This is a genomic window from Comamonas sp. SY3, from assembly GCF_041730275.1.
In the GTDB taxonomy this organism is placed as follows: Bacteria; Pseudomonadota; Gammaproteobacteria; order Burkholderiales; family Burkholderiaceae_C; genus Comamonas; species Comamonas sediminis.
In genome coordinates, this window is the sequence record NZ_JBGTYN010000004.1 from 280,765 (window position 1) to 334,783 (window position 54,019).

Below are 54,019 nucleotides of genomic sequence, written 5' to 3' on the forward strand. Positions count from 1 at the left end.
AAGCGGGGCGGCCCGGGCCAGTCCCGGACCATGCGCCAATATACGCTGATCCGCACGGCCAGGCGGGGCAAGCGGCGCAACAGGGAGCAACCGCCAGCGCCTGGCTACACTGTGCGCTATGCACTGATGCACCGCTGCCATGGCCGACCACTCTCACCACCGCTTGCTGGCTCCTGACTACTCTGTTCGCCATTACGAAGGCGAGCAGCAGGCGCACAGCCATGACCATGTGCAGCTGCTGTACGCACTGGCCGGGCGCATGGAGCTGGAGGTCGATGGCAAGGCGGCCTATGTCGATACCGCCAGCGGCGTGGTGATACCGGCCGGCTCCACCCATGCCTACCTCGCGCAGAAGGGCAGTGCACTGGCCGTGGTGGATGTGCCCGATGGCGCAGACTGGACGCAGATGCGCCGCTTTGCCGCACCACCGCGTGACTGGCTGGCCACCCATGCCTCGGCCTTGACGGTAGCCCAGGCCCATGTGGCCTGGGTGCAGCAATCGCCGCAGCTGCTGCTGCGCCGCGCGCTGGATGTGCAGGCCATCACCGCTGCGGTGCGGGCCGATCTGGCCGGCGACTGGCGCACCCCCCAACTGGCGGCCCTCGCGCACCTGAGCCCGCAGCGCTTCCATGTGCGCTGGCTGGAGCTGACCGGCAGCACCCCCCAGCAGTGGCTGCGCGACCTGCGCCTGACCGAGGCCAGCAAAGCGCTGGCAGCCGGCCAGCCGCTGGAGACCACGGCACTGCGCTGCGGCTACAGCACCGCCAGCGCGCTGGCCTATGCACTGCGGCGCGACCGTGGCGTGGGCAGCCGCAGCCTGCGCAAGAGCGCGGCGCGTTGATGCATGGGGCCTGTGGAGCAGCGCAGGCACAAGCGTTTCTCGACATTTGCCCGGGTCCCGCCGCAGCACCATAGCGGTATGACACAGACATCCAGCGGCATGGTTTCCCCTGCACCTTCTTCTTTCTTCAGCGCCTCCGCCCAGGGCATCGCACTGGTCGCCATTGCCGGCGTGCTCTGGGGCACCAGCGGCACCGCCCAATACTTAGGGGCGGCGGGGCTGTCGCCGTTCTGGGTGGGTGCGGCGCAGCTGGCGGTGGCGGCAGCCTTCCTGGGCCTGAGCCTGCTCTGGGCGCGGCGCGGCAGCACTGGCAGCCTGGTGCTGCGGCCCCGCCAGGCGGGGCTGCGGCTGTCGTCGTTCTTCTGGGCATCGCTGGGCATTGGCGGCTACAGCGTGTTCTTTTATGCCGGCCTGCAGATGGCCGGTGTAGGCGTGGGCACGGCCGTGGCCATTGGCAGCAGCCCCATCTGGGCGGGCCTGCTGCAGGCGCTGGTGCTGCGCGCGCCGCTGTCGCCGCTGTGGTGGCTGGGCACCTTGGTCAGCGTGGCCGGTGGCGTGGCGATGGTGATGGGCGAGGGCGGCAGCAGCCAGGTCTCCTGGCCTGGGCTGGCGCTGTGCCTGCTCGCGGGGCTGTCCTATGCCGGCTATGCGCTGGTCAACAAGCGCCTGGTCAGCCATATGTCGCCCAAGGTGGTGAACTTCTATGTGTTCAGCGGTGCTGCGCTGCTGGCGCTGCCTGTTGCCGCGCTGTATGCGGGCGTGCCGCACTGGAGCCTGTCTGCCGTGCTGGTCGTCGTCTACCTGGGCGCTGTCGTCTCGGGCATTGCGCACTTGCTGTTCTCGATGGGCCTGCGCCATATCTCCGGGCCCACCGGAGTGGCGCTCAGCCTCATCGAGCCAGTGGCGGCCTTTGTGCTGGCGGTGTGGGTTGTCGGCGAGCACCAGCCCTGGGTGGCCTGGGTGGGCTTGGCGGCGGTGCTGCTGGGGCTTTGGGTGGTGGTGAAGGCGGAGATGCGGGGCTGAAATCCAGGTCACGCATTCGCTGGTGCCGCCCGCAGGCCCAGCGATAGAATGGCGCTCTTGCCACCATGGACTGCGTTTGCTGCCCCTGTATGACCTTGCCCGAAGCCACTTACCAACTGGATGATGCCGTATGGTCGCGGGTGCTGACGCAGGAGATGGCCAGCCAGCTCCAGGGCCAGTCGCTGGTGTTCCTGGCGGGGGATACGGCGGGGCATACGCACCAGATTCCGCTGCTGGTGACGGCCTTTGAAACGCAAGGCCGAACGGCCCCAGGCATGGCCGCATTCCGGCTCAATTTTCAGGGCCCGGCCGCCCCGGTGCTGCCCAGCCAGACCTACCGCGCACGCCATGCGGACTGGGGCGACTTTGCGATCATGGTGTCCGCCACCGGGGCCGATGCGCAAGGCGTGTACTACGAGGCCCACTTCAGCCATGCCCTCTGAGCTGCCTGCGGCGCTGCAGCTGGGCCGCTTGCAGCTGCGCCAGTCTTTGGCGTCGGATGCGGATTTTTTGCGTGCCCTATACCGCGATGTGCGCAGCGACGAGCTGGCGGCCACCGGCTGGCCGCCTGAAGCCATCAATGCCTTCTGCCAGTCGCAGTTTGATTTTCAGCGTCAGCACTATGGCAGCTACTACCCCGAAGCGGTGTATTACCTGGTCGAGCGGGATGGCTTGCCGATCGGGCGTTTGATTGTGGAGGACGGGCACGATGAGTTACGGGTCGTCGACATCTCGCTGCTGGCTGCACAGCGTGGCCAAGGCCTGGGCAGCGTGCTGCTGCGGTGGCTGTGCGACTGCGCTGATGCCCAGCGGCAGCCGCTGGCGCTGAGCGTGGAGCCGCAGAACCGCGCGCGCCATTTATACCTGCGGCTGGGCTTTGTGCAACTGCCAGGCGATGGGCTGTACGTGACCATGCGCCGCGCGCCCACCCAGACGGAGCCTGCCGAATGAACGACCATCCAGAACCCGTGGCCGCCATCTTTCCGCCTGGCCAGTCGGTGCAACCGGCGCAACGCGCCGCGCTGATGGGCCATGCGCCCTGCTGCATCTGGCTCACCGGTTTATCCGCCTCAGGCAAGACCAGCCTGGCCCATGCGCTGGAGCGGGCCTTGCACCAGCGCGGCTGCCATACCTATGCGCTCGATGGCGACAACCTGCGCCAGGGGCTCAATGCCGATCTGGGTTTCAGTGCCGAGGCGCGGGCAGAGAATATCCGCCGTATGGCCCATGTGGCGCGGCTGATGGCCGATGCCGGCCTGGTGGTCATTGTGGCTGCCATCTCGCCGTTTGCGGCAGACCGGGCACAGGCGCGGGCCTTGTTTGCGCCCGGCGCCTTTGTCGAGGTGTTTGTCGATACGCCGCTGGCTGTGTGCGAGGCGCGCGATCCCAAGGGCTTGTATGCGCGCGCCCGGCGCGGCGAGCTGCGCGACTTTACCGGTATCGACAGCCCGTATGAGCGGCCGCTGCAGCCGGAGCTGCATTTGCAGGGTGCAAATTTGGCGCCTGAAGCGGCGCTGGGCGCCGTGCTGGCGTATTTGAACGCGTCCGCGCTCAATGCTCAGTTACGCGATGGGAAGATGCCTGAAACCACAATAATGAAGTGAATTCCCTGATAGGGCGACATTGTCGGGACAGACTGGGAACCACCAGCCAATCCCGTGGTTGTAGCACCTGCCAGTGAAACCGGGGTGCCTGCCTCGGCAGCCGGAATGTACTGCGCGTCCCGCTGGTTTGACTGTGCCAGCATCGCGCCGCTAGTCGCTGCTTGCAGTGTGCCTGCCGCGGTGCTTGCCACAGGGGTGGCCAATGTATGGTTATGTATTGGGAGCTGTGAGGAAGTTAAGGTGACATTGGGGCTTCCTCCAACTTGGCCCAGGAGCACATTCTCGGTTCCTGGACTCTGTCCAACACCAATTGGCATCCGGCCACTTAAATTAGGCAGAGCGAAATTGGTTACGCCGTTTCCTCCATAGGTGGTTCCCAGAAGTGAGAACAGGGCGGTATTCTGAGCGATGGAGAGAATCTGTCCATTGCAAAAGGCATAGCCCCTAGGGGCAAAATTTCCCGCAAACATGACTATCTGGCCTAAATACAGTTCCATGGTCGATTCCTTTGACGTTGTTAGGTTTGCAGATAGCCGTTAAGCCATCCGCTGACAAGAGGGGTCATAGGGCGGTTGTGCACGTTGGTGGTCGAGGCGATATCGCGCGAACTGCTTTCGCGTGGACCCTGTCGCACCGCCAATTGCCAACGCTGGCGCAACGCAGCAGCGAAAGGCTGTTGAGCAGGGTTATCAAAGGCAGCCGCAATGCTGTACCCCGCTTCGGCGCCAAGCAAGGCTGCAGCGGTCCAAGGCAATCCAACCCGCTCAAAACGTTGCTTCCAAACCGGCTCCGCCTGAGCGGCGCTGGGCCAGGTGCCAGCAGTGATGGTATTACCGCCGGTATGCACATCCTCCAGCCAAGGCAAGCCAGCCAGTCCCCATGCACCTTGCGACTGGGCATGCGCCTGCCACCAGCGGGCAAAGCGAGCTAACTGCGGGCCGGAATACAAGGCCACAACGGCATCAGGCCGGTGGCTGAAAAGAGCAGTGCGCAAGCCGTCAAATTCCTCGCTCTGTGGCCCTTGGCGGCCGACATGGCGGGCGAGAACCCGTCCACCCCACGCGCGGTAGGCATGCTCGAAGCTATAGACAAAGTCGTAGCCGCTTTCCATCTGCCCAACAGCCAGCACGGCCCGTGGGCCTAGCTGTTGGTAGACGAGCTGCGCCAGCTGCGCGGCGCTGCCGCACAGATCCAGGCTGTGGCGCACGACGGCCTGGGGCTGGCCCGGCTTGGCAACGGCAGGCAGATCGGCACCGGTATCGCTGGCCCACAGCGGCAGCCCCCTGGGTTGCGCATGGGCGGCCACCCTGGCTTCGACGGCGGGCGGCATCCAGCCGACAACACCATGCAGCTGGGGCAGCTGATCCATCGCCGCCGTGATGCTGCGGGCGGCACGGCTGGGGGTGGGTGGGGCTTCCACCCAGTGCAGCTGTACAGCGATCTCCGGCCGCTGGGCCAGGCCCAGCTCCAGGCCTCGGCGGTAGTCCGAGCCCAGAGTGGCCACCTTGTGCGACTGCGGCGCCACGGCCAGCAGCTGCCAGGCCTTGGCCGTTTGCGGGGCCGGGGCGCTGTGGACCAGCGCCTGCGCAGCACTCCAGCCGCCGGTCGTGCTGACGGCCACGCTGGTGGAGGCGAGAAAATGGCGTCTTGGAATCATGGTCATAGAGCGGCCTCGGTGAGAGTCTCTGCGCGGTCGTGGGCGTCGCACCGGGCCCGCAATTGCTGGTAAGGGGGGGCCATCCATTGCGCGGCCAGTGCACGCAGTGCGGCGTCGGCCTTGGCATGTTTGTCCAGGGTGTCCTGGCCAAAGGGCTCATGCGGCCGCTTGCCGTGGCGCGACAGGCGCTCGCGCAGCGCCTGCATGGCTTTTGCATCGGGTTGCCAGGACATGCGTGGCAGCACCCACTGCTCGATGGCCTCGGGCAGCTGGGCATGGTCCAGCACCAGCGCTTGCGCCGGATCGGCCACCCGGGCCATGTCCGCATAAATGCGGCCCAGCATGCGTGCGCAGTACTGCGCGGGCGGCATCGTGGCCTGCTCCAGCAGGCTCAGGCCCGGCAGGCCGAACGTGGGGCCAAAGGCGCCGGGAACGAGGTAGAAAGCGCGCTCCTGCATCTGCGACACCAGCACCGCCAGCGGCTCGCGGGTCAAAAAGACCGGCAAGGCCTCAGGCCAGGCCTGCATCAACAGCGGTGCCTGGTCGGTGTTCCAGGCGTCGATCTTGAGGCTGGCCGATTGCAGCGCCGGGCTGGCCGCATCGCTGCGCTGGGCCCAGGCGCTCATCCAGGCACGCAGCGCGGCAATGGATTGCGCGGGGCTGAGCCAGCCATTGACCCGTGCCTCGCGCAGCAGGAAATCGACCGGTGGCGGCTCGGACATCGCCAGGTGGTGGGCGCTTTGCGCCAGTGCCTGGGGGAACAAGGTGGAGCCGCAGCGCGAGACATGGAAGACCAGCAGGCAAGGAGTGATACCCGGCGACTGCGCCTGCCAGTCCAGCAGCACTTGCAGCGGGGTCTGCCGGCGGAAGGCCTGGTTGAACGGCAGGTTGAGCAGCGGCTTGAGGCTCTCCTGGTAGAAGGGCGCGCGCAGCGGTGCATCGCCCAGGCGCGCCCAGTCCACCATGGTCTGGTTGCCATCGTGGTACAGCCGAACGGGCCGCCAGCCCTGGAGGGTCAGAGCATCCATTGGGCATTCCAGGCGCGGCGCCCGGCCTTCATCGCCGATTCGACATCGGAGGCATCAAACACCAGGCCCTGGGCCTGGCCCAGCGCAATGCTGCGGGCGCTCAGGCTGGCCAGGTCGGTGCAGCCGGCCAGCGCATCGGCCAGTGCTTCTTGCGCAAACACGCGCTCGCGAAACTGTTCAAAAGCCAACCAGGGATCACCGTCATCAGGCGCTGGCTCGCCCTGGTCACCGGCGGCAAACGCCTGTGCCAGGCGCTCGTCCACCAGCGCATCTGCCACCAGGTGGATGCGTGCCTTGCCGCTGCGGTTGCGCACGCGGTGGGGCAGGGACACATCGGTGTACCAGCATTCACCCACGCGTATCGGCACCCGCTGGCCACCCAAATGGAAAAAAACCCGCTCTTCGTTCTGCAAGGGAATGTGCAGCCGGGCATCGCCCTCGGCCGCGCACAGGCCTGCATCGGTGTGCTCCATGATTTCGCTGTCAGGCTGCAGGCGCATCAGGCGCACCGATTTCCACTGCAGGTCCAGGCTGTGCAGCAGGGCGGCAATGGCGGGGCAGGCCTGCAGCGCCTCGCAGTCGGCATACGCGTCCAAACTGGCATCCATCGGCATGATGTCCGACGGCGCCTGGGCCGATGCCCGCAAGGCCAGCGCCTGCCAGCCACCATCGTGCCGGCCCTGGTTGAAATGCATGCGCCACAGGGATTCGGGCAGTTGCTGGGCTTCTTGCAAGGCAGCCGCTACCTCCAGGCGCCAGGGCAGGCGCATGGTGGTGATGCCCTGCAGGCGAAGACCCTGGCGGGGCTGGGCTTGCAGGTCCGGAGCGGCCGTGTGGGTCATGGCGTGGTGACAGGGGCGCAAAGCGCGTAGGCCTTGCAGGTCAAAGAATTGTCGCCTTTGAACGAGTTCAGGATCTGTACCGACCAACCACGGGTACCGCTGCAGTTGGTCGGCGAGCCGGGTGCACTGACCGATACACGCACATCGAAGACAGGGTTTTGTACGGTCCCGCTAAAAGCCGAATGGCCGCCACCGATCACTTGCTCGCCAACATTGCAGCAGGCGACTGCTTGGCAGAGTTCACCCGTGCCATCGCCTTCGACAGTGCGTACAGCGGCAATCGAGCCGGCGGGTCCTTGAATACCTTGGGCACCAGGCGGGCCTGGCTCGCCCTGAGGTCCTTGCAAACCGGTCGCGCCCGTCAGCCCGGTCGCGCCAGTGGCGCCTGCGGGACCAGCAGGGCCTTGAGCGCCTGTGGCACCTTGGGCGCCGGTAGCACCGATGGGACCGGCAGGCCCGGTCGCACCGGTAGCACCTGTTGGACCTATGGGGCCTGTCTGGCCCGCAGGGCCGGCAGCGCCGGTGGGGCCCGCAGGGCCTGCAGGACCTGCTGGGCCCGTTGTACCCACAGTGCCGCTTGGGCCGGTTTCACCCGTGGGGCCTGCCGGCCCAACCGGGCCAATGGCGCCTGCGGGGCCAACCGGGCCTTGCGGACCGGTGGGACCGGCCGGGCCTGTAGCGCCCGTGCCAATGCCATCCGCACAGCGCAGCAGGCGGCCGGTGGCAGGGTCCATGCACAGCTGCTCGGTGCCGGTCTCGGGCGCGGTACGGACTGGCGGTACATAGGTTTCGCCGGTGCCCTGCACCCGGAACAGATCCTGGTTGGCCTGGTCCTTGATGACAAAGCCGGAGCCTGCCGCCGGCTTGAAGCTGGTATCGGCAGACCATGCGGCGCTCGCAGCCAGGGCCATGATGCCGCCGGCCAGCCAACGGCTGTGGAAGAAGGAGGTGACGAGGTTCATGGCTGGGTTCTCAGAAAAGAGCGGATGCGGGCAGAGCGCAACGCGCCCCAGGACAAAAGCGAAAGCAGCAGTGCGAGGCTGGCCGTCCAGCCCAGGCCGGAAACCGGCACCGCGACCGGCGCCGCGCTAGGCGGTGGGCCGATGTAGACATTGACCAGGTTGACGTTCTGCTGCGTGACTTGTGCGCCCGGGCCCAAGGTGAAGGTCGCTGGCTGGCCGGATGCGGTGGTGATCTGCAGCGGCTGGCCCGGCTGGCCTTGCAGCACCAGGTTGCCCGTAACGACGATATTGGCGCCGTTGGGCAGCACAAAGCTTTGACCGCTGCTGGAGCTGAAGGTGAGATTGGCCACCGTGGTGACGCCGGAGACGGTGAGGCTGGCGCCCGGCGCGGCGCAGGAGCCGTCGAAAACCATGGTGCTGGCCGCTGCGTTCAAGCTGCCCTGGTTGCGAAAATCGGAGCCCAGCTGGATGCTGCCCTGGGCATCGAGCACGCCACCCGTTTCGATCAAAAAGGCCCCAGCGTTTTGCAGCGTGCCACCGTCCAGTGCATAGCTGCCCGCAATGGTGACGGCCTCACAGCCCAGGTCCTGGCTGCCACCGCCGAGGCTCCCTTCAGAGCCAGCAGGAATCTCCATCTGCGCATGCGCAGCAGAGGCAAGGCCAAGCGCGATGCTCGCGGCGGCCAGAAAACGCAGATGAGGCATGGGCGGGCCTGTTTTGCTTTGGAGCAAATGTAATTGGGTGTAGATTTGTACCAGAGCGAAACATAGTTTGCAATTTATTTATTAAATATATTTATTAATGTGCTAAGCGAAATCGTATTTGGGGATACAACCGCTGTGCAATCATCGCGTTTTCATGATTGGAACTGGAATGCCTGACCTGCCTCACCCGACACCGTTGTTCAGCTGTGCCTGCCACGGGCGCCGCGCCTGGTTGCAAACACTGGTGGCGGGTGCCGCCGTGGTGGGGGCGGGCAGCGCCTGGGCGCAGGTCGATGTGGGCAAGTCGTCCGCGCTGCGCAATCTGGTGCCGGCCGAGACGCTGGAGCAGGCGGCGCAGCAGCAGTACGCCGAGCTGCTGGCGCAGGCCAAAGAGCAGGGTGCGTTGGCGGGGCCGGGCAATGCGCAGCTGCAGCGCCTCCAGACGATTGCCCAGCGCCTGATTGCGCAGGCCCTGCCTTGGAACCCGCGCGCCAAGGACTGGCAGTGGCAGGTGAACCTGATCGGCAGCAAGCAGATCAACGCGTTTTGCATGCCCGGCGGCAAGATCGTGTTCTACACCGGGCTGATCGACCAGCTCCAACTCAGCGACGATGAGATTGCGATGGTCATGGGCCACGAGATGGCGCATGCGCTGCGCGAGCACTCCCGCGAGCAACTGGCCAAGACCCAGGCCACCGGGCTGGGCATCCGCCTGGGCGCGGCCATTTTTGGGCTGGGCGATATGGGCACGGCCGCGGCCAACCTGGGCGGCCAGCTGCTGACGCTCAAGTTCAGCCGCTCCGACGAGTCCGATGCCGATCTGGTCGGGCTGGAGATCGCTGCACGTGCCGGCTATGCGCCGCAGGCCGCCGTGACGCTGTGGGAAAAGATGGGTGCTGCCACCGGCAAGGGCGGCATCGGCTTTCTGTCCACCCACCCGACCGGGCCGGACCGCATCGCCAACCTGGAGGCGAATGTGCCCAAGGTGCAAGGTCTTTACGAGCGCGCCAAGCGCTAGAGCCCCGGCCTGAACGCGCTCACACCCATTCCACCTGCATCGGGTTCTTGCGCGAGAACAGCGCCACATGCGCATCGATGGCATGGCGCACCCGTGCCAGCGCCAGGGCATCGTCTGCGCTGCAGACAAAGGAGAGCGTGCGTTCGTCGGCCCGCAAACTGCAGTGGCCCCAGGGGAACTGCGCTTCGCCCTGCAGGCTATCGTACTGCACCTTGATCTTGCGGCTGAAGTGGTAGCACAGCCGCTGCAGGTAGCGGCTGGCCTCTGGCGTCGCTACCTGGCCTTGGGTGCTGAATGGGGTGTCGGTCGATGAAGTCATGGCGTCGGGCGATCAGTCCTGCAGAGCCATTGCCAACGCCTGCTGCGCCGCTGGCAGCATCGCGCCGCCGTGGTCGGCTCCGGGAAAGCTGGCATAGCGCAGCGCCAGGCCGGGCGCGCCGCGCAGGCCTTCCATCAAGGCCGGAATGCCGGGCGCGTTCTGGCGCTGGCGCCGTATCGCATCACGGGCCGGGTCGCTGGCGGATGCCGGCGGCGAAGACTGCGTCGATGGCGCGGCCGGCCGCGCTTCCCGCTCACCCTGCGTCAGCAACAGCTGCAGCGCCGCTGCATCGGCAGGCCGGTTCGCGGCCTGTGCCAAAAAGCCGGGCAAGGCTTGCAGCACCAAGCCATCGCGCCACCAGATCGAGGGGCTGGCGGCGACATAGCGCTGAAAGCTGCCCGGCCGGGTCAGCAGCGCATGCAGCACGCAGAGGCCGCCATACGAGTGGCCAAAAAAGGTCTGGCGCGCCCGGTCGATCGGCCAGCTCGCCTCCACCAGCGGGCGCACCTGCTGGTCGATGAAATCCAGAAAATGGTCGGCGCCGCCTTCGGCACGCCCGCGCGCATCGGTGGCCGGCCCGGGCGCAGGCGGGGTGTAGTCATAGCTGCGGGCGCTCAGGTCCAGCACCGCGCTGTCGGCATAGCCCAGGCCGACGACCACCGCTCCTTGCGTGGGCACCGACGGGCCGCGCGCAAAGCGGTTGCGCATCAGCTGCGCGGTGGGTGTGAACAGCAGGTTGCCATCCAGCAGATAGAGCACCGGGTAGCCTTGGGGCGGCGGCGGGTCGGGCGGCACGGCCACCATGATGCGGTGCACGCGCTCCGGTGCGCCCGGGCCCGGCATGCCGGGGGCGCGCAGGTCCAGCTGCCGCGTGCCGGGCAGGGTCACCGCTGGGGCATTCTTCAGGCTGCTTTGCCAGGCGCAGCCGGGCAGCGTAAGCGCGGCGCCCAGGCCCAGCAAGCGGCGCCGGGTCCCATCGACCAATTGGGCCAAGGGCAGGGTGGGGAAGGGGGATAGGGCAATGTGCATAGGGGCCGGGCTTGCGGCAAATCAACCATGGGCTTGAGAATGATTTGCATTAAGAAATTATCATGGCAAGCATGGCACAAACCCGCTTGGCCCATGTTTGCTGCAGCAAGAAAAATGTTTGCGCATGCCGGGCACCCCTTCCACCCGCTACCGGCCTGCCCCATGCACAGCGCTGATCCTGCATCCAGCCCAGAGGCGGATCAGGCGGACCTGCGCGCGCATGTCTCGCGGCTGCGCGAACTGCGCCCGGGCCTGCACCTGCACAGCGAGGACGGTTGCGACCTGCGCGACCAGACTGCGCAGGCCGAGATCGATGCCGGGCTGCGCCTGGTGGTGCTGCTGGAAGGGCGCATTGATGTCTCCTACGGTTTGACCCGGGTGGCGCTGAGCCATGCAGGCGCGGGCGCCAGCGCGGCGCTGGTGTCGGTGGCCGAGCGCGAACGCTTTGAGCGGCGCGCGCGCTCGGGCGTGTATTCACGCCGGGTCAGCCTGGGGCTCACCCCCGCCTGGCTGGCCCAGGCCGGTGGTGGCGACGGGGCCGCCTGGCCCGATCTGCAGCGCTTCATGCACGAGCACCTGGCCACGCGCCGCTGGCAGCTGTCGCCCCGCGCCGCCGTGATTGCCGAGCAGATCGTGCATCCGCCAGGCTTGGCGCCGCTGCTGCAGCACATGTACCTGGAAAGCCATGCGCTGGAGCTGCTGGGCGAGGCACTGGCCACCGTGGGGGATGGCGAGGCCGCCGCCCCAGGCGCCAGCGCTGCAGGCCTGCTGCCGCGTGAACACCAGCGGCTGCGCGAGCTGCAGGCGTTTCTGGCCTCGGGCCAGGCCGATGCGCTGTCGATGGATGCGATTGCGCGCCAGGCCGGTGTCAATGCCAGCACCTTGCAGCGCCAGTTCCGCAGCGTCTACGGCACCACCGTATTCGAGTTCTTGCGCGAATGCCGGCTGCAGCGCGCCCGCCAGGCGCTGGAGCGCGACGGCATCACCGTGGGCCAGGCGGCGCTGCTGGCCGGCTACACCAGCGCCGCCAACTTTGCCACCGCCTACCGCAGGCGCTTTGGCCTGGCGCCCAAGCTGGCGCGGGCACGGGTCTAAAAGCGCGCGCTCTTCCGTCCGCATCCATTGCCTGGTCTCCGCCGGATGGCACTGCCGCTGGCGCAAACATCTTTGTTGCCCGCGCAAACCACGGAGCGCCCGCGGGATGGAAGAATTCAGTACTTGGTAATGAAAATCATTTGTCTTTCAAAAAAGGGGCGGTATGTCGATCCAGGCAGGGGAACAGGGGTGGCGCTTGCGCGCCGTGGCAGCAGCGGTGCTGGTAGTGGGTGTGCAGGCGGCAGCGCAGGCACAGACCCAGGCAGCGGCAACCACACCGCCGGAGCAGGATCCGACCTTGGAGACGGTGCAGGTGCTGGGCACGGCAGAAAGCGCCTGGAAGCAGGCACCGGGCGTATCGACCGTCACGCGCGAAGACCTGGACAGCCAGCCGAGCAATGACCTGGCCGATGTGCTGCGCCAGCAGCCCGGTGTGAACCTGACCAGCAACTCCAGCAGCGGCCAGCGCGGCAACAACCGCCAGATCGACCTGCGCGGCATGGGCCCGGAAAACACCTTGATCCTCGTCGACGGCAAACCCGTCAACAGCCGGGGATCGGTGCGCTACGGCTGGCGCGGCGAACGCGACACCCGGGGTGACATGAACTGGGTGCCGCAAGAGGCCGTCGAGCAGATCGAGGTGCTGCGCGGCCCCGCCGCGGCCCGCTATGGCAATGGCGCCGCTGGCGGCGTGGTCAACATCATCACCAAGGGCATCCCCGACAAGCTGAGCGGCAGCGCGACGGTCTACTACAACCAGCCCGAAGATTCGCGTGACGGCAGCAGCAGCCGCACCAGCTTCTCGCTGGCCGGGCCCATCTCGGAGCAACTGGGCTTTCGCCTGAGCGGCAATGTGGACAAGACCGATGCGGACGCCTGGGACATCAACCAAGGCCATGCCTCGACCCGCACCGGCATCTATGCCGGCACCTTCCCTGCGGGCCGCGAAGGCGTGCGCGACCGTAATCTGTCGGGGCGGCTGAGCCTCAAGCCCGCAGCGGGGCACCGCATCGACTTCGATGCCAGCTTTGCGCGCCAGGGCAATATCTATGCGGGCGATACGCAAAACACCAACAACTACACGGTCGATGCGAATGGCAACCTGGTCGCCACCTCGCAGCGCGTGCTCGATGCGCTGGGGACCGAGACCAACCGCATGTACCGCTCCACCTATGCTGTCACGCACAAGGGCGAGTATGACTTTGGCAGCTCCACCGCCTACCTGCAGTACGAAACCACGCGCAACACCCGCCTGAACGAGGGCCTGGCCGGCGGCACCGAAGGCCTGTTCTCCAGCGATGCCTATGGCACCTCCAAGCTCGACATCCTGACCGCCCATGGCGAGGTCAGCGCCCGGGGCACATGGGGCAGCCTGCCACATGTGATGACCGTGGGCGCCGAGTGGGTGGAGCAAAAGTTGGAAGACAGCAACTCGGTATCGCAGACCACGACCGAGGCCGGCAGCGTGCCGGGGGTGGGCAACACCGGCCGCAGCGGCAAGATCTCCTCGCGCATTGCCTCGGTCTTTGTCGAAGACAACATCGAACTCAACGCCCGCACCTTGCTGACCCCCGGCCTGCGCCTGGATCAGCACAGCGAGGTGGGCACCAACTGGAGCCCGTCGCTGAACCTGTCGCACTACCTGACGGACAAGGTCACGTTGAAGGCCGGCGTGGCACGGGCCTACAAGGCTCCCAACCTCTACCAGATGAACCCCAACTACCTGCTCTACAGCCGGGGCATTGGCTGCTGGGGCGCGGGCGGTGCCTGCTATTTGATGGGCAATGCCGACCTCAAGCCCGAGACCAGCATCAACAAGGAGCTGGGCATCGAGTATGCCGACGAGGGCCTGCTGGCCGGTGTGACCCTGTTCCACAACGACTACCGCAACAAGATCGATGCGGGCATGACCCCGGTGGGCAGCGCTAGCGGCGGTACGGGCGCCTATGCCAATGCCGATGTGTTCACTTGGACCAACATCCCCAAGGCGGTGGTGTCTGGCCTGGAGGGCACGTTCAACATCAAGCTGGGCCCTGCGGTGCGCCTGAGCAACAACCTCACCTACATGGTGCAGAGCAAGAACAAGACCACCGGCGAGCAGCTGTCCATCATCCCCAAGTACACGCTCAACTCGCGGGTGGAATGGCAGACCACCAACGCCTTGCAACTGCTTGGCTCGGTGACCTGGTATGGCGGCCAAAAGCCCAACAAGCTCGACTACCAGGGCCTGCCGCTGACCGGCGAGGAAACCCGCCGCCTGGCCCCCTATGCGCTGGTCGGCGTGGGCGCGCGCTACAGCTTCAGCAAGGATGTCACCCTGACCGCCGGCATCAAGAACCTGTTTGACAAGCGCCTCTACCGCATGGGCAATGCCGTGGGCGTGAACAACCCGCGCACCATCTATGGTGCCGGTGCCGCGACCTACAACGAGCCGGGCCGCTCGTTCTATGCGTCGCTGACCGCCAGGTTCTGATCGGCATCTACGTAAAAAAGGCCAGCGGCATGCCGCTGGCCAGTGGCGTTAGAACCTTCGCTGGAGATCAGGTCCCACCCACATAGGGGTTGCTCTGGCGTTCGCGGCCAAAGCTGCTCTCGGGACCATGACCGGGGATGAACACCGTCGCATCACCCATGGGCCAGAGCCGCTGGGTGATGGAGTCGATCAGCTGCTGGTGGTTGCCCTGCGGGAAATCAGTGCGGCCAATGCTGCCGGCAAACAGCACATCGCCGACAAAGCAGCGCGCGATTTGCGGCGCATGGAAAACCACATGGCCAGGGGTGTGGCCGGGGCAGTGGCGCACCTGCAAGGTCTCCTGCCCGATGCTGACCGTATCGCCATCCTGCAGCCAGCGCGTGGGCACAAAGCTTTGCGCGGGCGGAAAGCCAAACATCTGGCTTTGCTGGGGCAGGCCATCAATCCAGAACTGGTCGCCCGGGTGCGGGCCAATGATCGGCAGCCCACGCTGCTCGGCCAGCTCACCGGCGCCACCGGCATGGTCGATATGCGCATGGGTCAGCCAGATGGCCTTGAGCTGCAGACCGAGGCGTGCAATCTCCGCCTCGATGCGGTCGAGATCGCCGCCGGGATCGATGACGGCGGCCTCCATCTGCTGGTCGCACCAGACCAGGGAGCAGTTTTGCTGAAACGCGGTGACGGGAATCGTGTGGTAGTGGAGCATGGTTTGTTGGGGCTGGCGGCAGCGCGCAGGCCGGCGGATGCGGGGCGCAATCCGGCTATTGTGCGGCAAGCTGCTATGGACGAGGGGGCTGGGTGGGGTTTGGAGCCGCAGGTGGTGGGGTGCCGCTTGGGGGATGCCCCGTAAAATCAGTGCTTCGCCCATCGGTTCTACGTCTTTTCTGGAGGTTTGATGCCCCGCCCTCCTGCCTTGCCCCGTTCGGATTGGGTGCTGCGCAGCCCGGCCTCCGGCGCCATGGAGCGCATCGAGGCCTGGTTCCAGGGCCCTGCCTACGCGATGCACCGCCACGACACCTACGCGATCGGGCGCACCTTGGCGGGCGTGCAAAGTTTTCACTACCGGCGCGGCCGGCGCGACAGCCTGGCCGGCAGCACCCTGGTGCTGCATCCCGACGAGGCGCATGACGGGCAGGCCGGCACGGACGAGGGCTTTCGCTACCGCATGGTCTATGTGGAGCCCGCGCTGATCCAGGACATTCTGGGCGGCAGCGTGCTGCCTTTTCTGGAAGGCGGCATCACCCACGACCCGGCGATATCGGCCGCTGCCCAGGCCTTGCTGCAAGGTGTGGATGAGGTGGTCGAGCCGCTGGAGCAAAGCGATGCGCTGGCGCAGCTGGCCCATGCGCTGGCCGCTGCCACCGGCGGGCCCGGCACGCGGCGCGCCAAGGCCAAGGGTGACTACCAGGCCGCCCGCCGCGCGCGTGACTACCTGCAGGCCCATGCCACCCGGGTCGTGGCACTGGACGAGCTGGAGGCGGCCACCGGCCGCGACCGCTGGAGCCTGTCGCATGATTTCCGCATGTTCTACGGCACCAGCCCCTACCGCTACCTGACGATGCGCCGGCTCGATGCCGTGCGGCGCCTGCTGCTGGCGGGCCTGTCACTGGCCGACGCCGCCCAGGACGCCGGCTTTGCCGACCAAAGCCATATGACGCGGCATTTTCTGAAGACCTTTGGCATCACGCCAGGGCGCTGGCTGCAGGTGATGCGCCATGCACCACCTCGCTGAACCCGGCACCACAAACGTTCAATACGTCCGGGCTGCGCCTGCTTAAGCTGGCTGCTGTTTTCAACACCTACAGCACCACCATGTCAGCACCTGCCGAAACATCTCCCGCACCCCACCACCGAGGCCAAGGCCAGTCCATCGATCTGCTGGGCAAGATCGCCCAGCTGCAGGGCCATTGGCAGCCGCGCGTGGTTGCAGAGATGAACGACTACCAGTTCAAGGTCGTCAAGATCGCCGGCGAATTTCTGTGGCACCAGCACAGCGACACCGACGAAACCTTTATCGTCCTGGGCGGCGAGTTGCGCATCGACCTGCGCGATGCCAGCGGCAGCATCCGCGCCCTCCACCTGCAGGCCGGCCAGATGGCCGTCATCCCCCAGGGCCTCGAGCACAAGCCCTTTGCGCAGGCCGAGGTCAAGCTGCTGCTGATTGAGCCGCGCGGGGTGGCCAATACGGGGGATGGGGAGGCGGGGGCGCGTACGGTGGCGAATGACCTTTGGGTCTGAGCTCGGCCCCGCCAGGGGCATCGCTTGTAAAGGTTCCTAGGCAAAAATGCGCGTAGCCCAAACCGCTGGCCCGTGATACAAGGGGTTCTGCGCTGCAGGCATGGCCGGGCACACCGGCGCGCTGCAAGCCCATTGATCCCTGAACCAGGAGCGCGCATCCATGTCCAGCACCTCGCCACCGATGTCAGCAGCAGCGGCGCCGCAGCCACCGCCGGCCAACCCGCAATGCATAGGGGTGCCGCGCGAGATATTCGCCGGTGAAAAGCGCGTGGCCACCGTGCCTGCGGTGGTGGAGAAGCTGGTCAAGCTGGGCTTTCGCGTCAGCGTGGCGGCTGGCGCTGGCGAGGCGGCCAGTTTTGGCGACGAGGCCTACCGCGCAGCGGGTGCGCAGGTCATGCCCAGCTCGGCGATCTGGGCGGGGGCCGACATTCTCTTCAAGGTGCGGCCACCTACTGCTGAAGAATGCGAATGGATGCATGCCGGCCAGATGCTGGTCGGTTTTATCTGGCCTGCGCAAAACCCGAAGCTGATGGCGCAGCTGGCGGCCAAGGGGCTGACGGTGCTGGCGATGGATGCGCTGCCGCGCACCTTGAGCCGCGCGCAGAAGATGGATGCGCTGACCTCGATGGCAGGTGTCAGCGGCTACCGGGCAGTGGTCGAGGCGGCCCATGCCTTTGGGCGCTTTTTCAGCGGGCAGATCACCGCGGCCGGCAAGGTGCCGCCTGCACAGGTGTTTATTGCGGGTGCCGGGGTGGCGGGCTTGTCGGCGATTGGCACGGCCGTCAGCCTGGGCGCGGTGGTGCGCGCCAACGATACGCGGGCCGAGGCGGCGGACCAGGTGGTGTCGCTGGGCGGTACCTTTGTACCGGTGGATTACGCCGAAGAGGGCGGTGGTGGTGGTGGCTACGCCAAGGTGATGAGCGAGGGCTTTCAGGCAGCGCAACGCCAGATGTATGCGCAGCAGGCCGCATGGGCCGACATCATCATCACCACGGCCCTGATCCCCGGCAAGCCGGCGCCGCGCTTGATCACTGCCGAGATGGTGCAGGCGATGAAGCCCGGCAGCGTGATTGTGGACATGGCCGCCGAGCAGGGCGGCAACTGTGAGCTGACGGTGCCCGGCGAGGCTGTGGTGCGCCACGGTGTGACGATTGTGGGCTACACCGATCTGGCCTCGCGCCTGGCGGCGCAGTCCTCTACTTTGTATGCCAACAACCTGCTGCGCCTGGCCGAGGAGCTGTGCAAGGCCAAGGATGGGCATGCAGTGGTGAACATGGACGACGAGGCGATCCGGGGCCTGACGGTGGTCTACCAGGGCAGCATCAGCTGGCCCGCGCCTGCGCTGGCGGCGGCGCCCGTGGCCAAGCCGGCTGCGGCTGCTGCCACGGCTGCTGCGGGCACGGCAGCAGCCAGCCCGGCTGCGGCCAAAAAGCGGGGCTATGGCCATGGTGCCGGCAGCCCTTTGCCTGCGCGCACCTTGGCCATCCTCTTTGCGGTGCTGGCGCTGCTCTTCTGGCTCATTGGCGCGCATGCGCCGGCGGCCTTCCTGGGCCATCTCACGGTGTTTGTGCTGGCCTGCTTTATCGGCTACATGGTCGTCTGGAATGTGACGCCCGCCCTGCACACACCGCTGATGAGCGTGACCAATGCGATATCGAGCATCATCGCGATTGGCGCGCTGGTGCAGATAGCGCCGCCCGGCGTGGTGGGCACGGACCGGCCGGGGCTGCTGATTGGCGCACTGGCCTTTGTGGCCCTGGTGCTCACGGCGATCAATATGTTTGGTGGTTTTGCGGTGACGCGCCGCATGCTGGCCATGTTCCGCAAATAGGCCGGGGGGTAGAACCGCATGACCGAAAGCCTTGCAACCGTTGCCTACCTGGGCGCTGCCATTTTGTTCATCCTCAGCCTGGGCGGGCTGTCACACCCCGAGACCGCGCGGCGCGGCAATCTGCTGGGCATGCTGGGCATGGGCCTGGCGGTGCTGGTGACCGTGTTCGGCCCGCGCGTGTCGCAGTCCGGCGTGGTGGCCATTGTCATCGCGCTGGTGCTGGGTGGCGGCATCGGGCTGTATGCCGCCAAGCGGGTCAAGATGACCCAGATGCCCGAGCTTGTGGCGCTGATGCACAGCCTGGTCGGCCTGGCCGCCTGCCTGGTGGGTTTTGCCAGCTATGTCGATACCTCCCATCCGTTGCAGGGCGCCGAAAAGGCCATCCACGCGGCCGAGATCTATATCGGCATTCTCATCGGCGCTGTTACCTTCTCGGGCTCGCTGGTGGCCTTTGGCAAGCTCAATGGCCGCATCGGCGGCAAACCGCTGCTGCTGCCGGGGCGGCATCTGCTCAACCTGCTGGGGCTGGTCGTGGTGGTTGCGCTGGGCTGCTGGTTTGTGCAGACCGCATCGCTGGGCCTGGGCATGCTGGCGCTGCTCGTGATGACGGCCATCGCACTGCTGTTTGGCGTGCACATGGTGATGGCCATTGGCGGCGCCGACATGCCGGTGGTGGTGTCGATGCTCAACAGCTACTCGGGCTGGGCGGCCGCCGCCACCGGCTTCATGCTGGGCAATGACCTGCTGATCGTCACCGGTGCGCTGGTGGGCTCGTCGGGTGCGATCCTGAGCTACATCATGTGCCAGGCGATGAACCGCAGCTTTATCAGTGTGATCGCCGGCGGCTTTGGCAGTGGCGCGCCCGCAGCAGCGGGCCAGGCAGGCGCAGCGCCCCAGGGCGAGGCGGTGGCGGTAACCGCGGCCGAGACCGCCGAGATGCTGCGCGAGGCCAAGCGCGTGGTCATCGTGCCCGGTTACGGCATGGCCGTGGCCCAGGCACAGCACACCGTCAACGAGATCACCCGTAGCCTGCGCGAGCGCGGGGTGGAGGTGCGCTTTGCGATCCACCCGGTGGCGGGCCGCATGCCCGGCCACATGAATGTGCTGCTGGCCGAGGCCAAGCTGCCCTATGACATCGTGCTGGAGATGGACGAGATCAACGACGACTTTCCCGATACCGATGTGGCCATGGTCATCGGCGCCAATGACATCGTGAACCCCGCCGCCCAGGACGACCCTGCGAGCCCCATTGCCGGCATGCCGGTGCTGGAAGTCTGGAAGGCGCGCCAGTCCATCGTGATGAAGCGTTCGATGGCGGCCGGTTATGCCGGCGTGGACAACCCGCTGTTCTACAAGGACAACAACCGCATGCTGTTTGGCGATGCCAAGCAGATGCTCGATGAGGTGCTGGCGAGCCTCAAGGGCAGCGCCTAGGACGGATGCTTACCACTCGAAGGCGGAATCGCTGCTGGGAAAGCGCGCCACCGGGCATTCGCCGCTGCGCGCATAGCGGTCGGCATAGTTGAAGCGGTAGGCCATCTCGCTGCCATTGCGGCAGGGTAGGCCGCGGTACAGGCGTGCGTAGGTGGCCCGCGCGCCACTGCTGCTGCGGTAGGTGTCCTCGGCCTTGAAGACCAGCTTGCCATCCTTGTCCTGGATGCGCAAGGTACCGAACGAGGCATTGTTGGGCGTCTCGTAGTCGACGAGCATGTCCGCGCCCTGCTGGCCCAGCTGCGAGATGATCAGAAAGTTGGCGCGCTGCTCGGCCACCAGTTGCTCCTGGCTCAGCACCCGCATCGTTGGGGTGGATTGCAGCCGTGGTGCCAGGCGCAGGCCCTTGCCCTCCAGCATGACAATGGCGGCGGTGCTGGGCGGCGCATCACGCGTAGGGCCCGCAAGCAGCACCTTGGACAGGCGCTGGGCCAGCGCCTCGACCAGTTCCTGCGTGCTGTAATCCGATGCGTCCCGGGCATTAACGGCGCTGCTGGCCAGCAGGGCAGCCAGAAGAAGGGGTGCTGCAGTGATGCGCATGGAAAGCTTCCGGTGGGTGGTCTGGGCTCCCGGCCGCTGGGACGCGTGGCGGGACGTTGGGATCAGAGCTGGAAATCGTAATCGATCGTGATGGGCGCGTGGTCGGAGAACTTCACATCCTTGTAGATGTGCTCCTTGCGGGCCAGTGCGGCAATCGCTGGCGTGGCCAGGTGGTAGTCCAGGCGCCATCCCACATTGTTGGCATAGGCCTGGCCCCGGTTGCTCCACCAGGTGTAGCAGGCGTCGGTGGTATCGGGCTGCAGCACGCGGTACACGTCGACCAGGCCGCCGGTCTCGGTTTCCTGCTCCAGCAGCTGGGTCATCCAGCTGCGTTCTTCGGGCAGGAAGCCGCTGTTCTTCTGGTTGCTGCGCCAGTTCTTGATGTCGGCGTTGGTGTGGGCAATGTTGATGTCGCCGCAGAGGATGAAGTCGCGCTCGGCCCGCAAGCGCATCAGGTGGGGGTGCAGCTCGGCCAGAAAGCGGTACTTGGCAGCCTGGCGGATGTCCCCCGAGCTGCCGCTGGGAAAGTAGCAGCTGATGATCGACAGCTTGCGCGTGGGCGTGTCAAAGCGCAGCTCCACATAGCGGCCCTCGGCATCGAACTCGTTGGGCGAAAAGCCAACCACCACATCGCTGGGTGCATGGCGGGTGTAGATGCCCACCCCCGAGTAGCCCTTCTTCTCGGCAAACTGGAAATACCCGTTCATCTCGTCGATAACGTCGAACTTGTCCAGCATATCCGCTTGCTGTGCCTTGATTTCCTGCACACAAATACAATCGGGCCGGGTTGTCTCAATCCAGGGGATCACGCCCTTGGTGGCAGCGGAGCGGATGCCGTTGAGGTTGAGGCTGGTTAATTTGAACAAGGATTGGGTCATGGTCGATAGTCTCCCACAGCCAGGCGCAGATGCGCAGTTGGCACAGGATTTTGTAGAGTTTGCCGTCGAAGCCGGCGTGCTGCGCTTTGGGCAGTTCACCACCAAGGCCGGCCGCATCAGCCCGTATTTTTTCAATGCCGGGTTGTTTGATGATGGCGCCAAGATGGCGCGCCTGTCCGAATTCTATGCAAAAGCGATTCTGGCCAGCGGTGTGGCGTTCGACATGGTGTTTGGACCGGCCTACAAGGGCATTCCGCTGGCCGCGACCGTGGCCGTGGAGCTGGCACGCCTGGGCAAGAACGTGCCCTTTGCCTACAACCGCAAGGAAGCCAAGGACCATGGCGAAGGCGGCAGCCTGGTGGGCGCGCCGCTTAAAGGCCGGGTGCTGATCATTGATGATGTGATGTCGGCCGGCACTGCTGCGCGCGAATCGATTGCGCTCATCAAGGGCGCGGGCGCCATTCCCCATGCGATGGCCATTGCATTGGACAGACAGGAGAAAGCCACTGAGAATGGCAAGGACGTTGCCCATAGCGCCGTGCAGTATGTGCGCGACCAGCTGGGAATGCAGGTCTGCACCATTGCCAGGCTGGAGGACCTGCTGGCCTTCCTGGCCCAGGGCCCGGCCGCAGAATCGATGCGTGAACACCACAGTCAGGTGCTGGCTTACCGGGAACGTTATGGCGTTGGCAATTGATTATTAGAATTCGATAGTTTTGAATGATAAGGATCTAGCAATGCGGAAGGACAGGTGTGCAGCTGCTTTGGCCATCGGGATGCTGGCGCTCGCTGGCGCCAGCCATGCCCAGAAGTCCCCGTCGGCCTCCATGGTCTACAGCTGCGTGGATGCGGCTGGCCGCCGCCTGACGGCGGACCGGCCCATTCCTGCCTGTGCGGACCGCGAGCAGCAGGTCACGATGCCCGGCGGTGCGGTGCGCACGGTCGGGCCGGCCTATTCCGAGCGCGAGCGTGCCGAGCAGGCCGCGCAGCAGCGCCGTGAGGCAGAAGAGCGCTACCGCGCCAATGACGGCAAACGGCGCGAGCGCGCGCTGGCCACACGCTTTCCCACCAAGGCCGCCCATGACGCCGAGCGTGCCGAAGCCGTCGATGTGTTGCGTGCGCAGATCCGTATCGTGCAGGAGCGCCGCACTTTCTTGCTCGAAGACCGCAAGAAGATCGACCAGGACATGGAGTTCTACAAAAAGGACCCCAGCAAGGCGCCTGCCCCGCTGCAGGCCCGCCTGGATGGCAACCGCCGTGACTTCAAGGAAGTCGACGAGCAGATCGCCACGATCAACGAAGAAATCAAGGCCACCAACCTGCGCTTTGACGAAGAGGCCCAAAGCCTCAAACCCTACTGGACCCCGGCTGCTTCCAAGTAGCCGCGCGCAACCTCCATGCCTCTCGACTCCCTCGCCCCAGGCCTGGCCCTGGCCGACGACCAGCGCGCGCGTTGCAGCTGGTGCATGGCCTCGCCCCTCTACCAGCACTACCACGACCATGAATGGGGCTTCCCCGTGCATGATGACCGCCGCTTGTTCGAGAAGATCTGCCTGGAAGGCTTTCAGGCCGGCCTGAGCTGGCTGACGATTCTGAACAAGCGCGAGTCCTTCCGCGCAGCCTTTGCGCAGTTCGATGCGCAGCAGGTTGCGCAATTCGGTGCCGAGGATGTGCAGCGCCTGCTGGCCGACGCCGGTATCGTGCGCCACCGGGGCAAGATCGAGGCGGTGATCAACAATGCACAGCGCCTGGCCGAGCTGCAGCGAGAATTTGGCAGTTTTGACGCCTACCTGTGGCGCTTTGCGCCAGCGCCGGCAAGCCGCCCGGAGCGGATCACGTTGGAGGCCGTGCGCCAGATGGGCGTGGCGCCCGAGGCCGTGGCGCTGTCGAAGGATCTGAAAAAGCGCGGCTGGAAGTTTGTCGGCCCCACCACGGTTTACGCCTTCATGCAGGCGATGGGCATGGTCAATGATCACCTCCATGGCTGCCATGTGCGGGATGGCCGGCCGGCCTGAGCCCCTTTACGCTACAAGCCCGGTAGCTCGCTCACCAGCAGCGAATAGCGCTGCAGCGATACGTAGGCGCCATCGCGCTTGCTGCAGTCGCGCAGCAGGCCTTCATGGCAAAAGCCCAGGCGGCCCAGCAAACGGGTCGATGCCGCATTCTCGGGCTCCACATAGGCCACCACGCTGTGCAAGCCCAGCCGCCCAAATGCGCCGGGCAGCCACTGGCGCAGGGCCTGGTCCATCCAACCGTGGCCCCAATGGTCGGGCAGCAACCAGTAGCCCAGATCGGCGCTGTCGGCCTCGTCGTCATGGTCGTAGATGCCGACGGCTGCGATGACGGCCCCGTCCAGCAGCACCGCCTGCCACCAGCCGCTGCCTTCGCTGGCGACGCTGGCATACCAATCGAGCTGTTCCTGCGCAATGACGCGGGCATCGCTGTGCGCCGTTTCCAGTCCGTAGAACGCGGTCAGCCGTGCGTCGCCCATCGCATGGGCGACGACGAACAGGTCGGCGGGAGAGAAATCACGGAAATGGAGACGGGCGGGCTGCAGCATGGTGCAAGCCTAGCACCGCTGGGCGGCGGTGCGGTGTGGCATGGATGAGAGGGGCGGGCGCCTCAGGCTGCTACATGCCAGCGCGCGGGCTGATGGCTGCCCACCGTCTGGATGCCCAGCAGCGCCGCATTGCGCTGCAAAACGGCTTCAAACTGCGCGCCGCTGGCGCCGATCTGTTCGGCCGCGCCATCCCAGTAGTCATCGGCAATCTGGGCGGCGGTAAAGTCGCGGTGCGTGAACTTCTGCACGATATTGCGCAGTTTGTCGAGGTTGATGCTGTCGATATCGGTCATGGCAGGCCTCCAACTCAGGGGTAAGCACCAGTGTCGCGCAAATGGGGCGGCTGTCAATCGGCAATCGCCGCCAACCGGTGGCGCCGCGCTAGCCGTGCATGGCCGCCGTGCTGCGCAGCAGGCGCTGCACCAGCAGCGCGCCCACCCAGGCCACGCCGCCTATCCACAGCGGCACCAGCACATAACTGCTGGCGCGGGCCCATTGGCCCAGTTCATCCAGCTCGGTGAGCGGCCACAGCGCGAACGCAAAGCCAAAGCCCCACCAGACCAGCGCAAACAGTGCAAACGCCCACGGCAGCCAGGCCGGACGGCCTGCGGATGCCTGCTGCCGCGGCGGCCGGTTCTGCAGAAACATCCATAGCACGGCGCTCAGCACCAGCAGCAAGGACAGGCCGGTGGCCACCGGCCACCATAGCGCCAGCGGCAAAAAGGCCAGGGTCAGCGAATCCATGCGAGGCCCGGCCTTATTCCTTGTTGCAGAGCATGGCGTCCGCCAGGCTGCCAACGGTCACGCGCAGGTTCTTGCCCTTGTGCGCCTGCACCGCCCAGGTATCGCTCAAGTCCTCGGGGACCAGGTCCTTGTCGTTCATCAGTTCGGGCTTCTTGTGTTCGGAGCGGTCCTGCTTGACCACCTTGGGCACGATCATCGTGATCATGCTGCCATCAATGCGCCAATGGCCCGTGCCTTGCAGCACAAAGCGGTACTGCTGCTCGGTACTGGGCATGTCATAGGCCAGAAAGGCCTGGGAGCGCAACGTGTGGTCGGGGTTGAACTGGTTGGTGTAGGTGAAGCTGGCACTGTCCTTGCCCATGCTGATCTGGAACTGGCATTCCCAGATGCCGGCCAGGTCGGCCTCGCTGATGCTGGCCGCTGCGGCAGCAGGTGCCTGCGGTGCCGGTTTGTCGCTGGGCGCCTGCTGGGGCGCGCGGGGCGCAGGATCGGCCTCTTTTTTGGAGGGCCAAAGGCTGGAGCAGGCGGCCAGGCCGGGGACCAGCAGCAGGCAGAAGGTGGTGCGGAAGAGAGGAGTCAATGGCATCTGCGCACTCTACCAAAATACTGTGAAGCAGCGGCCCAGGCCTTGGAACAGGTTTTTTGTAGGCCCAGGCCGCTCAAGGCGCTTAGCCGGCAAGAGTGGGGTAGTCGGTATACCCCTTCTCGCCACCGCCATAGTAGGTGCTGCTGTCGCCGGTATTGAGCGCGGCACCGCTGCGCAGGCGCTCGACCAGGTCCGGGTTGGCAATGTAGGGCCGGCCAAAGGCGACGATGTCGGCCAGGCCGCTGGCCACGGCCTGTTCGGCCAGTTCGCGGTCATAGCCGTTGTTCACCACCCAGGCAGCCTTGCCGCCGGCGCGGCGGTATTCCGCCTTGAACGCGTCGTAGTCGAAGGGGCGGCCTTCCACCTCGCGCGGGCCCCCGGTGGCGCCCTCGATCACATGGATATAGGCCAGCCCCAGCGGCGCCAGCTGGTGGGCCAGGTAGGTGAACAGGCTTTGCGGATCCGCGTCATCGATGCCATTGGCCGGGGTGACCGGCGAGAGCCGTATACCCACCCGGCCACGGCCTACCGCATCGATCACCGCGCGGGTGACTTCCAGGGTCAGGCGGGCGCGGTTTTCAATCGAGCCGCCGTAGTCGTCGCGGCGCACATTGGCGCCGGTCTTCAGGAACTGGTCCAGCAGGTAGCCATTGGCGCCGTGGATCTCGACGCCATCAAAGCCGGCCGTCTTGACCGCATTGCGGGCAGCCGCAGCAAAGCTGTGCACGATGCCGGGGATCTCCTCGGCATCCAGTGCGCGCGGCTCGGAGGTCGGCTCGAAGCGGCCTTCTCCCGTGGCGTGGTCAATCAGGTAGGTCTTGGTCTTGGCAGTGATGGCCGAAGGGGCCACCGGGGCCTGCTGGCCCGGCTGCAGCAGGCGGTGGGAGACGCGGCCCACATGCCACAGCTGGCAGACGATCTTGCCGCCCTTGGCATGCACGGCGCTGGTCACCTTGCTCCAGCCGTCAAGCTGGTCCTGCTCGTACAGGCCCGGCACATGGGCATAACCCTGGCCCTGGTGGCTGATGGCGGTGGCCTCGGTGATCAGCAAGCCCGCGCTGGCGCGCTGGGCATAGTAGGTAGCCGTCATCGGTTGGGGCACGGCGTTGGGCGAACGGTTGCGCGTCAGCGGCGCCATCGCGATGCGGTTGGCCAGCGCCAGATCGCCCACTTGTATGGGGTCCAACAGGCTGTGGGTGGGGGCAGTTGTCATGCAAAACTCCTTGCGGTTGTGTCACAGAATCACCTGCTTTTTGTACCACGCAGCGCCACCCTTTGCAGGCCAGGGTTGAAGCCCGGCGCTTGTCGGCGAACCACCCGGGTGCTGAAAAACCAAGCAAATCAATTGCTTCAGCTGTGCAGGGCGGCAGGCCTGGGCAAGCGGCGGGTGGCGCCGGCTGCGCTGCGTAGGACCTAGGGTCAACCCGACAACACGTAATGGCAAAGGTTCTGCGCCATGATCGACCCGGGTCTGCCAGCTGCCGATCGCAGCCGTGGGGGCAGACCGCTGTTGTTTGTGAAAGAGAAAGCGCGCATTCATGACCAAAACATCGCTGGATAAATCGAAGATCAAGTTCTTGCTGCTCGAGGGCATCCACCCTTCCGCGCTCAAGGTGTTGCAGGCGGCGGGCTATACCCAGGTCGAGGCGCTGACCGGCGCCTTGGAGGGCGAGGAGCTCAAGCGCAAGATCGCCGACGTGCACTTTGTCGGCATCCGCTCCCGCACGCAGTTGACAGCCGATGTGTTTGCCGCGGCCAACAAGCTGGTCGCCGTGGGTTGCTTTTGCATTGGCACCAACCAGGTCGATCTGAATGCGGCGCGCGAGCGCGGTATTGCGGTCTTCAACGCGCCTTTCTCCAACACCCGCTCCGTCGCTGAGCTGGTGCTGGCCGAAGCCATCCTGCTGCTGCGTGGCATCCCCGAGAAGAACGCGGTATCGCACCGGGGCGGCTGGAAGAAAAGCGCCGACAACGCCTTCGAGATCCGGGGCAAGACCCTGGGCATCGTCGGCTACGGCTCCATTGGCACGCAGCTGTCGGTGCTGGCCGAAGGCCTGGGCATGAAGGTGGTGTTCCATGATGTGGTCACCAAGCTGCCGCTGGGCAATGCGCACCAGGCCGCCAACCTCCATGCGCTGCTGGAGCAGTCCGATATCGTGACGCTGCACGTGCCCGAGCTGGCCTCCACCTACAACATGATTGGCGCGGCGCAGATCGCCGCGATGAAGCCCGGCAGCATCCTGATCAATGCCTCACGCGGCACCGTGGTGGACCTCGATGCCCTGGCCCAGGCACTGAAGGACAAGAAGCTGCTGGGCGCTGCCATCGACGTGTTCCCGGTCGAGCCCAAGAGCAACAAGGATGAGTTCCAGTCGCCGCTGCGCGGCATGGACAACGTGATCCTGACACCGCACATCGGCGGCTCGACAATGGAAGCCCAGGCCAACATCGGCCTGGAAGTGGCAGAAAAGCTGGTCAAGTACAGCGACAACGGCACCACCACCTCGGCGGTCAACTTCCCCGAAGTGGCACTGCCCGAGCACCCGGGCAAGAACCGCATCCTGCACGTGCATGAGAACCGCCCCGGCATCCTGTCTGCCATCAACCAGGTGCTGGCCGACAACGGCATCAACATCGCCGGCCAGTACCTGCGCACCGACGAGAAGGTGGGCTACGTGGTGATCGATATCGACCAGGAATCGTCAGCGCTGGCGCTGGAGAAGCTGGCCCAGATCGCCGGCACCATCCGCTGCCGCGTGCTGTTCTGATGCGGCATCCACCGCGGCGCGTCCCAGCGGGGCCGTTGCAGTGGATGGCTTTAGACACCCCAGAAAGAGGCTTATGCCTCTTTTTTCTTAGCTGCTGTTGGCATATCGATGCATGAAATGCGTCGTTGTGATGGCACGGGCCCCTGCCTAGCATGAAGGCTTCCACCTGATTGCCAGCCCTTGAGGAGCGCCCATGAATGCCATCACCAATGTTCGCCACCTGAGCCCCGCGGCCGATGCCGCTGCAGGCGCCGCCCTGCACATCGAGCCCCTGGCGGGCCGTATTGGCGCGGTGGTGCATGGCGTGTCGCTGTCGGGCGCGCTGGAGCCAGCGCTGTTTGCCCAGATCAAGGCGGCGCTGCTGCAGCACCGGGTGATTTTCTTCCGGGGCCAGCAGCACCTTGATGACGCCAGCCACCAGGCCTTTGGCCGTCTGTTTGGCGAGATCGAAGCGCATCCCACCGTGCCCGCACCCGATGGCACGGCCTTCCTGGAGCTCAATTCCCAGCACGGTGGCCGGGCCGATTCCTGGCACACCGACGTGACCTTCAAGGCGGTGTTCCCGAAAGTCTGCGTGCTGCGCGCCGTCACCTTGCCCGGCCATGGCGGCGACACCGTCTGGGCCAATACCGTGGCCGCCTACGAGAGCCTGCCCGCCCCGCTGCAGCAGCTGGCCGAGCAGCTCTGGGCCGTGCATGGCAATGACTACGACTATGCGGAGAACTTCCGCCAGAACACCACCGCCAGCCAGAGCGAGACGCAGGGCCGCGCCAGCTACCGCAAGGTGTTCACCAGCAAGACCATCGAGTCCGAGCAACCGCTGGTGCATGTGCATGCCGAGACGGGGGAGAAGGCGCTGCTGCTGGGCCACTTTGCCAAGCGCATCAAGGGCCTGCGCAGCAACGAGTCTGCCGCGTTGCTGCAGCTCTTCCATGAGCGCATTGTGCGTCTGGAAAACACCGTGCGCTGGCACTGGCAGCCGGGCGATGTGGCCATCTGGGACAACCGGGCAACCCAGCACTACGCCATCAATGACTACGCCGACGCCCACCGTGTGATGCGCCGCGTCACGGTCACCGGCGATGTGGCCACTGCAGTCGATGGCCGCACCAGCGTCGACCTGACGGTGCGCGAGCCGGCCGCAGCCTGACCCGCCGCAGACCGGCCGGACCTGGCGGCTGCCTGGACTGGCGCTGCGCCTGCCTCCCTATCCGACAGCAGACGGCCATGAACGCTTGCGCCCGCTGGAGAAGAACTTCGATGACCCGAACCACCTACCACTATGAAGGCGGCCTGCTGGTGCCGCGCCGCAAGCTGCTGGTCTCAGCGCTGGCCGCCGGTGCCGGCAGCGCGCTGGGCTTTCCCGCACTGGCGCTGGACAGCAAGCCGCTCAAGGGCGTGACGCTCAATACCTCGTTGTACAGCTCGCCGTACTCGAAGCTGCTGCGCCCCTGGATTCCCGAATTCGAGGAGGCGACGGGCGCCAAGGTGAACTTCGACACGCCCGGCTTTCCGGTCTACAACCAGCGTGCCGATCTGGAGTTGTCCACCAAGGGCGCGGCCTTTGATGCGGTCAATGTCACCTTCATCTATTCGAGCCGCTGGATCAACTCGGGCTGGCTGACGCCGCTGGACGGCTATATCAACGATCCGAACAAAACGCCGGCGAACTTTGACATCCGCGACTTTCTGGAAGGCGCGCTGGCACCCGAGCGGGGCCGCGACGGGCAGCTCTACGGCATTCCCTGGCAGGCCGAGGTGACGATTGCCGCCGCCTCGCGCTTTGATGTGCTCAAGCAGTCGGGCCTGGCCTTTCCCGATACGACAGACGCCTGGCTGGACGCGGCCAAGCTGCTCAACCGCAAGGAGCGCGCGGCCGGCTTTGTCACCGACAACCACTATGGCTGGACCTTCATCCCCTTCCTGCAGGCCTTTGGCGGCGATGTGTTCCGCAAGGCGCCCGATGACCTGTTCCCGACCCTGGACAGCCCCGAGGCGATCGCGGCGGCCGACTACTTTGCCCGCCTGCTGCGTGAATACGGGCCTGACGGAGTGGTCTCCTACACCTCGGACCAGGCGGTGCAGTCGCTCAAGGCCGGGCGCAGCCATTTGAGCGTGCAAGGCCAGATCAACCTCTCGCAGCTGGCCGACGCATCGAGCAGCAAGGTGGCGGCATCGGCGGCCTGGGGCCAGGTGCCCAAGGGCGTGGCCGGCCGCTTTCCAGGCACCGCCATCCATGGCTGGGGCATTCCGGTGGGCAGCAAGAACAAGGACGCCGCCTGGCAGTTCATCCGCTGGGCGACCTCCAAGGAAACCCTGCAGCGTGCCGTGGCCGCCGGCTATGGCTCGCCGACGCGCCGCTCGGACATCGACTCCCCCATCTACCGCGAGCGCCAACGCGCCAATGGCTATGACATTGCGGCGCTGGTGACCGCATCGGTGGACCTGTCGGCCAAGCAGGGCCATATGAAATACCGCACCGTGGCCGCCTACCCGCAGGTGGACCAGCAGATCAACAAGGCCATCGAGTTGATCGTCACTGGCCAGCGCACGCCCGAGCAGGCCATGAAGCAGGCGCAGACCGCGTCGATTGCCGAGCTGCGCCGCGCTGGTGTCTCGGTCTGACAGGCCAGGAACGCGCCCATGCCGCCCACCGCTTCCATCGCGCCGCAGGCGCTCGACACGGGGCCTGCGCAGCCCTTGCCGCTGCCCGGGCCAACACGCGGCAAGCACGCTGAAACGCCCGCCACACAGCGCTGGCAGCGCGCATCGGCACGGGCCTACGGCCTGGGCCTGGCGCCGGCGCTGGTGGTGCTGGCCGCCATTACCCTGCTGCCGCTGATCACCCTGGTGGTGGTGAGCCTGACGCCGCTGAGCCTGACTGACCCGGCAGCCACCTTCCACTTTGAGCAGCCCGCTGGCAACTATGTGCAGCTGCTGCAGGACCAGCGCTTTCTGGATTCGCTGTGGGTGCAGGCCAAGCTCTCGTCGGTAGGGGTGCTGCTGCAGCTGCTCGTCGGCCTGGGCCTGGCCCTGCTGCTGCACAGCGGCAGCCGGCTGCTGGCGGGCTTGCGCACGTTTTTCCTGATCCCCATGGTGCTGCCACCGATTGTGGTGGCCCTCGTCTGGAAGATTATCTACACGCCCGACATCAGCCCCCTGCATGCGCTGCTCGAGCAGTGGGGCTGGCCGGTGCGCTCGCTGATCGCCAACCCCGATACCGCCCTGTGGGCCATCGTCGTTGCCGATGTCTGGCAGTGGTTCCCGTTCACGATGCTGATGGTGCTGGCGCAGCTGCAGATGGTGCCGCGCGACCCGCTCGATGCCGCCCGCATCGATGGCGCCAACCGCTGGCAGGTGTTTGTCTACATCGTGCTGCCCTATCTGCAGCGCACCCTGGTGGTCTGCGCGCTGTTCCGCTTGATCGACAGCTTCAAGGCCTTTCCGCTGCTGTATGTGCTGACCAATGGCGGGCCGGGCACCGTGACCGAGGTGACCAATTTCTACGGCTTTATCCAGGCCTTCAACTTCTCGTACTGGGGGTATGGCAGCGCCATTGCGGTGGTGATGCTGGCCATCATCTTTGTGCTGAGCGCGCTGATCAGCCGCCTGGGCAAGGCCACCGGAGAGCGCCATGCACGCTGAGACCTGGCACAGCGCAGCACCTTCATTGCCGCTGTGGCAACGCGTAGTGCAGGGCGCACAGCGCCATCTGCGCAGCACCGTGGCTGTGGGGGTGCTGATGCTGGTGCTGCTGCCCTTTTTGTGGATGCTGCAGATGGCCTTTCGCCCGGCGGGCGATGCGCTGTCGCTGGATCTCATCTTCAGCCCCACGTTGGAGGCCTTTGCCGGCCTCTGGCAGGACAACTTTGCGCGCTCCTTTGGCAACAGCCTGCTGGTGAGTGTGCTGTCCACCGGGCTGTCACTGCTGTTGGGGGTGCCTGCGGCCTATGCGCTGTCGCGCTGGCGCTTCAAACAGCGGCGCCAGGTGGCGCTGTGGGTGCTGTGCACGCGCATGGCGCCGCCCATTGCGTTCACGATTCCGTTCTTCCTGGCCTTTCGCTGGCTGGGTCTGCTCGACACGGTCTGGGCGCTGGTGCTGGTCTACCTGACCTTCAACCTGGCGATCGTGATCTGGATGATGCAAGGCTTTTTTGACGCGATTCCCACAGCGCTGGAAGAGGCGGCCTGGATGGACGGCTGCGGCATCTGGTCGGCCTTCTGGCATGTGACCTTGCCGCTGACCCGGCCGGGCCTGGTGGCCACGGCCGTGCTGTGCTTCATCTTCTCGTGGAGCGACTTTTTCTTCGCACTGATTCTGACCCGCACCCAGGCGGTGACGGCGCCGGTCGCCATCGTCAATTTTCTGCAGTACGACGGCTGGGAGTGGACCAAGATTGCCGCAGCCGGCACGATGGTGATGCTGCCGGTGCTGCTCTTCACGGTGCTGGTACGCAAATACCTGGTGCACGGCCTCACCGCCGGTGGCGTAAAGGACTGAGATGGCTTCGATTGCATTGAGACAGCTGCGCAAGCACTTTGAGGGGCACGATGTGCTCAAGGGCATATCGCTTGATATCGCCGAGGGCGAGTTTGTCGCGCTGGTCGGCCCGTCTGGCTGCGGCAAATCCACCTTGCTGCGCATGCTCGCCGGGCTGGAGGAAGTCAGCAGCGGCCAGATCGTGCTGGGCGGACAGGTCATCAACGAGGTGCCGCCGCGCGAGCGCAATATCGCGATGGTGTTCCAGAACTATGCGCTCTACCCGCATATGACGGTGGCCGAGAACCTGGGCTTTGCGCTGAAGCTGCAGCGCCAGGCGCCGGCGGCCATCGCGCAGCGCGTGCAGCAGGTGGCCGAGATTCTGGGCCTGGAGCCGCTGCTGGGCCGCCTGCCTGCCCAGCTCTCGGGCGGCCAGCGCCAGCGTGTGGCGATGGGCCGCGCCATTGTGCGCGAGCCGCTGGCGTTTTTGTTTGACGAGCCGCTGTCCAACCTCGATGTCAAGCTGCGCGTGCAGATGCGCACCGAGATCAAGTCTCTGCACCAGCGCCTGCGCACCACCACGGTCTATGTCACCCACGACCAGATCGAGGCCATGACCATGGCCGACCGCATCGTGGTGATGCGCGACGGCGTGATTGAGCAAGTCGGCACGCCGCTGGAGCTGTATGACCGGCCGCGCAATGCCTTTGTCGCGCAGTTCATCGGTTCACCGGCGATGAACCTGATTGCCGCCCGCAGCCAGCCGGCGCAGGACGGCTGGCAGCTGGTGACCGACGATGGCCAACGCCTGCCGCTGCTGCCTGGCCTGCAGGCCCAGGGCGCGCGTGAACTGTGGCTGGGTGTGCGGCCCGAGCATGTGCAGCTGGAGGTGGCGCCGCTGAGCGGTGTGGCCACCAGCGCTGCGACGGTCGAGGTCGTCGAGCCCACCGGCGCCGAAACCCAGGTGGTCAGCCGCTTTGGCCAGCAGCCACTGATATCGACCGTCAAGGAGCGCCTGGCGCTGGCCCCCGGCCAGGCCCTGCATTGGCACACGGCGCCGCAGCATTGGCATGTGTTTGACCGGCACAGCGGCGAGCGCTTGAACGTCGCATAAAGCCTGATGTCTGAAGCACAAAGGCTCCCGGTTGGGAGCCTTTGCGTTGCTGGAGGCAGCCGTTTAAGCCAGTGGGCCTGCGCTCAGGATTTCCGACAGCGCCTTGCGTGGCGATGGTGTTTCGCGCTCGGCCAGGTCGGCTGGCAGGCTGGACTTGTCGCCGCGCTCGCCGATCGCGACCAGGCATTCGACCTGCCACTGCTCGCCCAGTTGCAGCACCTCGCGTGCGGCAGCCAGCTCGATGCCGGCCATCGCATGCGTGGCCAGGCCCATGGCATGCGCTTGCAGCGCCAGGTAGCCCCAGGCACAGCCGGTGTCAAAGCTGTGCATGGCCGATTCGGCCTTGTTCGACAGCACCACCAGCAACGCGCCGGCGTTCAGGCACCAGCGGCGGTTGAACTCGTTGGGGATGGTGGAGAACGCTTGCCAGTTGGCATCGCCATGGATCGAATACGCAAAGTGCCAGGGCTGCTTGTTGCTGGCCGAAGGGGCCCAGCGTGCGCCTTCAACAATGGTCTCGATGTCCTTGGGCGTCAGCGCCTTGCCGGAGAAGGCGCGGGGCGAGGAACGGTCCAGAAACTGGGGATGGATGGCATGGGTGGATTGGCGCGTCATGGTCAGAAATGGAGCAATAAGACCGCCAGCATGCCATATCTGCCGGTTTTTTGCAGGCTCAGATTTTCTGTTTGTCGACCAGCTTGAAGGTGCCGGTGGCCAGCCCCAAAAGGTTGCCGGCATCGTCATGCAGTTCGCCTCGCACAAACGACAGGCTCCTGCCCCTTTTTTCGCAGATGGCGGTGCAGACCACATCGCCGCTGCCCGGTGCGATGTAGTGGATGGTCAGGTCCACGGTGATGACGCCATAGCGCGACGGGTCATGCGCGCGTGCGGCGCAGGACAGGCCCACGTCGAGCAACGTGGCGATGGCGCCGCCATGCATGTCGCCCCGGCTGTTGGTGTATTGCTTCTGGTAGGGCATGCGCACCCGGGCGCGGTCATTGCCGATCGCCTCGCCCTTGAGCAGAAAGGCCTCGGCCATGGCCATGCTGAGGCCGAAGATCTGGTGGGCCGGCTCATCCACGGTGTAGGCGGGGATGTCGTTGGCAACAGCGGTGGATGGGGCGGTGGTGGTCATGGGGCAGGGCGCAGCAGGTTCAAAAGCCAGCATGTTAGCGGCTGGGGCAGCCGTGCGGGCAAGGCGGCTGACGCCTGGGAGTCGCCCACCTGGCGGCGCCCAGCTTCGTTTGCAAAGCGGGTTCCCGGGCTCCTGGGGTCACGGTTTATCATCGCTGGCTTATGCCTGCCTGGTCCCCCGCATCCTCTCAGTTGTCCCCGTATTGCCCGCGCTGCGGCGCTGCGCACTGCCGCAGTGCAGGCGTGCCCCATGCCTTTGCCTGCCTGCAGTGCGGCGCGCAATTCCGGCTGGAGCAGTTGCAGGGCCAGGCCTACCCCGGCATGCCCGCCTCTGCAGGCGCAGCCAGCGGGGCGCGGCTGCGCCGGCATCTGCCCTGGGTCCTGGTGCTGCTGGCGATGCTGGTGTCCATACCCTGGTGGCTGCCCCGGTTGCAACCCGGGCTCCGACTGAGCCTGCCCGCTGCCTGGCAAGCCAAGGCACCGCCGCTGGCCCTGGGCCGCAGCGAGGCCACCACGCTCATTGAGCGCAACGGCCAGCGCCTGCTGGTGCAGCTGTATGAAAACCGTGAGCACGATGATGTGGTCTACCGCACGGTGGTGCGCGATGCGGCCACCGGCACCAGCCTGGGGGAGCCCCAGCGCATGGCGATGCCCTGGGCCGGCAGCTCGGGCAGCGCAGAGCTGCAGTTCTTCTCCGACGGCCAGCTCTACCTGTTCTTGAAGGAGCGCGGTTTCTGGCGTTTTGACCCCGGCACCTTGCGCTTTGTCGATCTGCAGCCCCAGCTGAGCGCGCGCTTTGCAGTGCAGCTGGGCGAGGGCATCGTCGGCGTGGCGCCCAAGGGCCGTGACCGGCCCGACAGCCTGGAGGTGACCAGCCGCAATGGCAGCAAATACCTGGTGTACTGGCTGCTGGGCCAGATCTGGCCGGCGGCCGACAGCAGCAGCCTGTATGAAAAGGCGCAAGCCGGCTACCGCCAGGAGACCGCCTTCTACCGCTATGAATCGCTGCCCCGCCCGACCGGCGAGGAGAGCCGCGCCGTGCTGGTGCAGTCCTGGTGGCGGCACGAGCCCGGTCAGCCTCTTTACTTTGGCTACTTCGACCTGCAGCCCGGCGACAGCCGCGAGGTGCAGACATCGTTGCGCAGCTATGTGCCGATAGGCGATGGTTACTTCACGCCCCGGTATGCCACCCAGGACCGGGGGCTGCTGCGCATCAAGGTGGTGCAGCCGGCGGTGCCGCGCTTCCATGCCAATGTGATGGCGGAAAACGCGCGCCGCCTGCTGCTGGCCTACAACCCCAGCCCGGTGCGGCAGGAAGGCCGCGTCATCCAGCTGCTGGACAAGGCCAGCCAGCAGGTGGTGTGGAGCCGCACGATCGACCAGCTGCCCCCACTGGGCAAGCGTGAAGGCGGTGCCTATGTCACCGGCCAGGCAGTCAGCGGCGGCTTTTTGCTGCTCAACGACATGCGCCAGCCTGCGCTGCTGATCGGCGAGGACGGTGCAGTGCTGCAGGACTTTAGCGCTGCGGCTGAAGGCGCCGCGCGATGAACATCCCCCGGCGCGCCATCGGGCCCCTGGGCATCGCCTTGGTGGTGTTTTTTGTGCTGCCGCTGCTGGTGCCCGCCACGGTCCGCCTGCTGCGCCCTGCGGACCAGGCCGAGGAGCTGGGCGAGGTCGAGGCATCGGCCATCTACCAGGGCGAGGATGGCAGCCTGCGCATGCTGCGGGTGATGAAGCACAGCACCACGCAGGACGATGTATTTGTGCTGTTGGACAATGACCTGCAGGCCAGGCAGCTGCTGGGCCAGCCCCAGCGCATCGTGCTGCCCCGCGCGCAGCTGCGCCAGCCCGCCCGCCTGCGCAGCGAGGCCAATGGCCAGCTGTCGCTGCTGCTCAATGACCGGCACTGGTGGCTGCGCCAGCCGGCGCAGACCGCGTTTGAACCGATGGATGCAGCGCTGCGCCAGCGCTTTGCGGCAGAGCTGGGCACGGGCGTGTCCAGGTACGCTTTTGGCGAGCAGCGCGAACCGGGTTTGTTGGAGGTGACCAGCAATACCGGCGACCGCTATGCGCTGTACTGGGCCAGCGGCGAGCTGTACCCCTGGGCGGAGCGGCTGCAGCGCTGGCAGCAGCGCCCCTGGGCGCAGTACCCGCAGACGGTATCGCGCATCGATTACGCCGACTTTGACACCGACGTGGCCCAGTACGGCTTGCCCACCATGCTGCTGCAGTTTGCGCAAAAAGTGCGGCCCGGCGAGTTTGAACGCTGGCCACGGCTGAGCGTGCATTCCAGCGCAGACCAACAGGTGCGCGCCGCGCCCAGGCTCTACCAGCCGGTGAGCGATGGTTTCGTCGTCAGCCGCCAGGCGCTGCGTGATGCAGGCATCACCCAGATCGCCGCAGTGGCCCAGGTGCCGGTGCAGTTCAGCGGCGAGGTGCTGGCCCGCAATGCCGACCGGGTGCTGATGCGCTACGACGAGACGCCCACCACCGCTGCCGAAGTCGTGCTGCAGATCGTGGATGCGCGCAGCCTGCAACTGGTATGGCACAAGTCGTCACGCGAGATGCCGCAGCTGCTGCTGGACGGGGCGCAGCTCGCTGCGCAGGCCTGGCCAGGCGGCTTTTACCTGACCACCAGCGCGAACCTTCCGGCGCTGGTGATCGACAACGCCGGCCAGACCTTGTACGACTTTCAGCCGCAAAAACGCCTTCCATCCCCGGGCGAAGACTGAGCGGCGGCAGACCGGCCCTTGCCGACCACTCCGCAGCCCGGCGGTGGGGCCATAGCCGGTCCCAAAAACGGCCCTTGCGTCGATAGTTATTGGCTGGGATAAGATGCTGTTTTGAAAAGAAATTTTGCAAATCGAACGGCTCGTTTACGTAAAGCCATTCAGATCTCCAAAACTCCTACAAGCGCGGCGCAGCACCTGCGGCACCATCTAGCTACGGCAGTGCCCAGAGCCTGCCGCCCCTCCCAACTTGACACTGAAGGAGATAGCGATGACTCAGCAGAACCGCCAGGCGTCCAACCAACAGCCTGCGCAGAAAAAGGAACAGCAGCAACAGCAGCAGTCCCCCAAGCAGCAGCAACAGGGCCAGCAAGACCGCAAGCAGCAGTCGCAGAAGTAGACAGCGACGGCACGCAGCCAGATCACACGGAGCCAGCCATGCAACACCTGCCTTTGCCGATGACCAAGCAGCAACCTTGGCCCCTGCAACAGGGGCAGCCATTGCGCGAGGCCAAGTACTCGCAGCAGCAGTGCAAATGCAACCGCCGCCAATTGGGCACCGAGCCCAAGACGCCGAGCAATGCACAGATGTGCTGATCTGCTGAACGCTGCGCCACAGCCCGCTTCCAGCGGGCTTTTTCGTGGGCGCAGCAGCGTTGGCAGCGGCGATACTGGCGTCCTTGACCCCCTCGCCAGCAGATTGCCATGAACACCGGTTTCTTCGCGCAGCCCAACCCCCCGTACCGCCGCGCCAACTACCCCTTTGCCTACCAGTGGCTGGAGGAGGTGACCAGCCTCGCTGCACTGCTGGCCCATGTCGAGGCGCTGCGTGCCGCCGGCCCCGGCCTCCGCTACCTGAGCACCTTGGACGATATCCAGCAGGCCAGCTACACCAGCGGCCATGCCAGCCAGGATGATCGGCTCTCCCTGGCCAGCCCCCCGGACATGGATTGGGACGATCCGGCACAGGAGGCCGCCTGGGAGCTGCAGGCGCTGCAGCACCGCGCGCGGCAACTGCGGCAGGCCCAGGGCCCACAACGCTGGGCCGAGGTCTGCGGCAGCCTGGCGCTGAGCGGCAGCGATATCGACGCGCTGCTGGCCGCCAATCGCTGCCCCGATCTGCTGCTGGACGAGGTCATCTACATCCAGCGCCTGCCGCTCGCCGATGCCGACCCGCTGATCGCCGGCCAGCCCAATGGCTATTTCAGCGCCGACTGGGACAGCTTTCAGAACCATGCCATCCACCAGCATCTGGGGCAGCAGCATGGCTACCAGCTGTATGCGATAGGCGCCGCCTGGATGGCGCTGGCCCGCCCGCAGCCGCCGGATGCGGCGCAGGCCCAGGCGCTGGTAGAGGATTTGCGGGCGCTGTATGCCTCAGGCGATGATGCGTTGCGGGCCCATCCGGGCTGGCAAGCCTTGCCAGCGGTGCTGCAAACCCAGCGCATCCTGGTCATGGGCTATACCGAAGACATGGCCGACCGCTGGGAGTCAACCCAAGCTTGAACTTCTGTGAAGGAAGGAAAAGGAATGTTGTGGACTTGCGCCGATCGCCCCAGGCAAGAGCGCCATGCGGCTTTGCAAAATGTGTGCAGAGAAACGTCTCGATGCAGGCGGCGCGTCAATTCCTACACCGGCCCTTCTGCGGCGGCGCGACTATAGAGCCATGGCAGGGCAATGTCGCCCCGTCATCATCTTGAAGGAGCTAACGCTATGAATCAGCCAAACAGCCAACGCCATCCCAACCAGGTGAACCAGCAGCAATCGGGCCAGAAATCCGGTTCGCAAAAAGAGCAGCAACACCAGCAGCAGTCGCCGCAGCAAAAGCAGCCTGGTCAGCAAGACCGGTCGCAGCAGCAGCGCTGAGGATAATTTTACTTCGGTTGTACCATTTACCAATAAGCATATTTAACCATTAGATTGTTTGGTAGAAGGGTGCGTTCGCTTAGCTCTATAAACTTTGGGCTTTGTAATGCCGATGATTATTCGTGATGATTAGAAAACCTGCTAGCAGGTTTTCTAATTTTTCATTGTAACTTGTCTAAGATAAATTTGAAAAAAATTTTAGTTTCAAATTCTATTTAAAGCATTTGTACTCATTGCTAATGTTATGACTGTTTTTGCTAAAAATTTTCTGTAAATCTTCTACATCCGTTGTTGGATTTATCCAAGTTATTTCTCTTATGCTATGTTTTATTTCTGGAATTGCATAAAATGCAGCTTTTGCTTTTTCATCTTGTGAAGCGATTGAGCGACCGTTAGCAGCTGCAATGTCGAGTAGATGACTGTCTTTACATGCAATTGCCTTGATTTCATCGGCGGCATCAGAAGCTGCTATAGATGTATTAAAGTCTTCATTGTGGTTTATTAAATGAAGCCGTTTCTTCGTAAACATCAGCGCACGCCAGTCGATGAAATAGTGGGATTGATGGTCATCCCATTCCTTCCTTAATTTTTTACAATACGAGACGGAGTGTCCATTATCATGCACCAGATTTAAAAGGAGCCTGCATGAGGAAGAGACCGGATGCGCAGTGGTCCCAGCAGCAGAAGCGATGTCAGCATCTATGACGATATTTATCATTCTTGTGCGCTTTCAACAGCATTTAGATAGCTTCTATTTACTTCTAGGCTAACTTCATCGAAATCGGAAGGCCAATCTCCAGTACGGCCTAAGGCATCCATTTCGGATGCGACTGTTTTTGAGTTTCCGGCCGTGTCTTGAGTGAACCAGTAAAGATCAATGCTGTTATGGTTTAGGCGCTTTTTTGCCACAGAGAGTTGTATTCCTCTTATCAATATTGCGCTATGTGTTTCAATTATTACTTTCACTCCTCTACTGACCGCTTTTGCTAATATTGAAGCTAGTTGAAATTGAGCTTTGGGATGTAGATGTAATTCAGGCTGCTCAATATAGACGATCTGATTTGCGTCGGCAGCAATTAAGGATGTGAGGACGGGTAAAGTCTGCGTTACGCCAAATCCTACGTCTGCAATGTTAACTACATCATTGCTTTTCGAGCCAATAAATCTGGAAATTTCTATCTCGATTTGAGTGTCATTTACTTTATTTGCTCTTATTTCGCTGCCTAGTCCCAGCGATTTCATATCGGCAATAAGCTCGGTTGCTTTTGTTTTTGCCTCATTATTCGATGAATTTTTCCACGTGTGAATTATGCTGGCCACATAAGGATCAAAAGATCCAGTGAATCTATTGGCTGATGTGGATATTCTATAGGAGCGTTCGGGATTGCCGCGGATTCCTGGTACATGAATAATTTGGCTGGCAGTTTTTTCAACTAAATCAGTGATGTTAAGTGGGATGCTTATACTTGGGCTTTTTATAGTTATATTTAGATCGAGCAGGCATTTGTTTTGACGGACTGACCATGATTCTATTTCTAGATTTTCAAAGGAGTTTTTAATTACTTCGCTGCTAAATTTCGGTAGCTGATTCCTAATATCTGAATCTGTAGAATCTTTGTTTATTGATATAGGTGTGTTCGTAATGGGATTTCTAGCTTCCACTCTACTGCATATCAATCCCAGATTTTTATCTTTAGTAAACTCAAGATTGATGCCTGTGTTATTAACAGTCGTGTTGGAAATGCTCTGAATTTTTAGAGTGAATACCTTTGAGCTCGCGCCGCTCGAGCTCGAAAAAGCTTGCGATGAATCTGTTAGTTTTACATTGGGGCCATTTAATAGTATGGAGCCAGTATCGAAATTACTTTCAAGAGTCTGCTTTATTAACAATATTGGTTGCATAAAGCTCGATTTCCCAGAGCTATTTTTTCCCGAAAGGATTGTGAGTCCTCGCACACGTACGGAAGTGGAACTCCCTATAGATTTGTATCCTGCGACCGATATTTCAAGCATAAAAAAGCCTCCTTAAGGAGGCTAATTTATCAGAAGTAACGAAAAGTAGCTATGCCAATTTGGCCTTCAGCAGTTCATTGACCTGACCTGGATTGGCCTTGCCCTTGGAGGCCTTCATCACCTGGCCGACCAGCGCGTTGAAGGCCTTGTCCTTGCCGGCCTTGTACTGCTCGACATTGCCGGGGTTGGCGGCGATCACCTCGTCGATGATGGCTTCGAGCGCGCCGGTGTCGTTGGATTGCTTCAGGTCCTTGGCGTCGATGACGGCGTCCACATCTGCGCCTTCACCGCTCCACAGCGCCTCGAACACCTGCTTGGCGCTGTTGTTGCTGATGACATTGCCGTGGATGCGGGCGATCAGGGTGCCCAGCTGCGCGGCGCTGACCTTGACCTGGTCCATGCCGATCTCTTCCAGGTTCAGGCGGCGCGAGATCTCGCCCATCACCCAGTTGCTGGCCAGCTTGGGCTGGCCGCTGGCCTTGGCGGCGGCTTCAAAGTAGTCGGCCATGGCCTGGCTTTGGGTCAGGGTGGTGGCGTCGTACTCGGGCAGGCCGTAGTCGGCCACAAAGCGGTCGGCGCGCTGGCGCGGCAGCTCGGGCATCTCGGCCTTGACGGCTTGCACCCAGCTGTCGGCCACCACCAGCGGCGGCAGGTCCGGATCGGGGAAGTAGCGGTAATCGGCCGCGTCTTCCTTGGTGCGCATCGCGCGGGTCACGCCGGTGTCGGGGTTGAACAGCACGGTGGCCTGCTGGATCGCGCGGCCGTCTTCGATCTCCTCGATCTGCCAGCGGATTTCGTAATCGATGGCGATCTGCATGTTCTTGAACGAGTTCAGGTTCTTGATCTCGCGGCGGGTGCCCAGCGGCTGGCCGGGCTTGCGCACCGACACGTTGGCATCGCAGCGGAACGAGCCTTCCTGCATGTTGCCGTCGCAGATGCCGATCCAGGTGACGATCTTGTGCAGTTCCTTGGCATAGGCCACGGCCTCGGCGGTGCTGCTCATGTCGGGCTCGGTGACGATCTCCAGCAGCGGCGTGCCGGCGCGGTTCAGGTCAATGCCCGATTGGCCGATGAATTCGTCGTGCACGGATTTGCCGGCGTCTTCTTCCAGATGGGCGCGCACCAGGCGCACGGTCTTTTTCTGGTCGCCGACGAAGAAGCTCACCTCACCGCCTTGCACCACCGGGATCTCGAACTGCGAGATCTGGTAACCCTTGGGCAGATCGGGGTAGAAGTAGTTCTTGCGCGCAAAGATGCTGACGGGCGCAATGGTGCTGCCCAGCGCCAGGCCGAGCTTGATCGCGCACTCGACGGCCTTCTTGTTCATCACCGGCAGGGTGCCGGGCAGGGCCAGGTCCACGGCGCAGGCCTGGGTGTTGGGCTCGGCGCCAAAGGCGGTGCTGGCGCGGCTGAAGATCTTGCTGTTGGCGGCCAACTGGGTGTGGGTTTCAAAGCCAATCACCACTTCGTAGCCGTTGATGAGCTTGACGGTTGTTTCGGTCATGTTCTGTGTTCCTCCCTGCGTTACTTCGCGATGCCGGTGGGCTGGCGCAGGTGGTGGTCGGTGGCTTGCTGCAGCTGGTGGGCCGCGTTCAGGAGCTTGGCTTCGCCAAAGTAGTTGCCGATCAGCTGCAGGCCCACGGGCATGCCGCCTTCGCCAAAGCCGGCAGGCACGCTCAGGCCGGGCAGGCCGGCCAGCGACGCGGGCAGCGTGTAGATGTCGGCCAGGTAGTTGGCAAGCGGGTCGCTCTTGCCGCCCAGCGCCCAGGCCACGGTGGGCGCAGCGGGGCCGGCGATCAGGTCGCAGTCCTTGAAGGCGGCCTGGAAGTCGTCGGCAATCATGCGGCGGATCTTTTGCGCCTGCAGGTAGTAGGCGTCGTAGTAGCCGTGCGAGAGCACATAGGCACCGGTCATGATGCGGCGCTTGACTTCGTCGCCAAAGCCTTCGGCGCGGGTCTTCTTGTACATGTCGACCAGGTCCGTGTAGTCCTTGGCGCGGTGGCCAAACTTCACGCCGTCAAAGCGCGAGAGGTTGGACGAGGCTTCGGCCGGGGCGATGATGTAGTAGACGGGGATGGACAGCTCGGTGCGCGGCAGGCTGATCGGCACCAGCTTGGCGCCCAGCTTTTCGTACTCCTTGAGGGCGGCATCGACGGCGGCGCGCACATCGCTGCTCAGGCCATCGCCAAAGAACTCGGCAGGCACGCCAATGCGCAGGCCGGCCAGCGAGTCGTTCAGGTGAGCGCTGAAGTCTTCGGCCGGGTGGTCGAGGCTGGTGGAGTCGCGGTCCAGGTCGGGGCCGCACATCTCGCTGAGCAGCAGCGCGCAGTCCTCGGCGGTGCGCGCCATCGGGCCGGCCTGGTCCAGGCTGGAGGCAAAGGCGATCATGCCGTAGCGGCTGGCGCGGCCATAGGTGGGCTTGATGCCGGTGATGCCGCAGAACGACGCGGGCTGGCGGATGGATCCGCCGGTATCGCTGCCGGTGGCTGCGGGCGCCAGGCGCGCAGCCACGGCGGCTGCCGAGCCGCCGGACGAACCACCAGGCACGCGGCTGGTGTCCCAGGGGTTGCGCACCGGGCTGATGGCGCTGTTCTCGTTGGCCGAGCCCATTGCGAACTCGTCCATGTTCAGCTTGCCCAGGGTCACGGCACTGGCAGCGGCCAGCTTGCTCACCATGGTGGCGTCAAACGGCGACTGGTAGCCGGCCAGCATCTTGCTGCCTGCGGTGGTGGGGAAGTCCTGGGTGACGAACAGGTCCTTGTGGCCAATCGGCACACCGGCCAGCTTGCCGGCCGTGCCCGCTGCAATGGCGGCATCGGCGGCACGGGCCTGGGCCAGGGTCACCTCCTCATGGATATGGACATAGGCGCCCAGGTCCTGGTGGGCCTTGGCGCGGGTGAGGAAATGTTGCGCAGCCTCGACGGAGGACACTTCGCGGCTTTTGAGCTTGGCGGCCAGCTGGGCCACGCTCAAGTCATGCAATTCGGTAGGGATGCTCATGCAAATCTCGCGATCTTGGCGATCTCGGTGAATGGGATAGGGCGCTGCGCGCCGGTCTCAGGGCCGTGGTGCAGCCTGGTGCCGCCACCACGGCCGGGGGCCGGCTGTTGCCAGGGCCCACCAGGCCTGAAGATGCTGTGAATTACTCAATCACCTTGGGTACCAGGAAATAGCCTTTTTCCACGGCAGGGGCACTGCGCTGGTTGGCCTCCCGGTTATTGGGTTCGCTGATGACGTCATCACGCAAGCGCAGGCTGATTTCCTGGATCGCGGCCACGGGGTGTGACAGGGGCATGACACCGGAGGTATCCACAGCCTGCATCTTCTCCACAATGCCGAAAAAGTTATTCATCTGCGAGAGCATGCGCTCACTCTCGGTTCCGGATAATTCGAGCCGCGCCAGGTTGGCGATGCGGGCAATGTCATCTTTTGTCAGGGCCATAGATAGTCGTATGTAAACCAGTCGTAAAAAAACGGGGCCGGAAAGCGTTGCCCTGTAAGTTATTCACAGGGGATAGAGTATTATCCCGTCTTTGACGCAATAACGCGGCAACGTCGGTCATTGCGCATCAAAAACCCTTCTGTCATCTCACCACACACCAATGAAGGGCGATGGAGCGCCGAAGCGCGACCCATGCCCTAGAGGAAACCTGCATGTTCGGAGCGTTCCGTCGCTACTTTTCCACCGACCTGGCCATCGACCTGGGCACGGCCAACACCTTGATTTTTGCACGCGACAAGGGGATTGTGCTGGATGAACCGTCTGTCGTTGCGATTCGCCATGAAGGCGGCACCCATGGCCGCAAGGTCATCCAGGCCGTAGGCCGCGAAGCCAAGGCCATGCTGGGCAAGGTGCCTGGCAACATTGAAGCGATCCGTCCGATGAAGGACGGTGTGATTGCCGACTTCCTGATCACCGAGCAGATGATCAAGCAGTTCATCAAGATGGTGCACCCCCGCACCCTGCTCTCGCCCAGCCCCCGCATCATCATCTGCGTGCCCTGCGGCTCGACCCAGGTCGAGCGCCGTGCGATCAAGGATGCGGCGCTCAAGGCCGGCGCGACCCAGGTCGAGCTGATCGAAGAGCCGATGGCTGCCGGTATCGGCGCGGGCCTGCCGGTGTCCGAGGCTTCCGGCTCGATGGTGGTCGACATCGGTGGTGGTACCACCGAAGTGGGCGTGATCTCGCTGGGCGGCATGGTCTACAAGGGCAGTGTCCGCGTGGGTGGCGACAAGTTTGACGAGTCCATCATCAACTACATCCGCCGCAACTACGGCATGATGATCGGCGAGCCCACCGCCGAGCTGATCAAGAAGAGCATTGGCTCTGCGTTCCCAGGCTCCGAAGTCAAGGAAATCGAAGTCAAGGGCCGCAACCTGTCCGAAGGCGTGCCGCGCAGCTTCACGATCAGCTCCAACGAGGTGCTGGAAGCGCTGACCGAGCCGCTCAACCAGATCGTCTCTGCGGTGAAGAACGCGCTGGAGCAAACCCCGCCCGAGTTGGGTGCCGATATTGCCGACCGGGGCATGATGCTGACCGGTGGTGGCGCCTTGCTGCGCGACCTCGACCGCCTGCTGGCCGAAGAGACCGGCCTGCCGGTGCTGGTGGCCGAGGAGCCACTGACCTGTGTGGTGCGCGGCTGCGGTATTGCACTCGACACCCTGGATCGCAAGGGTGTGACGATTTTCACCAGCGAGTAACAGAGGCACCCTTCGCGGCGGTTACGCAATAATGGCGTGCGTCAGCGGCAATGCTTGCATCGCATGCCGCAGGCCCGCCCGACGTGTATCCGGCAGCTGGGCCGCTTGCCATGTGAAGGCAGCCTTGCTGGATGCTTCGCCGCTGTGATGCGCCCGTTTCTGATTTTTCGCCTTTCTCCGATGTCCCTGCCATTGCCTTTTGTCCACCGTGCTGACCGCCGACCGGCGGACCGGCACGCGTCCGGGCCGGGCGCTGGCCACCGGGCCCGGTCCTGCTGAGGCACCGCATGGCACGCAACGTCTTCTCCGGCGGTATCCCCACTTTCCGGCCCCAGGGCCCCAGCGCCAATGTGCGTCTGGCGCTGTGCGTAGCGCTGGCGGTGTTCCTGATGGTGGCGGACGTGCGCTTCAAGCTGACCGAGCCGCTGCGCAAGGCCGTCGCCACCGTGCTTTTTCCGCTGCAGTGGGTGATGCTGCAGCCGGTGCTGCTGGCCCAGGGCGGCGCCAAGTATTTCGAAGACCTGCATACCGCCCAGGCCGCCGCCGTCACGGCCGAGAAAAACGCCATTGCACTGACGCACCGTGCCAACCTGGTCGAGACCCTGGACCACGAGAACCAGCGCCTGCGCCAGCTGCTCAATCTGGTGCCCCGCCTCAAGACCGAGGGGCGCGCCGCCCAGGTGGTATACGAGACGGCAGATGCGTTCAACCGCCGTGTGGTGATCGACAAGGGGGAGGTTGCCGGCATTGCGCGTGGCTCCCCCGTGATGGATGAGATGGGTGTGCTGGGCCAGGTAACCCGGGTGTTTCCGATGTCCGCCGAGGTGACCTTGCTGACCGACCGGGAGCAGGCCATCCCCGTGCTCAACCCGCGCACCGGCGCCCGGGCTGTCGCCTATGGCGACCCGACCAATGCCTACGGTGGCGGCATGGAGCTGCGCTTCATGCCCAGCAATGCCGATATCCAGGAAGGCGATCTGCTGACCACCAGCGGTGTGGACGGCGTCTATGCGCCCGGCCTGCCGGTGGCGCGCATCGTCAAGATCGAGCGCCGCGCGGATTCGCCGTTCTCGCGCGTCTACTGCGAGCCGCTGGCACAGATGTTCGGCACGCAGTTCGTGATGGTGATCAACCCGCTGCCCGAGGACGCGCTGCCGCCGCGCCCGCCGGCGGAAACCAAGACCCAGGAAGGTCCGGCCTCCACCCCCCGCAAGGGCAAGCGCGGATGATGCCGGCTCCGATGAACCGAACCCCAGGAATGCAGCCATGATCATGCCGCGTGGGCAGCCCTTGCTGCTCCCTGTTCCCCCAGGCTTTGTGGCGCTGACCCTGGTGCTGGCGCTGATGATCAACATGCTGCCGCTGGGCCGCGCGCTGTGGCTGCCCGACGTGCTGCTGCTGGTGCTCGTCTACTGGGGCGTGCATGAGCCCGGCAAGATCGGCATGGGCTGGGCCTTTGTGCTGGGCCTGTGCATGGATGTGCACCAGTCGTCCCTGCTGGGACTGCATGCGCTGGTGTACTCGGGCGTGCTGTATGGCGTGGCGCTGCTGCGCCAGCGCATCACCTGGCTGAGCGTGATGGCCCAGGCGGTGCAGGTGATGCCGCTGTTCCTCGCCTCCGACGTGGTGCTGATGCTGTTGCGGCTGTTGCTGCGCGGCAGTTTTCCGGGCTGGGGCTTTCTGACGCCTGGCCTGTGGTGCGTGCTGCTGTGGCCGCTGGTCAGCTGGCTGCTGCAGCTGCCCCAGCGCCAGCCGCCCGACGATGACGAAAACCGCCCCTTGTAAGCGGGGCGTTTGCGCAGACCATGACCGAGATCCAGAACTCAGACCGTGCCTTCAGCCGTTTTCGGCTGCGGGTGGTCGTCATCGGTCTGGTGGTCGTGCTGTGCTTCGGCATTCTTCTGTCACGCCTGTATGTGCTGCAGATCGAGCGCCATGATGACCTGCTGGCGCAGGCCGAGAGCAACCGCACAGCGGTGGTGCCCATCGTGCCCAACCGGGGCCAGATCTATGACCGCAATGGCGTGCTGCTGGCCACCAACTACTCGGCCTACACCTTGGAGATCACGCCCTACAAGGTCAGCGACGTGGAAGAGACCATCGATGCGCTGTCCGAGCTGATCGAGATCACGCCGCGCGACCGCCGCCGCTTCAAGCGCCTGCGTGAGGATTCGCGCAACTTCGACTCGCTGCCGATCCGCTCGCGCCTGACCGACCAGGAAGTGGCCAAGTTTGCCGCCCAGCGCTACCGCTTCCCCGGCGTCGATGTAAAGGCACGCCTGTTTCGCTCCTACCCGATGGGTGAGACCGGTGCCCATCTGATCGGCTATATCGGCCGCATCAACCAGCGCGAGAAGGAGCGCATCGACGACTCCGACGAAGCGGCCAACTACCGGGGCACCGAATACATCGGCAAGACCGGCGTGGAGGCCAGCTACGAGAAGGAACTGCACGGCCACACCGGCGTCGAGCGCATGGAAACGTCGGCCGGCGGCCATGCGGTGCGCAAGCTCGACAGCTCTCCGGCCACCCCGGGCGAGAGCGTGGTGCTGTCGGTGGACATCAAGCTGCAGAAGATGGTCGAGGACCTGTATGGCGAGCGCCGGGGCGTGGCCATTGCGATCGACCCGCGCAGCGGCGAGCTGCTGGCCATGGTCAGCAAGCCCACCTTCGACCCCAATATCTTTGTCGAAGGCATTGACCAGGAAAGCTGGAAGGCGCTGAACGAATCCATCGACCGGCCCCTGCTCAACCGGGCGATGCGCGGCACCTACCCGACCGGCTCGACCTACAAGCCCTTCATGGGGCTGGCCGGGCTGGAGACGGGCAAGCGCACCCCGTCGACCATCATCCAGGACGGCGGCAGCTGGACCTTTGGCGGCCACACCTTCCGCTCCGGCCATGCGCTGGGCCCTGTCGATCTGAACCGCGCGATCCAGCATTCGAGCAATGTCTATTTCTACACCCTGGCCAATGAAATGGGTGTGGATGCGATCCATGACTTCATGAAGCCGCTGGGCTTTGGCCAGATCACCGGTATCGACCTGCCCGGTGAAGTGCGGGGCGTGCTGCCCAGCACCACCTGGAAGCGCGAAACCTACAAGCGCCCCGAGCAAAAGCGCTGGTATGCCGGTGAGACCATCTCGCTGGGCATTGGCCAGGGCTACAACAACTTCACGATTCTGCAACTGACCCATGCGCTGGCGACGATCCTGGACAACGGCAACAGCCGGGTGCCGCATGTAGGCCGTTCGCTGATCGACCCGGTGACCGGCGAGCGCCGCCCCATTGAGCAGCCGCCGCCCGTGAACCTGGGCTACAAGCAAAGCAATATGGATGCAGTCAAGCGCGGCATGGTGTCGGTGGTGACGGGTGGCACCGGGCGCGGTTCCTTCGGCACGGCCCGCTACACGGCCGGCGGCAAGACCGGCACCGCCCAGGCCATCAGCATTGGCCAGAAGGAAAAGTACAATGCCGCGCGTCTGGCCGAGCGTCAGCGCGACCATGCGCTGTACATCGCGTTTGCACCGGCCGAAGACCCGAAGATCGCTGTCGGCGTGATCGTGGAAAACGCTGGCTTTGGCGCCGGCTCGGCTGCCCCGATTGCCCGCCGCATCATCGACTACTGGCTGCTGGGTGAATACCCCAGCGAGGCCGATATTGCCGCGATGCAGCGCGGCGATGGCCGTGCTCCGATGGGCACGCCAAGGCGCGTCGAAGATATCCAGCTGAAGCCGCAGACCGAGCCACCGCAGTAAGCCCGTGGGCCCGTGGCGGGGCAGCGCACCAGGCCACAAAAAACCGCCTTAGAACCAGGCGGTGAAGGACGAAGGGCCATGCCCGGGCAGGGCTGGCCATGCAGGCCAGCACCCAGGCCGCCGTTCAGCGCAAAAAGGCGTCGTAACCGGTCTTGAGGATCAGCGCCGCCACGACGACGATGAACATGCCGCGCACAAAGCCCGAGCCCTTTTTCAAGGCCATCCAGGTGCCCAGCATGCTGCCCAGGATGTTGGCAGCGGCCAGCGGAACCGCAAAGTGCCACCAGACATGGCCCTTGGCGGTGAACAGGATCAGCGCTGCCACATTGGTGGCGATGTTCAGGATCTTGGCACTGGCCGAAGCGTTCAGAAAGTCGTAGCCCAGCCAGCGCACCATCAAGAATACGAAGAAGCTGCCGGTGCCGGGGCCAAAGAAACCGTCGTAGAAGCCGATGGTGGCGCCAATCGCGCAGGCCACCCAGGCCTCGGCGCGGCCGCTGTAGCGCGGCGCATGGGTCTGGCCCAGCTGCTTTTTGTACAAGGTGTAGGCCAGCACGGCGATCAGGATGATCGGCAAGGCCTTGCGCAGCATGCTCGGATCGACCACAGTCACTGCCCAGGCGCCCAGCAGCGAGGCGACAAAACCTGCGCCTGCCGCCGGTGCAATGGCTGCCCAGCGCATGTCCACGCGCCTGGCGTACTGGCGCGCTGAGATCAGCGTGCCCCAGACGCCGGCGCTCTTGTTGGTGCCCAGCAAGGTGGCCGGTGGTGCAGCGGGGAAAGCGCCAAACAGTGCGGGCACCAAAATGAGGCCGCCGCCACCGACGACCGCATCCACAAAGCCCGCGAACATGGACGCGAGCGTAACGAAGATCCATTCCATGGGGCGAGATTGTCGCACCGCCAACGGGGGGCTGGCACCGTACCAGGGCGGCTAAATGCAAGGCCGCCAACGGAACAGCAGCGGTGTTGGACGGGGCAGGCGCGTGGCCTTGCCGGGTCGCGATGCAAGGCCTGGGACAGAGGAGGGATGGCGCATGGGACGCCAGAAAAACAAAAGCGCCCGAAGGGCGCTTTGAAGGAGCATCTCGTTTTTATTGATGCCTTATATAAATGTTCGAATTGTTGAGATGTCTCCTCGGTCCTCTCGCAGAGCACTGTTTCAGTGCCTCGAGTGCCTCTACTATAGGCCATCGCACCTGCATGGTGCATTGGGATTTACCCCAAAGGTAACTGATTTGGTGCAGATTGCAGGATGGCGCCACTTTTTGCCCCATTCGCGCGCCCAGCCGCCCCGGAACAGCAAAAAATGAGACAAAACTGCCGTTTCAGCGCCCGTGAACCGGTCGGTAGCCCCCCAAGGGGACGTGGTCAGCGCAGCAGCGGCCGTAACCGGGCTGAAACTCTGTAGCGCACCATCATGGCCCATGGCTGGCGCGGATCCACTCCGAAGCCCGCTCGGCCAGCATCAACGTGGGCGAGTTGGTGTTGCCACTGGTGATGGTGGGCATGGCGCCAGCGTCGACCACCCGCAGGCCGCGCACGCCGCGCACGCGCAATTCGCTGTCGAGCACGGCCATTGGGTCGTGGTCCGCACCCATCTTAGTGGTGCCCACCGGGTGGAAGATGGTGGTGGCGATATCGCCGGCCAGGCGCGCCAGGTCCTCATCGCTCTGGTACTGCGCGCCGGGCTTCCATTCCACCGGCTGGTACTTGGCCAATGCGGGCTGGGCGGCAATGTTGCGGGTCACGCGCAGGCTGTCGGCTGCCACCTGGCGGTCCTCGGCGGTGGACAGGTAGTTGGGCGCAATCGCAGGGGCGCTGCGAAAGTCTGCGCTCTTGATCTGCACGGTGCCACGGCTGGTGGGGTTGAGGTTGCAGACGCTGGCCGTGAAGGCCGGGAAGCTGTGCAGCGGCTGACCAAAGGCATCGAGCGACAGCGGCTGCACGTGGTACTGGATGTTGGGATGGGGCTGGCTGGGGCTGCTGCGGGTAAAGGCCCCCAGTTGCGACGGTGCCATGCTCATCGGGCCGCTGCGCTTGAGCAGGTATTCCAGCCCGATCTGTGCCTTGCCCCACAGGTTGCTGGCCAGCACGTTCAACGTGGGCGCGCCATCGATCTTGAAGACCGAGCGGATCTGCAGATGGTCCTGCAGGTTGGCGCCGACGCCGGGCAGGTCATGCTGCACGGCAATGCCATGCTGCTGCAGCAACGCGCCGGGGCCAATGCCCGAGAGCTGCAGGATCTGCGGCGAGTTGATGGCGCCCGCGCTCAGCACCACCTCCTTGTCCGCCTTGACGATGGTCATCTCGGTGCCGGTCCAGACCTCCACCCCGGTGCAGGCGAGCTGGCCGTCGGCCTGGCGCTCCAGCACCAGGCGGCTGACCTGGGCATTGGTCCACATCTCGAAGTTCGAGCGCCCATAGCAGGTAGGCCGCAAGAAGGCCTTGGCGGTATTCCAGCGCCAGCCGTTCTTCTGGTTGACCTCGAAGTAGCCCACCCCTTCGTTGCTGCCCCGGTTGAAGTCATCGGTGGCGGGGATGCCGGCCTGCTGGGCCGCCTGCGCAAAGGCATCCAGAATATCCCAGCGCAGGCGCTGTTTCTCGACCCGCCATTCGCCGGTGCTGCCAGTGCGGCGGTTGCCATGCCACTGCGCAAAGCTGGGGCTGGTCTCGCCCTCCTGGTCCAGGCGCCAATGGTCTTCATGGCGCTTGAAGTAGTTGACCGTGTCGTTCCAGCGCCAGCGGGCGTCGCCGGTCAGCTCGGCCCACTGGTCGTAGTCGCGGGACTGGCCGCGCATATAGATCATGCCGTTGATGCTGGAGCAGCCGCCCAAGGTCTTGCCGCGCGGGTAGAGCAGGCTGCGGCCGTTGAGACCGGCATCGGGCTCGGTCTTGTAGAGCCAGTCGGTGCGCGGGTTGCCGATGCAGTACAAATAGCCGACGGGGATGTGGATCCAGTGGTAGTCATCGCGCCAGCCCGCCTCGATCAGCAGCACCCGGTTATGGGTCTTGGCACTGAGGCGGTTGCACAGCAGTGCGCCCGCCGTGCCTCCACCGATGACGATGTAGTCGAAACTTGTGTTGTCTCCAGATTGCATGTGCGGTCTTCTTATCAGGGGGAGCGCCGGGCGCCCACGGTCCATCGAATGAATCGGCAAGTTTGTGGTCAGTATGCCGGGCTTGCCAAGCGGGAAAACCAATGTCCTGTCACCCACCGCGCCTACTGCCGGTCCCTGGCCGCCAAGCGTGGTGTAGATGCCGCAGTGCTGCGGCTCGGCGATACCTTCCTACAGAGGCACGCGCTGTGATCGCCAGCGCGCAGGGTGCGACCGGGTAACAGACCGGCTATAGTGCGAATGGCGTGCGCGCAGGGCGACACGCTTTGTTTTTAGACCCATGGACGATACAGCCCCTCATCTACAGCAACACCAGGACGGCACGCAGCGCTGGGCGCAGCTGCGCGGACGCTGGGGCGCGGCTGAGCTGGGCCAGCGCTCGCTGTGGCGCGATCTGCGCCGCCAGCTCGATGGCGCGGCACCGGGCAAAGAACAGGGCTGGGACCTGTCCGAGGTGCAGTGGCTGGACCATGTGGGCGCGCAGCTCTTGTGGGACCACTGGGGCCAGCAGTGGCCTGCGCAATTGCGCACCACCGATCTGCAGCGCCAGATGCTGGAGCGGGTGGCCTCGTTGACGATGGGCTGCCCGCCGGAGACCAAGGTCAACTGGTGGGGCTGGCTGATCCAGCTGGGCCTGGTGCTGCTGGGCTTCATGGCCCATGTGCGCAGCATGGTCGAGATGGTCGGGCAGCTGCTGCTGGATGTGCTGCGCCTCATCAAGAACCCGCTGCGCGGCCCCTGGCGCGATGTGTCGGGCCATTTGTATGCGATGGGCGCCACAGCGCTGCCGATCACGGCCCTGGTGGGCTTTCTGATCGGTGTGGTGCTGGCCTATCTGATGTCGCTGCAGCTGCGCCAGTTCGGTGCCGATGCC

57 protein-coding genes (1 of these 57 cut by a window edge) are annotated in these 54,019 nt (G+C 64.5%); 32 read left to right on the top strand and 25 right to left on the bottom strand.

Translation table 11 applies throughout. The features are described 5' to 3' along the window. Positions 1-139 precede the first annotated feature (139 nt). The 5 genes from ACCQ08_RS07875 (at position 140) to cysC (ending at position 3,468) form a co-directional block, all read left to right on the top strand. The gene (locus ACCQ08_RS07875; RefSeq protein ID WP_373449403.1) at positions 140-841 is read left to right on the top strand and encodes a helix-turn-helix domain-containing protein; all 702 of its coding nucleotides are present in this window, start codon (positions 140-142) and stop codon (positions 839-841) included. A 78-nt stretch (positions 842-919) separates the two neighbouring features. Then, positions 920-1,864, top strand: coding sequence for a DMT family transporter (locus ACCQ08_RS07880; protein WP_373449404.1), 945 nt, complete (start codon positions 920-922; stop codon positions 1,862-1,864). 89 nt (positions 1,865-1,953) lie between these two features. Then, entirely contained in the window at positions 1,954-2,307 is a 354-nt protein-coding gene (locus tag ACCQ08_RS07885) for a hypothetical protein (protein WP_239810245.1), read from the top strand. Next, complete coding sequence (locus tag ACCQ08_RS07890) at positions 2,297-2,815, top strand: GNAT family N-acetyltransferase (RefSeq protein ID WP_373449405.1); 519 nt, start codon at positions 2,297-2,299, stop codon at positions 2,813-2,815. Before ACCQ08_RS07885 ends, ACCQ08_RS07890 begins: the two co-directional genes overlap by 11 nt. Then, a complete protein-coding gene (gene cysC / locus ACCQ08_RS07895) occupies positions 2,812-3,468 on the top strand; it encodes an adenylyl-sulfate kinase (protein WP_373449406.1) in 657 nt (218 codons plus the stop codon). The genes ACCQ08_RS07890 and cysC overlap by 4 nt, the downstream gene beginning before the upstream one ends. Here cysC and ACCQ08_RS07900 read toward each other — a convergent pair. From ACCQ08_RS07900 to ACCQ08_RS07925, 6 genes are read right to left on the bottom strand one after another with little or no spacing between them, the layout of a single operon-like run. Further along, positions 3,423-3,965, bottom strand: a complete 543-nt coding sequence (locus ACCQ08_RS07900; protein WP_373449407.1) for a phage tail protein — start codon at positions 3,963-3,965, stop codon at positions 3,423-3,425. The genes cysC and ACCQ08_RS07900 overlap by 46 nt on opposite strands. Positions 3,966-3,985: 20 nt before the next feature. Further along, the gene (locus ACCQ08_RS07905; RefSeq protein ID WP_373449408.1) at positions 3,986-5,131 is read right to left on the bottom strand and encodes an ABC transporter substrate-binding protein; all 1,146 of its coding nucleotides are present in this window, start codon (positions 5,129-5,131) and stop codon (positions 3,986-3,988) included. Then, positions 5,128-6,153, bottom strand: a complete 1,026-nt coding sequence (locus ACCQ08_RS07910; protein ID WP_373449409.1) for a sulfotransferase family protein — start codon at positions 6,151-6,153, stop codon at positions 5,128-5,130. The genes ACCQ08_RS07905 and ACCQ08_RS07910 overlap by 4 nt, the downstream gene beginning before the upstream one ends. Continuing rightward, on the bottom strand, positions 6,141-6,995 hold the full coding sequence (locus ACCQ08_RS07915) for an aspartyl/asparaginyl beta-hydroxylase domain-containing protein (protein ID WP_373449410.1): 855 nt from the start codon (positions 6,993-6,995) through the stop codon (positions 6,141-6,143). Before ACCQ08_RS07915 ends, ACCQ08_RS07910 begins: the two co-directional genes overlap by 13 nt. Continuing rightward, positions 6,992-7,957 carry a collagen-like protein gene (locus ACCQ08_RS07920; RefSeq protein WP_373449411.1) on the bottom strand — a complete coding sequence of 322 codons (966 nt, stop codon included), beginning with the start codon at positions 7,955-7,957 and terminating at the stop codon, positions 6,992-6,994. Before ACCQ08_RS07920 ends, ACCQ08_RS07915 begins: the two co-directional genes overlap by 4 nt. Further along, a complete protein-coding gene (locus tag ACCQ08_RS07925) occupies positions 7,954-8,661 on the bottom strand; it encodes a hypothetical protein (RefSeq protein WP_312413890.1) in 708 nt (235 codons plus the stop codon). The genes ACCQ08_RS07920 and ACCQ08_RS07925 overlap by 4 nt, the downstream gene beginning before the upstream one ends. A 169-nt stretch (positions 8,662-8,830) precedes the next feature. Between ACCQ08_RS07925 and ACCQ08_RS07930 the strand changes: the two genes are divergently transcribed. Then, complete coding sequence (locus ACCQ08_RS07930) at positions 8,831-9,679, top strand: M48 family metallopeptidase (RefSeq protein WP_239810252.1); 849 nt, start codon at positions 8,831-8,833, stop codon at positions 9,677-9,679. Positions 9,680-9,698: 19 nt separating this feature from the next. Here the strand turns inward: ACCQ08_RS07930 and ACCQ08_RS07935 are convergent, their stop codons facing one another. Both ACCQ08_RS07935 and ACCQ08_RS07940 read right to left on the bottom strand, forming a co-directional pair. After that, positions 9,699-9,998 carry a DUF2218 domain-containing protein gene (locus ACCQ08_RS07935; RefSeq protein WP_373449412.1) on the bottom strand — a complete coding sequence of 100 codons (300 nt, stop codon included), beginning with the start codon at positions 9,996-9,998 and terminating at the stop codon, positions 9,699-9,701. A gap of 12 nt (positions 9,999-10,010) precedes the next feature. Continuing rightward, a complete protein-coding gene (locus ACCQ08_RS07940) occupies positions 10,011-11,027 on the bottom strand; it encodes an alpha/beta hydrolase (protein WP_373449413.1) in 1,017 nt (338 codons plus the stop codon). Between the two features lie 162 nt (positions 11,028-11,189). Between ACCQ08_RS07940 and ACCQ08_RS07945 the strand changes: the two genes are divergently transcribed. Further along, positions 11,190-12,122: a helix-turn-helix transcriptional regulator gene (locus tag ACCQ08_RS07945; RefSeq protein ID WP_373449414.1), complete on the top strand. Its 933-nt coding sequence runs from the start codon at positions 11,190-11,192 to the stop codon at positions 12,120-12,122. Positions 12,123-12,285: 163 nt separating this feature from the next. After that, the gene (locus ACCQ08_RS07950) at positions 12,286-14,595 is read left to right on the top strand and encodes a TonB-dependent siderophore receptor (protein WP_373449415.1); all 2,310 of its coding nucleotides are present in this window, start codon (positions 12,286-12,288) and stop codon (positions 14,593-14,595) included. 67 nt (positions 14,596-14,662) lie between these two features. On the opposite strand, the gene ACCQ08_RS07955 is transcribed toward ACCQ08_RS07950, so the two are convergent. Further along, entirely contained in the window at positions 14,663-15,301 is a 639-nt protein-coding gene (locus ACCQ08_RS07955) for an MBL fold metallo-hydrolase (RefSeq protein ID WP_239810257.1), read from the bottom strand. A gap of 189 nt (positions 15,302-15,490) precedes the next feature. Here ACCQ08_RS07955 and ACCQ08_RS07960 point away from each other — a divergent pair, with 189 nt between their 5' ends. The 4 genes from ACCQ08_RS07960 to pntB all read left to right on the top strand — a co-directional run bounded on the left by ACCQ08_RS07960 (position 15,491) and on the right by pntB (position 20,098). Next, complete coding sequence (locus ACCQ08_RS07960) at positions 15,491-16,327, top strand: AraC family transcriptional regulator (protein ID WP_239810258.1); 837 nt, start codon at positions 15,491-15,493, stop codon at positions 16,325-16,327. 80 nt (positions 16,328-16,407) lie between these two features. Further along, positions 16,408-16,833: a cupin domain-containing protein gene (locus ACCQ08_RS07965; RefSeq protein WP_239810259.1), complete on the top strand. Its 426-nt coding sequence runs from the start codon at positions 16,408-16,410 to the stop codon at positions 16,831-16,833. A gap of 181 nt (positions 16,834-17,014) precedes the next feature. Continuing rightward, positions 17,015-18,664, top strand: a complete 1,650-nt coding sequence (locus tag ACCQ08_RS07970; protein WP_373449444.1) for a Re/Si-specific NAD(P)(+) transhydrogenase subunit alpha — start codon at positions 17,015-17,017, stop codon at positions 18,662-18,664. Positions 18,665-18,682: 18 nt separating this feature from the next. After that, positions 18,683-20,098 (top strand): Re/Si-specific NAD(P)(+) transhydrogenase subunit beta, encoded by a 1,416-nt coding sequence (gene pntB / locus ACCQ08_RS07975; protein WP_373449416.1) that lies wholly within the window; start codon positions 18,683-18,685, stop codon positions 20,096-20,098. A 9-nt stretch (positions 20,099-20,107) separates the two neighbouring features. Here pntB and ACCQ08_RS07980 read toward each other — a convergent pair whose 3' ends face one another. Together ACCQ08_RS07980 and ACCQ08_RS07985 are read right to left on the bottom strand one after the other, a co-directional pair. Then, complete coding sequence (locus ACCQ08_RS07980; protein WP_373449417.1) at positions 20,108-20,695, bottom strand: hypothetical protein; 588 nt, start codon at positions 20,693-20,695, stop codon at positions 20,108-20,110. 62 nt (positions 20,696-20,757) lie between these two features. Further along, positions 20,758-21,561, bottom strand: coding sequence for an exodeoxyribonuclease III (locus ACCQ08_RS07985; protein ID WP_373449445.1), 804 nt, complete (start codon positions 21,559-21,561; stop codon positions 20,758-20,760). A 10-nt stretch (positions 21,562-21,571) separates the two neighbouring features. Here ACCQ08_RS07985 and pyrE point away from each other — a divergent pair, with 10 nt between their 5' ends. From pyrE to ACCQ08_RS08000, 3 genes are all read left to right on the top strand, one after another. Beyond that, positions 21,572-22,270: an orotate phosphoribosyltransferase gene (gene pyrE, locus ACCQ08_RS07990; protein ID WP_312413858.1), complete on the top strand. Its 699-nt coding sequence runs from the start codon at positions 21,572-21,574 to the stop codon at positions 22,268-22,270. A gap of 79 nt (positions 22,271-22,349) precedes the next feature. Continuing rightward, a complete protein-coding gene (locus tag ACCQ08_RS07995; protein WP_312413855.1) occupies positions 22,350-22,955 on the top strand; it encodes a DUF4124 domain-containing protein in 606 nt (201 codons plus the stop codon). Between the two features lie 15 nt (positions 22,956-22,970). Next, complete coding sequence (locus tag ACCQ08_RS08000) at positions 22,971-23,588, top strand: DNA-3-methyladenine glycosylase I (RefSeq protein ID WP_312525931.1); 618 nt, start codon at positions 22,971-22,973, stop codon at positions 23,586-23,588. A gap of 11 nt (positions 23,589-23,599) precedes the next feature. On the opposite strand, the gene ACCQ08_RS08005 is transcribed toward ACCQ08_RS08000, so the two are convergent. From ACCQ08_RS08005 to ACCQ08_RS08025, 5 genes are all read right to left on the bottom strand, one after another. Next, complete coding sequence (locus tag ACCQ08_RS08005) at positions 23,600-24,133, bottom strand: GNAT family N-acetyltransferase (protein ID WP_239810267.1); 534 nt, start codon at positions 24,131-24,133, stop codon at positions 23,600-23,602. Between the two features lie 62 nt (positions 24,134-24,195). Next, positions 24,196-24,426, bottom strand: a complete 231-nt coding sequence (locus ACCQ08_RS08010; protein ID WP_021026822.1) for a hypothetical protein — start codon at positions 24,424-24,426, stop codon at positions 24,196-24,198. Positions 24,427-24,514: 88 nt separating this feature from the next. Then, a complete protein-coding gene (locus ACCQ08_RS08015; protein WP_373449418.1) occupies positions 24,515-24,877 on the bottom strand; it encodes a hypothetical protein in 363 nt (120 codons plus the stop codon). A 13-nt stretch (positions 24,878-24,890) separates the two neighbouring features. Beyond that, positions 24,891-25,463, bottom strand: a complete 573-nt coding sequence (locus tag ACCQ08_RS08020; protein ID WP_373449419.1) for a hypothetical protein — start codon at positions 25,461-25,463, stop codon at positions 24,891-24,893. Between the two features lie 82 nt (positions 25,464-25,545). Further along, the gene (locus ACCQ08_RS08025; protein WP_373449420.1) at positions 25,546-26,676 is read right to left on the bottom strand and encodes an alkene reductase; all 1,131 of its coding nucleotides are present in this window, start codon (positions 26,674-26,676) and stop codon (positions 25,546-25,548) included. A 325-nt stretch (positions 26,677-27,001) separates the two neighbouring features. Between ACCQ08_RS08025 and serA the strand changes: the two genes are divergently transcribed. From serA to ACCQ08_RS08055, 6 genes are all read left to right on the top strand, one after another. Then, on the top strand, positions 27,002-28,231 hold the full coding sequence (gene serA / locus ACCQ08_RS08030) for a phosphoglycerate dehydrogenase (RefSeq protein WP_373449421.1): 1,230 nt from the start codon (positions 27,002-27,004) through the stop codon (positions 28,229-28,231). Between the two features lie 193 nt (positions 28,232-28,424). Further along, entirely contained in the window at positions 28,425-29,381 is a 957-nt protein-coding gene (locus ACCQ08_RS08035; RefSeq protein WP_239810272.1) for a TauD/TfdA family dioxygenase, read from the top strand. 110 nt (positions 29,382-29,491) lie between these two features. Beyond that, complete coding sequence (locus ACCQ08_RS08040; protein ID WP_313335652.1) at positions 29,492-30,856, top strand: extracellular solute-binding protein; 1,365 nt, start codon at positions 29,492-29,494, stop codon at positions 30,854-30,856. 18 nt (positions 30,857-30,874) lie between these two features. After that, complete coding sequence (locus ACCQ08_RS08045; RefSeq protein ID WP_373449422.1) at positions 30,875-31,876, top strand: carbohydrate ABC transporter permease; 1,002 nt, start codon at positions 30,875-30,877, stop codon at positions 31,874-31,876. Continuing rightward, positions 31,866-32,732 carry a carbohydrate ABC transporter permease gene (locus ACCQ08_RS08050; RefSeq protein WP_312413837.1) on the top strand — a complete coding sequence of 289 codons (867 nt, stop codon included), beginning with the start codon at positions 31,866-31,868 and terminating at the stop codon, positions 32,730-32,732. The genes ACCQ08_RS08045 and ACCQ08_RS08050 overlap by 11 nt, the downstream gene beginning before the upstream one ends. Position 32,733: 1 nt before the next feature. After that, positions 32,734-33,825 carry an ABC transporter ATP-binding protein gene (locus tag ACCQ08_RS08055; protein WP_373449423.1) on the top strand — a complete coding sequence of 364 codons (1,092 nt, stop codon included), beginning with the start codon at positions 32,734-32,736 and terminating at the stop codon, positions 33,823-33,825. Positions 33,826-33,888: 63 nt separating this feature from the next. Here ACCQ08_RS08055 and ACCQ08_RS08060 read toward each other — a convergent pair whose 3' ends face one another. Both ACCQ08_RS08060 and ACCQ08_RS08065 read right to left on the bottom strand, forming a co-directional pair. Next, a complete protein-coding gene (locus ACCQ08_RS08060) occupies positions 33,889-34,440 on the bottom strand; it encodes a nitroreductase family protein (RefSeq protein ID WP_373449424.1) in 552 nt (183 codons plus the stop codon). A gap of 58 nt (positions 34,441-34,498) precedes the next feature. Continuing rightward, the gene (locus ACCQ08_RS08065) at positions 34,499-34,960 is read right to left on the bottom strand and encodes a PaaI family thioesterase (protein ID WP_239810277.1); all 462 of its coding nucleotides are present in this window, start codon (positions 34,958-34,960) and stop codon (positions 34,499-34,501) included. A gap of 242 nt (positions 34,961-35,202) precedes the next feature. Here ACCQ08_RS08065 and ACCQ08_RS08070 point away from each other — a divergent pair, with 242 nt between their 5' ends. The 6 genes from ACCQ08_RS08070 to ACCQ08_RS08095 all read left to right on the top strand — a co-directional run bounded on the left by ACCQ08_RS08070 (position 35,203) and on the right by ACCQ08_RS08095 (position 39,554). Continuing rightward, positions 35,203-36,507, top strand: a complete 1,305-nt coding sequence (locus tag ACCQ08_RS08070; protein WP_373449425.1) for a hypothetical protein — start codon at positions 35,203-35,205, stop codon at positions 36,505-36,507. Continuing rightward, entirely contained in the window at positions 36,504-37,691 is a 1,188-nt protein-coding gene (locus tag ACCQ08_RS08075) for a hypothetical protein (protein WP_373449426.1), read from the top strand. Before ACCQ08_RS08070 ends, ACCQ08_RS08075 begins: the two co-directional genes overlap by 4 nt. Positions 37,692-37,959: 268 nt before the next feature. Beyond that, complete coding sequence (locus ACCQ08_RS08080) at positions 37,960-38,088, top strand: hypothetical protein (protein WP_312413822.1); 129 nt, start codon at positions 37,960-37,962, stop codon at positions 38,086-38,088. Positions 38,089-38,126: 38 nt separating this feature from the next. Next, positions 38,127-38,285, top strand: a complete 159-nt coding sequence (locus ACCQ08_RS08085; RefSeq protein WP_239810280.1) for a hypothetical protein — start codon at positions 38,127-38,129, stop codon at positions 38,283-38,285. A gap of 108 nt (positions 38,286-38,393) precedes the next feature. Then, entirely contained in the window at positions 38,394-39,194 is an 801-nt protein-coding gene (locus tag ACCQ08_RS08090; protein WP_373449427.1) for a hypothetical protein, read from the top strand. A gap of 207 nt (positions 39,195-39,401) precedes the next feature. Next, the gene (locus ACCQ08_RS08095; protein WP_239810282.1) at positions 39,402-39,554 is read left to right on the top strand and encodes a transcription initiation factor TFIID subunit D10; all 153 of its coding nucleotides are present in this window, start codon (positions 39,402-39,404) and stop codon (positions 39,552-39,554) included. Between the two features lie 211 nt (positions 39,555-39,765). Here ACCQ08_RS08095 and ACCQ08_RS08100 read toward each other — a convergent pair whose 3' ends face one another. From ACCQ08_RS08100 to gatC, 5 genes are all read right to left on the bottom strand, one after another. Then, positions 39,766-40,083 carry a hypothetical protein gene (locus ACCQ08_RS08100; RefSeq protein WP_373449428.1) on the bottom strand — a complete coding sequence of 106 codons (318 nt, stop codon included), beginning with the start codon at positions 40,081-40,083 and terminating at the stop codon, positions 39,766-39,768. A gap of 185 nt (positions 40,084-40,268) precedes the next feature. Further along, positions 40,269-41,567 carry an AAA family ATPase gene (locus ACCQ08_RS08105; RefSeq protein WP_373449429.1) on the bottom strand — a complete coding sequence of 433 codons (1,299 nt, stop codon included), beginning with the start codon at positions 41,565-41,567 and terminating at the stop codon, positions 40,269-40,271. Positions 41,568-41,616: 49 nt separating this feature from the next. After that, positions 41,617-43,071: an Asp-tRNA(Asn)/Glu-tRNA(Gln) amidotransferase subunit GatB gene (gene gatB / locus ACCQ08_RS08110; protein ID WP_373449430.1), complete on the bottom strand. Its 1,455-nt coding sequence runs from the start codon at positions 43,069-43,071 to the stop codon at positions 41,617-41,619. 20 nt (positions 43,072-43,091) lie between these two features. Then, on the bottom strand, positions 43,092-44,567 hold the full coding sequence (gatA, locus tag ACCQ08_RS08115) for an Asp-tRNA(Asn)/Glu-tRNA(Gln) amidotransferase subunit GatA (protein ID WP_373449431.1): 1,476 nt from the start codon (positions 44,565-44,567) through the stop codon (positions 43,092-43,094). 142 nt (positions 44,568-44,709) lie between these two features. After that, positions 44,710-45,009, bottom strand: a complete 300-nt coding sequence (gene gatC, locus ACCQ08_RS08120) for an Asp-tRNA(Asn)/Glu-tRNA(Gln) amidotransferase subunit GatC (protein WP_239810285.1) — start codon at positions 45,007-45,009, stop codon at positions 44,710-44,712. A 212-nt stretch (positions 45,010-45,221) separates the two neighbouring features. Here gatC and ACCQ08_RS08125 point away from each other — a divergent pair, with 212 nt between their 5' ends. The 4 genes from ACCQ08_RS08125 to mrdA all read left to right on the top strand — a co-directional run bounded on the left by ACCQ08_RS08125 (position 45,222) and on the right by mrdA (position 50,026). Continuing rightward, positions 45,222-46,268: a rod shape-determining protein gene (locus ACCQ08_RS08125; RefSeq protein ID WP_021026802.1), complete on the top strand. Its 1,047-nt coding sequence runs from the start codon at positions 45,222-45,224 to the stop codon at positions 46,266-46,268. Between the two features lie 287 nt (positions 46,269-46,555). After that, positions 46,556-47,497 carry a rod shape-determining protein MreC gene (mreC, locus tag ACCQ08_RS08130; protein ID WP_239810286.1) on the top strand — a complete coding sequence of 314 codons (942 nt, stop codon included), beginning with the start codon at positions 46,556-46,558 and terminating at the stop codon, positions 47,495-47,497. Positions 47,498-47,534: 37 nt separating this feature from the next. Then, entirely contained in the window at positions 47,535-48,053 is a 519-nt protein-coding gene (gene mreD, locus ACCQ08_RS08135; RefSeq protein ID WP_239810287.1) for a rod shape-determining protein MreD, read from the top strand. Between the two features lie 20 nt (positions 48,054-48,073). Continuing rightward, entirely contained in the window at positions 48,074-50,026 is a 1,953-nt protein-coding gene (gene mrdA, locus ACCQ08_RS08140) for a penicillin-binding protein 2 (protein ID WP_239810288.1), read from the top strand. A 124-nt stretch (positions 50,027-50,150) separates the two neighbouring features. On the opposite strand, the gene ACCQ08_RS08145 is transcribed toward mrdA, so the two are convergent. Both ACCQ08_RS08145 and ACCQ08_RS08150 read right to left on the bottom strand, forming a co-directional pair. After that, positions 50,151-50,909, bottom strand: coding sequence for a TSUP family transporter (locus ACCQ08_RS08145; RefSeq protein WP_239810289.1), 759 nt, complete (start codon positions 50,907-50,909; stop codon positions 50,151-50,153). Positions 50,910-51,444: 535 nt separating this feature from the next. Beyond that, positions 51,445-53,127, bottom strand: coding sequence for a GMC family oxidoreductase (locus tag ACCQ08_RS08150; protein WP_373449432.1), 1,683 nt, complete (start codon positions 53,125-53,127; stop codon positions 51,445-51,447). 298 nt (positions 53,128-53,425) lie between these two features. On the opposite strand from ACCQ08_RS08150, the gene ACCQ08_RS08155 reads away from it, so the two are divergent. Then, a protein-coding gene (locus tag ACCQ08_RS08155; RefSeq protein ID WP_373449433.1) for an MlaE family ABC transporter permease crosses the window boundary here: on the top strand, positions 53,426-54,019 show its 5' portion. It continues 531 nt past the right edge of the window; only the first 594 of its 1,125 coding nucleotides appear in the window; the start codon lies at positions 53,426-53,428; its stop codon lies beyond the right edge, outside the window.

Excerpts from the sequence above, each read along its gene's own strand:
- mreC (WP_239810286.1), top strand. The coding sequence starts at position 46,556 with ATGGCACGCAACGTCTTCTCCGGCGGTATCCCCACTTTCCGGCCCCAG.
- ACCQ08_RS08015 (WP_373449418.1), bottom strand. The coding sequence starts at position 24,877 with ATGGATTCGCTGACCCTGGCCTTTTTGCCGCTGGCGCTATGGTGGCCG.
- serA (WP_373449421.1), top strand. The coding sequence starts at position 27,002 with ATGACCAAAACATCGCTGGATAAATCGAAGATCAAGTTCTTGCTGCTC.
- pyrE (WP_312413858.1), top strand. The coding sequence starts at position 21,572 with ATGGTCGATAGTCTCCCACAGCCAGGCGCAGATGCGCAGTTGGCACAG.
- ACCQ08_RS07900 (WP_373449407.1), bottom strand. The coding sequence starts at position 3,965 with ATGGAACTGTATTTAGGCCAGATAGTCATGTTTGCGGGAAATTTTGCC.
- ACCQ08_RS07910 (WP_373449409.1), bottom strand. The coding sequence starts at position 6,153 with ATGGATGCTCTGACCCTCCAGGGCTGGCGGCCCGTTCGGCTGTACCAC.
- mrdA (WP_239810288.1), top strand. The coding sequence starts at position 48,074 with ATGACCGAGATCCAGAACTCAGACCGTGCCTTCAGCCGTTTTCGGCTG.
- ACCQ08_RS07890 (WP_373449405.1), top strand. The coding sequence starts at position 2,297 with ATGCCCTCTGAGCTGCCTGCGGCGCTGCAGCTGGGCCGCTTGCAGCTG.
- ACCQ08_RS08090 (WP_373449427.1), top strand. The coding sequence starts at position 38,394 with ATGAACACCGGTTTCTTCGCGCAGCCCAACCCCCCGTACCGCCGCGCC.
- ACCQ08_RS07880 (WP_373449404.1), top strand. The coding sequence starts at position 920 with ATGACACAGACATCCAGCGGCATGGTTTCCCCTGCACCTTCTTCTTTC.
- ACCQ08_RS07885 (WP_239810245.1), top strand. The coding sequence starts at position 1,954 with ATGACCTTGCCCGAAGCCACTTACCAACTGGATGATGCCGTATGGTCG.
- ACCQ08_RS08125 (WP_021026802.1), top strand. The coding sequence starts at position 45,222 with ATGTTCGGAGCGTTCCGTCGCTACTTTTCCACCGACCTGGCCATCGAC.
- ACCQ08_RS08045 (WP_373449422.1), top strand. The coding sequence starts at position 30,875 with ATGCCGCCCACCGCTTCCATCGCGCCGCAGGCGCTCGACACGGGGCCT.
- ACCQ08_RS07960 (WP_239810258.1), top strand. The coding sequence starts at position 15,491 with ATGCCCCGCCCTCCTGCCTTGCCCCGTTCGGATTGGGTGCTGCGCAGC.
- gatA (WP_373449431.1), bottom strand. The coding sequence starts at position 44,567 with ATGAGCATCCCTACCGAATTGCATGACTTGAGCGTGGCCCAGCTGGCC.
- ACCQ08_RS08060 (WP_373449424.1), bottom strand. The coding sequence starts at position 34,440 with ATGACGCGCCAATCCACCCATGCCATCCATCCCCAGTTTCTGGACCGT.
- ACCQ08_RS07965 (WP_239810259.1), top strand. The coding sequence starts at position 16,408 with ATGTCAGCACCTGCCGAAACATCTCCCGCACCCCACCACCGAGGCCAA.
- ACCQ08_RS07955 (WP_239810257.1), bottom strand. The coding sequence starts at position 15,301 with ATGCTCCACTACCACACGATTCCCGTCACCGCGTTTCAGCAAAACTGC.
- ACCQ08_RS08005 (WP_239810267.1), bottom strand. The coding sequence starts at position 24,133 with ATGCTGCAGCCCGCCCGTCTCCATTTCCGTGATTTCTCTCCCGCCGAC.
- cysC (WP_373449406.1), top strand. The coding sequence starts at position 2,812 with ATGAACGACCATCCAGAACCCGTGGCCGCCATCTTTCCGCCTGGCCAG.
- ACCQ08_RS08105 (WP_373449429.1), bottom strand. The coding sequence starts at position 41,567 with ATGCTTGAAATATCGGTCGCAGGATACAAATCTATAGGGAGTTCCACT.
- ACCQ08_RS08035 (WP_239810272.1), top strand. The coding sequence starts at position 28,425 with ATGAATGCCATCACCAATGTTCGCCACCTGAGCCCCGCGGCCGATGCC.
- ACCQ08_RS07875 (WP_373449403.1), top strand. The coding sequence starts at position 140 with ATGGCCGACCACTCTCACCACCGCTTGCTGGCTCCTGACTACTCTGTT.
- ACCQ08_RS08145 (WP_239810289.1), bottom strand. The coding sequence starts at position 50,909 with ATGGAATGGATCTTCGTTACGCTCGCGTCCATGTTCGCGGGCTTTGTG.
- ACCQ08_RS07970 (WP_373449444.1), top strand. The coding sequence starts at position 17,015 with ATGTCAGCAGCAGCGGCGCCGCAGCCACCGCCGGCCAACCCGCAATGC.
- ACCQ08_RS07980 (WP_373449417.1), bottom strand. The coding sequence starts at position 20,695 with ATGCGCATCACTGCAGCACCCCTTCTTCTGGCTGCCCTGCTGGCCAGC.
- ACCQ08_RS07930 (WP_239810252.1), top strand. The coding sequence starts at position 8,831 with ATGCCTGACCTGCCTCACCCGACACCGTTGTTCAGCTGTGCCTGCCAC.
- ACCQ08_RS08095 (WP_239810282.1), top strand. The coding sequence starts at position 39,402 with ATGAATCAGCCAAACAGCCAACGCCATCCCAACCAGGTGAACCAGCAG.
- ACCQ08_RS08150 (WP_373449432.1), bottom strand. The coding sequence starts at position 53,127 with ATGCAATCTGGAGACAACACAAGTTTCGACTACATCGTCATCGGTGGA.
- ACCQ08_RS07940 (WP_373449413.1), bottom strand. The coding sequence starts at position 11,027 with ATGCACATTGCCCTATCCCCCTTCCCCACCCTGCCCTTGGCCCAATTG.
- gatB (WP_373449430.1), bottom strand. The coding sequence starts at position 43,071 with ATGACCGAAACAACCGTCAAGCTCATCAACGGCTACGAAGTGGTGATT.
- ACCQ08_RS08025 (WP_373449420.1), bottom strand. The coding sequence starts at position 26,676 with ATGACAACTGCCCCCACCCACAGCCTGTTGGACCCCATACAAGTGGGC.
- ACCQ08_RS08080 (WP_312413822.1), top strand. The coding sequence starts at position 37,960 with ATGACTCAGCAGAACCGCCAGGCGTCCAACCAACAGCCTGCGCAGAAA.
- ACCQ08_RS08020 (WP_373449419.1), bottom strand. The coding sequence starts at position 25,463 with ATGCCATTGACTCCTCTCTTCCGCACCACCTTCTGCCTGCTGCTGGTC.
- ACCQ08_RS08075 (WP_373449426.1), top strand. The coding sequence starts at position 36,504 with ATGAACATCCCCCGGCGCGCCATCGGGCCCCTGGGCATCGCCTTGGTG.
- ACCQ08_RS08010 (WP_021026822.1), bottom strand. The coding sequence starts at position 24,426 with ATGACCGATATCGACAGCATCAACCTCGACAAACTGCGCAATATCGTG.
- ACCQ08_RS07945 (WP_373449414.1), top strand. The coding sequence starts at position 11,190 with ATGCACAGCGCTGATCCTGCATCCAGCCCAGAGGCGGATCAGGCGGAC.
- pntB (WP_373449416.1), top strand. The coding sequence starts at position 18,683 with ATGACCGAAAGCCTTGCAACCGTTGCCTACCTGGGCGCTGCCATTTTG.
- ACCQ08_RS08085 (WP_239810280.1), top strand. The coding sequence starts at position 38,127 with ATGCAACACCTGCCTTTGCCGATGACCAAGCAGCAACCTTGGCCCCTG.
- ACCQ08_RS08100 (WP_373449428.1), bottom strand. The coding sequence starts at position 40,083 with ATGTTTACGAAGAAACGGCTTCATTTAATAAACCACAATGAAGACTTT.
- ACCQ08_RS07905 (WP_373449408.1), bottom strand. The coding sequence starts at position 5,131 with ATGACCATGATTCCAAGACGCCATTTTCTCGCCTCCACCAGCGTGGCC.
- ACCQ08_RS08040 (WP_313335652.1), top strand. The coding sequence starts at position 29,492 with ATGACCCGAACCACCTACCACTATGAAGGCGGCCTGCTGGTGCCGCGC.
- ACCQ08_RS08065 (WP_239810277.1), bottom strand. The coding sequence starts at position 34,960 with ATGACCACCACCGCCCCATCCACCGCTGTTGCCAACGACATCCCCGCC.
- ACCQ08_RS08050 (WP_312413837.1), top strand. The coding sequence starts at position 31,866 with ATGCACGCTGAGACCTGGCACAGCGCAGCACCTTCATTGCCGCTGTGG.
- ACCQ08_RS07920 (WP_373449411.1), bottom strand. The coding sequence starts at position 7,957 with ATGAACCTCGTCACCTCCTTCTTCCACAGCCGTTGGCTGGCCGGCGGC.
- ACCQ08_RS07935 (WP_373449412.1), bottom strand. The coding sequence starts at position 9,998 with ATGACTTCATCGACCGACACCCCATTCAGCACCCAAGGCCAGGTAGCG.
- mreD (WP_239810287.1), top strand. The coding sequence starts at position 47,535 with ATGATCATGCCGCGTGGGCAGCCCTTGCTGCTCCCTGTTCCCCCAGGC.
- ACCQ08_RS07915 (WP_373449410.1), bottom strand. The coding sequence starts at position 6,995 with ATGACCCACACGGCCGCTCCGGACCTGCAAGCCCAGCCCCGCCAGGGT.
- ACCQ08_RS08055 (WP_373449423.1), top strand. The coding sequence starts at position 32,734 with ATGGCTTCGATTGCATTGAGACAGCTGCGCAAGCACTTTGAGGGGCAC.
- ACCQ08_RS07995 (WP_312413855.1), top strand. The coding sequence starts at position 22,350 with ATGCTGGCGCTCGCTGGCGCCAGCCATGCCCAGAAGTCCCCGTCGGCC.
- gatC (WP_239810285.1), bottom strand. The coding sequence starts at position 45,009 with ATGGCCCTGACAAAAGATGACATTGCCCGCATCGCCAACCTGGCGCGG.
- ACCQ08_RS07925 (WP_312413890.1), bottom strand. The coding sequence starts at position 8,661 with ATGCCTCATCTGCGTTTTCTGGCCGCCGCGAGCATCGCGCTTGGCCTT.
- ACCQ08_RS08000 (WP_312525931.1), top strand. The coding sequence starts at position 22,971 with ATGCCTCTCGACTCCCTCGCCCCAGGCCTGGCCCTGGCCGACGACCAG.
- ACCQ08_RS07950 (WP_373449415.1), top strand. The coding sequence starts at position 12,286 with ATGTCGATCCAGGCAGGGGAACAGGGGTGGCGCTTGCGCGCCGTGGCA.